At 69.9% G+C, this 54736-nt stretch carries 56 protein-coding genes and 3 tRNA genes (1 of these 59 cut by a window edge); 31 read left to right on the top strand and 28 right to left on the bottom strand.

All coding sequences use genetic code 11. The features are described from left to right. Together Q0C38_RS15875 and Q0C38_RS15880 are read left to right on the top strand one after the other, a co-directional pair. Positions 1–267 (top strand): ROK family protein (locus Q0C38_RS15875; protein WP_291298091.1); only part of this gene is annotated, 267 nt, incomplete at its 5' end. A 3-nt stretch (positions 268–270) separates the two neighbouring features. After that, the gene (locus tag Q0C38_RS15880; protein ID WP_291298092.1) at positions 271–1524 is read left to right on the top strand and encodes a DNA polymerase IV; all 1254 of its coding nucleotides are present in this window, start codon (positions 271–273) and stop codon (positions 1522–1524) included. A 37-nt stretch (positions 1525–1561) separates the two neighbouring features. Here the strand turns inward: Q0C38_RS15880 and Q0C38_RS15885 are convergent, their stop codons facing one another. Both Q0C38_RS15885 and Q0C38_RS15890 read right to left on the bottom strand, forming a co-directional pair. Then, a complete protein-coding gene (locus Q0C38_RS15885) occupies positions 1562–2338 on the bottom strand; it encodes a YopT-type cysteine protease domain-containing protein (RefSeq protein WP_291298093.1) in 777 nt (258 codons plus the stop codon). 105 nt (positions 2339–2443) lie between these two features. After that, complete coding sequence (locus Q0C38_RS15890) at positions 2444–3241, bottom strand: cell envelope integrity EipB family protein (RefSeq protein WP_291298094.1); 798 nt, start codon at positions 3239–3241, stop codon at positions 2444–2446. 255 nt (positions 3242–3496) lie between these two features. Here Q0C38_RS15890 and Q0C38_RS15895 point away from each other — a divergent pair, with 255 nt between their 5' ends. Continuing rightward, positions 3497–4144 carry a GGDEF domain-containing protein gene (locus Q0C38_RS15895; RefSeq protein WP_291298095.1) on the top strand — a complete coding sequence of 216 codons (648 nt, stop codon included), beginning with the start codon at positions 3497–3499 and terminating at the stop codon, positions 4142–4144. 99 nt (positions 4145–4243) lie between these two features. Here Q0C38_RS15895 and aspS read toward each other — a convergent pair whose 3' ends face one another. Then, entirely contained in the window at positions 4244–6028 is a 1785-nt protein-coding gene (gene aspS / locus Q0C38_RS15900; RefSeq protein WP_291298096.1) for an aspartate--tRNA ligase, read from the bottom strand. Between the two features lie 141 nt (positions 6029–6169). Between aspS and rnd the strand changes: the two genes are divergently transcribed. Next, positions 6170–7357 (top strand): ribonuclease D, encoded by a 1188-nt coding sequence (gene rnd / locus Q0C38_RS15905; RefSeq protein WP_291298097.1) that lies wholly within the window; start codon positions 6170–6172, stop codon positions 7355–7357. Positions 7358–7369: 12 nt separating this feature from the next. Here rnd and Q0C38_RS15910 read toward each other — a convergent pair whose 3' ends face one another. Further along, the gene (locus Q0C38_RS15910) at positions 7370–8842 is read right to left on the bottom strand and encodes a hypothetical protein (protein WP_291298098.1); all 1473 of its coding nucleotides are present in this window, start codon (positions 8840–8842) and stop codon (positions 7370–7372) included. Between the two features lie 69 nt (positions 8843–8911). Here Q0C38_RS15910 and Q0C38_RS15915 point away from each other — a divergent pair, with 69 nt between their 5' ends. Then, on the top strand, positions 8912–9088 hold the full coding sequence (locus tag Q0C38_RS15915; protein WP_291298099.1) for a hypothetical protein: 177 nt from the start codon (positions 8912–8914) through the stop codon (positions 9086–9088). A 33-nt stretch (positions 9089–9121) separates the two neighbouring features. Here Q0C38_RS15915 and Q0C38_RS15920 read toward each other — a convergent pair whose 3' ends face one another. Together Q0C38_RS15920 and Q0C38_RS15925 are read right to left on the bottom strand one after the other, a co-directional pair. Next, a complete protein-coding gene (locus Q0C38_RS15920) occupies positions 9122–11074 on the bottom strand; it encodes a PAS-domain containing protein (RefSeq protein WP_291298100.1) in 1953 nt (650 codons plus the stop codon). 2 nt (positions 11075–11076) lie between these two features. Continuing rightward, a complete protein-coding gene (locus tag Q0C38_RS15925; protein WP_291298101.1) occupies positions 11077–11793 on the bottom strand; it encodes a response regulator in 717 nt (238 codons plus the stop codon). Positions 11794–11997: 204 nt separating this feature from the next. On the opposite strand from Q0C38_RS15925, the gene Q0C38_RS15930 reads away from it, so the two are divergent. The 3 genes from Q0C38_RS15930 to Q0C38_RS15940 are packed head-to-tail and all read left to right on the top strand — an operon-like array spanning position 11998 to position 15419. After that, positions 11998–12213, top strand: a complete 216-nt coding sequence (locus tag Q0C38_RS15930; RefSeq protein WP_291298102.1) for a DUF1127 domain-containing protein — start codon at positions 11998–12000, stop codon at positions 12211–12213. Positions 12214–12249: 36 nt separating this feature from the next. Beyond that, complete coding sequence (locus Q0C38_RS15935; protein ID WP_291298103.1) at positions 12250–13614, top strand: tetratricopeptide repeat protein; 1365 nt, start codon at positions 12250–12252, stop codon at positions 13612–13614. After that, positions 13611–15419, top strand: a complete 1809-nt coding sequence (locus tag Q0C38_RS15940) for a hypothetical protein (RefSeq protein ID WP_291298104.1) — start codon at positions 13611–13613, stop codon at positions 15417–15419. The genes Q0C38_RS15935 and Q0C38_RS15940 overlap by 4 nt, the downstream gene beginning before the upstream one ends. Here Q0C38_RS15940 and Q0C38_RS15945 read toward each other — a convergent pair. The 9 genes from Q0C38_RS15945 to Q0C38_RS15985 form a co-directional block, all read right to left on the bottom strand. Continuing rightward, the gene (locus tag Q0C38_RS15945) at positions 15400–16683 is read right to left on the bottom strand and encodes a hypothetical protein (RefSeq protein ID WP_291298105.1); all 1284 of its coding nucleotides are present in this window, start codon (positions 16681–16683) and stop codon (positions 15400–15402) included. The genes Q0C38_RS15940 and Q0C38_RS15945 overlap by 20 nt on opposite strands. Beyond that, on the bottom strand, positions 16680–17603 hold the full coding sequence (locus Q0C38_RS15950; protein WP_291298106.1) for an ABC transporter ATP-binding protein: 924 nt from the start codon (positions 17601–17603) through the stop codon (positions 16680–16682). Before Q0C38_RS15950 ends, Q0C38_RS15945 begins: the two co-directional genes overlap by 4 nt. A gap of 8 nt (positions 17604–17611) precedes the next feature. Next, positions 17612–18805: a CaiB/BaiF CoA-transferase family protein gene (locus tag Q0C38_RS15955; RefSeq protein ID WP_291298107.1), complete on the bottom strand. Its 1194-nt coding sequence runs from the start codon at positions 18803–18805 to the stop codon at positions 17612–17614. Continuing rightward, on the bottom strand, positions 18802–19734 hold the full coding sequence (locus tag Q0C38_RS15960) for a hydroxymethylglutaryl-CoA lyase (RefSeq protein ID WP_291298108.1): 933 nt from the start codon (positions 19732–19734) through the stop codon (positions 18802–18804). The genes Q0C38_RS15955 and Q0C38_RS15960 overlap by 4 nt, the downstream gene beginning before the upstream one ends. Positions 19735–19744: 10 nt before the next feature. Continuing rightward, entirely contained in the window at positions 19745–20485 is a 741-nt protein-coding gene (locus Q0C38_RS15965) for an IclR family transcriptional regulator (RefSeq protein WP_291298109.1), read from the bottom strand. Positions 20486–20611: 126 nt separating this feature from the next. After that, the gene (locus Q0C38_RS15970; protein ID WP_291298110.1) at positions 20612–21580 is read right to left on the bottom strand and encodes a tripartite tricarboxylate transporter substrate binding protein; all 969 of its coding nucleotides are present in this window, start codon (positions 21578–21580) and stop codon (positions 20612–20614) included. Positions 21581–21612: 32 nt separating this feature from the next. Further along, positions 21613–22251, bottom strand: a complete 639-nt coding sequence (locus tag Q0C38_RS15975; protein WP_291298111.1) for a TIGR04282 family arsenosugar biosynthesis glycosyltransferase — start codon at positions 22249–22251, stop codon at positions 21613–21615. 30 nt (positions 22252–22281) lie between these two features. Beyond that, positions 22282–23676: an amidase family protein gene (locus tag Q0C38_RS15980; protein WP_291298112.1), complete on the bottom strand. Its 1395-nt coding sequence runs from the start codon at positions 23674–23676 to the stop codon at positions 22282–22284. Continuing rightward, positions 23673–24677 carry a nitrile hydratase subunit alpha gene (locus Q0C38_RS15985; RefSeq protein ID WP_291298113.1) on the bottom strand — a complete coding sequence of 335 codons (1005 nt, stop codon included), beginning with the start codon at positions 24675–24677 and terminating at the stop codon, positions 23673–23675. The genes Q0C38_RS15980 and Q0C38_RS15985 overlap by 4 nt, the downstream gene beginning before the upstream one ends. Positions 24678–24760: 83 nt before the next feature. Here Q0C38_RS15985 and Q0C38_RS15990 point away from each other — a divergent pair, with 83 nt between their 5' ends. Genes Q0C38_RS15990 through Q0C38_RS16000 form a run of 3 tightly spaced genes read left to right on the top strand, consistent with a single transcriptional unit; the run spans position 24761 to position 27380 of the window. After that, on the top strand, positions 24761–25750 hold the full coding sequence (locus Q0C38_RS15990) for a tripartite tricarboxylate transporter substrate binding protein (protein ID WP_291298114.1): 990 nt from the start codon (positions 24761–24763) through the stop codon (positions 25748–25750). 11 nt (positions 25751–25761) lie between these two features. Next, positions 25762–26454, top strand: coding sequence for an isochorismatase family protein (locus tag Q0C38_RS15995; RefSeq protein ID WP_291298115.1), 693 nt, complete (start codon positions 25762–25764; stop codon positions 26452–26454). A 5-nt stretch (positions 26455–26459) separates the two neighbouring features. Then, a complete protein-coding gene (locus Q0C38_RS16000; protein ID WP_291298116.1) occupies positions 26460–27380 on the top strand; it encodes a polysaccharide deacetylase in 921 nt (306 codons plus the stop codon). A 6-nt stretch (positions 27381–27386) separates the two neighbouring features. Here the strand turns inward: Q0C38_RS16000 and Q0C38_RS16005 are convergent, their stop codons facing one another. The 7 genes from Q0C38_RS16005 to Q0C38_RS16035 all read right to left on the bottom strand — a co-directional run bounded on the left by Q0C38_RS16005 (position 27387) and on the right by Q0C38_RS16035 (position 34273). Further along, complete coding sequence (locus Q0C38_RS16005) at positions 27387–28961, bottom strand: gamma-glutamyltransferase (RefSeq protein ID WP_291298117.1); 1575 nt, start codon at positions 28959–28961, stop codon at positions 27387–27389. Between the two features lie 85 nt (positions 28962–29046). After that, entirely contained in the window at positions 29047–29976 is a 930-nt protein-coding gene (locus Q0C38_RS16010; protein WP_366937282.1) for a branched-chain amino acid ABC transporter permease, read from the bottom strand. Positions 29977–29984: 8 nt separating this feature from the next. Next, entirely contained in the window at positions 29985–30869 is an 885-nt protein-coding gene (locus tag Q0C38_RS16015) for a branched-chain amino acid ABC transporter permease (RefSeq protein ID WP_291298119.1), read from the bottom strand. 50 nt (positions 30870–30919) lie between these two features. After that, positions 30920–32176 (bottom strand): ABC transporter substrate-binding protein, encoded by a 1257-nt coding sequence (locus Q0C38_RS16020; RefSeq protein WP_291298120.1) that lies wholly within the window; start codon positions 32174–32176, stop codon positions 30920–30922. Positions 32177–32207: 31 nt separating this feature from the next. Then, complete coding sequence (locus Q0C38_RS16025) at positions 32208–32900, bottom strand: ABC transporter ATP-binding protein (protein ID WP_291298121.1); 693 nt, start codon at positions 32898–32900, stop codon at positions 32208–32210. Between the two features lie 13 nt (positions 32901–32913). Next, on the bottom strand, positions 32914–33672 hold the full coding sequence (locus tag Q0C38_RS16030; RefSeq protein ID WP_291298122.1) for an ABC transporter ATP-binding protein: 759 nt from the start codon (positions 33670–33672) through the stop codon (positions 32914–32916). A gap of 145 nt (positions 33673–33817) precedes the next feature. Further along, positions 33818–34273, bottom strand: coding sequence for a hypothetical protein (locus tag Q0C38_RS16035; protein ID WP_291298123.1), 456 nt, complete (start codon positions 34271–34273; stop codon positions 33818–33820). A 225-nt stretch (positions 34274–34498) separates the two neighbouring features. Between Q0C38_RS16035 and Q0C38_RS16040 the strand changes: the two genes are divergently transcribed. Beyond that, positions 34499–35209 carry a serine protease gene (locus Q0C38_RS16040; protein WP_291298124.1) on the top strand — a complete coding sequence of 237 codons (711 nt, stop codon included), beginning with the start codon at positions 34499–34501 and terminating at the stop codon, positions 35207–35209. A gap of 73 nt (positions 35210–35282) precedes the next feature. Here the strand turns inward: Q0C38_RS16040 and Q0C38_RS16045 are convergent, their stop codons facing one another. The 3 genes from Q0C38_RS16045 to rlmB are packed head-to-tail and all read right to left on the bottom strand — an operon-like array spanning position 35283 to position 37683. Next, positions 35283–36095: an LOG family protein gene (locus Q0C38_RS16045; RefSeq protein ID WP_291298125.1), complete on the bottom strand. Its 813-nt coding sequence runs from the start codon at positions 36093–36095 to the stop codon at positions 35283–35285. Next, positions 36092–36886, bottom strand: coding sequence for a 2-keto-4-pentenoate hydratase (locus Q0C38_RS16050; RefSeq protein ID WP_291298126.1), 795 nt, complete (start codon positions 36884–36886; stop codon positions 36092–36094). Before Q0C38_RS16050 ends, Q0C38_RS16045 begins: the two co-directional genes overlap by 4 nt. Continuing rightward, positions 36883–37683 carry a 23S rRNA (guanosine(2251)-2'-O)-methyltransferase RlmB gene (gene rlmB, locus Q0C38_RS16055; RefSeq protein WP_291298127.1) on the bottom strand — a complete coding sequence of 267 codons (801 nt, stop codon included), beginning with the start codon at positions 37681–37683 and terminating at the stop codon, positions 36883–36885. The genes Q0C38_RS16050 and rlmB overlap by 4 nt, the downstream gene beginning before the upstream one ends. A 165-nt stretch (positions 37684–37848) precedes the next feature. Here rlmB and Q0C38_RS16060 point away from each other — a divergent pair. Together Q0C38_RS16060 and Q0C38_RS16065 are read left to right on the top strand one after the other, a co-directional pair. After that, a tRNA-Tyr gene (locus Q0C38_RS16060) sits at positions 37849–37934 on the top strand. A gap of 41 nt (positions 37935–37975) precedes the next feature. After that, positions 37976–38049: transfer RNA gene (locus tag Q0C38_RS16065), tRNA-Gly, on the top strand. A 131-nt stretch (positions 38050–38180) separates the two neighbouring features. Here Q0C38_RS16065 and Q0C38_RS16070 read toward each other — a convergent pair. After that, positions 38181–38837, bottom strand: a complete 657-nt coding sequence (locus Q0C38_RS16070) for a transmembrane anchor protein (protein ID WP_291298128.1) — start codon at positions 38835–38837, stop codon at positions 38181–38183. A 12-nt stretch (positions 38838–38849) separates the two neighbouring features. Next, on the bottom strand, positions 38850–39491 hold the full coding sequence (locus tag Q0C38_RS16075) for a HupE/UreJ family protein (RefSeq protein WP_291298129.1): 642 nt from the start codon (positions 39489–39491) through the stop codon (positions 38850–38852). Between the two features lie 282 nt (positions 39492–39773). Between Q0C38_RS16075 and Q0C38_RS16080 the strand changes: the two genes are divergently transcribed. From Q0C38_RS16080 to Q0C38_RS16095, 4 genes are all read left to right on the top strand, one after another. Beyond that, positions 39774–40244, top strand: coding sequence for a hypothetical protein (locus Q0C38_RS16080; protein ID WP_291298130.1), 471 nt, complete (start codon positions 39774–39776; stop codon positions 40242–40244). A gap of 81 nt (positions 40245–40325) precedes the next feature. Continuing rightward, positions 40326–40697, top strand: a complete 372-nt coding sequence (locus Q0C38_RS16085; protein WP_366937283.1) for a YqaA family protein — start codon at positions 40326–40328, stop codon at positions 40695–40697. Between the two features lie 238 nt (positions 40698–40935). Continuing rightward, positions 40936–41472, top strand: a complete 537-nt coding sequence (locus Q0C38_RS16090) for a lipocalin-like domain-containing protein (protein WP_291298132.1) — start codon at positions 40936–40938, stop codon at positions 41470–41472. 85 nt (positions 41473–41557) lie between these two features. Next, on the top strand, positions 41558–41689 hold the full coding sequence (locus Q0C38_RS16095; protein WP_291298133.1) for a hypothetical protein: 132 nt from the start codon (positions 41558–41560) through the stop codon (positions 41687–41689). Between the two features lie 64 nt (positions 41690–41753). On the opposite strand, the gene Q0C38_RS16100 is transcribed toward Q0C38_RS16095, so the two are convergent. Then, positions 41754–42425: a cupin domain-containing protein gene (locus tag Q0C38_RS16100; RefSeq protein WP_291298134.1), complete on the bottom strand. Its 672-nt coding sequence runs from the start codon at positions 42423–42425 to the stop codon at positions 41754–41756. A 129-nt stretch (positions 42426–42554) separates the two neighbouring features. Here Q0C38_RS16100 and Q0C38_RS16105 point away from each other — a divergent pair, with 129 nt between their 5' ends. The 13 genes from Q0C38_RS16105 to rpoB form a co-directional block, all read left to right on the top strand. Continuing rightward, a complete protein-coding gene (locus Q0C38_RS16105) occupies positions 42555–44126 on the top strand; it encodes a helix-turn-helix domain-containing protein (RefSeq protein WP_291298135.1) in 1572 nt (523 codons plus the stop codon). 139 nt (positions 44127–44265) lie between these two features. Next, entirely contained in the window at positions 44266–44703 is a 438-nt protein-coding gene (locus tag Q0C38_RS16110) for a YqaA family protein (RefSeq protein ID WP_291298136.1), read from the top strand. 135 nt (positions 44704–44838) lie between these two features. Further along, complete coding sequence (locus Q0C38_RS16115) at positions 44839–45288, top strand: hypothetical protein (RefSeq protein WP_291298137.1); 450 nt, start codon at positions 44839–44841, stop codon at positions 45286–45288. A 236-nt stretch (positions 45289–45524) separates the two neighbouring features. Next, positions 45525–46715: an elongation factor Tu gene (gene tuf / locus Q0C38_RS16120; protein ID WP_291298138.1), complete on the top strand. Its 1191-nt coding sequence runs from the start codon at positions 45525–45527 to the stop codon at positions 46713–46715. Positions 46716–47001: 286 nt separating this feature from the next. Beyond that, positions 47002–47078 (top strand) — tRNA-Trp (locus Q0C38_RS16125). A gap of 136 nt (positions 47079–47214) precedes the next feature. Continuing rightward, the gene (gene secE / locus Q0C38_RS16130; RefSeq protein WP_291298139.1) at positions 47215–47412 is read left to right on the top strand and encodes a preprotein translocase subunit SecE; all 198 of its coding nucleotides are present in this window, start codon (positions 47215–47217) and stop codon (positions 47410–47412) included. Positions 47413–47425: 13 nt separating this feature from the next. Beyond that, positions 47426–48019 (top strand): transcription termination/antitermination protein NusG, encoded by a 594-nt coding sequence (gene nusG, locus Q0C38_RS16135; protein ID WP_291298140.1) that lies wholly within the window; start codon positions 47426–47428, stop codon positions 48017–48019. A gap of 71 nt (positions 48020–48090) precedes the next feature. Next, on the top strand, positions 48091–48969 hold the full coding sequence (locus Q0C38_RS16140; RefSeq protein WP_291298141.1) for a metallophosphoesterase: 879 nt from the start codon (positions 48091–48093) through the stop codon (positions 48967–48969). Between the two features lie 160 nt (positions 48970–49129). Next, entirely contained in the window at positions 49130–49564 is a 435-nt protein-coding gene (gene rplK, locus Q0C38_RS16145; protein ID WP_291298142.1) for a 50S ribosomal protein L11, read from the top strand. A 3-nt stretch (positions 49565–49567) separates the two neighbouring features. Then, on the top strand, positions 49568–50290 hold the full coding sequence (gene rplA / locus Q0C38_RS16150; RefSeq protein ID WP_291298143.1) for a 50S ribosomal protein L1: 723 nt from the start codon (positions 49568–49570) through the stop codon (positions 50288–50290). A 414-nt stretch (positions 50291–50704) separates the two neighbouring features. Continuing rightward, entirely contained in the window at positions 50705–51223 is a 519-nt protein-coding gene (rplJ, locus tag Q0C38_RS16155; protein ID WP_291298144.1) for a 50S ribosomal protein L10, read from the top strand. Positions 51224–51348: 125 nt separating this feature from the next. Next, on the top strand, positions 51349–51726 hold the full coding sequence (gene rplL, locus Q0C38_RS16160; RefSeq protein WP_291298145.1) for a 50S ribosomal protein L7/L12: 378 nt from the start codon (positions 51349–51351) through the stop codon (positions 51724–51726). Between the two features lie 213 nt (positions 51727–51939). Then, positions 51940–54736: the 5' portion of a DNA-directed RNA polymerase subunit beta gene (rpoB, locus tag Q0C38_RS16165; protein WP_291298146.1), read on the top strand. Its footprint extends 1376 nt past the window's final position; only the first 2797 of its 4173 coding nucleotides appear in the window; its start codon is at positions 51940–51942; the stop codon falls past the right edge of the window.

The following is a 54736-nucleotide window of genomic DNA, read 5'->3' on the forward strand; positions in this document are numbered from 1 at the left end:
GACCCGGTGGCCCGCGCCGCGCTGGCCCGCCACGCCGACAGGCTCGCCCGCGGCCTGGCCGGGGTGATCAACCTGCTCGACCCCGACGCGATCGTGCTCGGCGGCGGTCTCTCCAACCTCGAGCACCTCTACAGCGAGGTGCCGGTGCGCCTCAGCCCCTACGTGTTCTCGGATGTCGTCCACACGCCGATCCTGAAGGCGAAGCACGGCGACAGTTCCGGCGTGCGCGGGGCCGCCTGGCTCTGGCCCATCGCTGCGCGCGGCTGAGCGATGCCTGCCATGTGCCGTGACTGCGATGCGGCGGTGGCTGATGAGGCGCAGCGCTGCGAGGCCTGCGGCAGCCCGCGCATCGTTCGGCACCCGGAGCTCTTCTCGCTCGCCATCGCGCATCTCGATTGCGATGCGTTCTATGCCTCCGTCGAGAAGCGCGACAGGCCGGAGCTTGCTGACAAGCCCCTGATCGTCGGCGGCGGCAGGCGCGGCGTCGTCACCGCTGCGTGCTATGTCGCGCGCACCTATGGCGTGCGGAGTGCCATGCCGATGTTCAAGGCGCTTGCCCTCTGCCCGCACGCCGTGGTGATCCGCCCCGACATGGCGAAGTACGTCGAAGCCGGCCGTGCCGTGCGCTCGCTGATGGAGCGCCTCACGCCGCTCGTCCAGCCGCTGTCGATCGACGAGGCGGTGCTCGACCTCACGGGCACGGAGGCGCTGCACCAGGCCCCGCCGGCGGTGGTGCTGGCCCGGCTTGCGCGTGACGTGGAGCGCGAGGTGCGCGTCACCGTCTCGATCGGGCTGGCACCGAACCGCATGCTCGCCAAGATGGCGGCGGAGCGTGACAAGCCCCGCGGCTTCGCGGTGATCGGTCAGGCCGATGCGGCGTCGGTCCTGGCACCCATGCCCGTCTCCGCCCTGCCTGGCGTCGGGCCGAAGGCAGCCGCGCGGCTGGCGGCGAAGGGGTTCGTTACGCTCGGGCAGATCGCCATTCTCCCGCCACCCGCCGCGCTGCGCGCGCTCGGCGATGACGGGCCAGCGCTCGCGGCAATGGCGCGGGGGGAGGATGGAAGGGCGGTCGACCCCTCGCGCGAGGCGAAGTCGATCAGCGCGGAGACGACGTTCAACGACGATCTCTCGGCACTCGCCGATCTCGAGCGCGCGCTCTGGCCGCTGGCCGAGAAGCTCTCGGGAAGGCTGAAGGCGAAGGGGCTGGCGGCCGGGGGCGTGACGCTGAAGCTCAAGACATCGGGCTTCGTCAGCCGCACCCGCCACGCGCGCCTGCCGGAGCCGACGCAGATGGCCGATACGTTGTTCGCCGCCGCGCGCGGCCTGCTGGCCCGCGAGGCGACGGGTGCGCGGTTCCGCCTGATCGGCATCGGCGCCGACCCGCTGGCCGACGGGCGCGACGCCGACCGCGGCGACCTCGCCGACCCCGCGGCGCCGAAACGCAAGGCGATGGACCAGGCGATGGACAGGCTCAGGGAAAAGTTCGGCTCCGGCGTGATCGGCAAGGGGCGAGGGCTACGCTGAGGCAGCCTCATGCCGGCGCCTGGGCGGCCATCCTGCCTCACCCGGCAGCGACATACGTGAACCCGTCCGTCCGGTTCTCGTTGTAGGCGATGCCGTAGCCGATCTTCTTGTAGCAGCCGACCCAGGCGTGGAAGAACGTCGCGGGCTTCAGGACCTCGTAGACCCCGCAATTCGGATCGAAGAAGTACAGCGTGCTGCCGCGGCTCCTGTAGATCGCGACGGCGTGCCCGCCACCGGACTTGCCCTCGACCTCGGCGACGACCGACAGCGCGGCGTAGATGCCCACGCCCTTCTTGAGGACCTGCGTGCCGCAGGCCTTCACCATGCTGTCCGGGACGTTGACGTCCGTCGTCATGCTGTTGCGCTCGCGCCACTCTCCCCTGACGCGCTCGCGGATGACGATCGGCCTGCTGTCCTGCTTCAGGATGTCGGTCGGGTGGGGCTGGGTGCCGGCGGACAGGCCGAACCGCGCAAGCAGCTTTGACGTGCTCGCAGTACCGGCGTAGGCGAGGTAGTGGGGGGCGGCATCGAGGGCGATGGCGAGGTTTCGCCCCGTGTGCGGATCGCCATCCGAGGATCGCGCCTTGAAGGCGAGGTCAGCCGGTGCGGCGAGCTTCTCGCGCAGCCACGCGCATGCGAGTGCGGCGCAGATGCCCGTCTGCATCGCCTTGAACTCATCCTCGGAGAACTGGACCTCGTTGATCCTGTCGCCCCCCTCGGCTGTCTTGCGCGGCAGGTGGGGCAGGGTCTTCTTCTGCGTGTACTTGAGGATTTTCGTCGCGTGCTGCTTCAGGTCGGCGAAGTTGCCTGGCATCCGAGCCCCCCGTTCCATCCATCCCGCCCGCGCTGATGATGGGCGGGCCTGTGGCAGCGCGTCCACCACGACGCGCGGGGGGGCTCGCCGGGCGATGCGCGGCGCTCAGCAGCCGCCGGGGATGATCTCCAGCGTCTCCATCTTCCCCTCGACCACAAAGTCGCCGAAATCCATCTTGAGTTCGTCGGCGATGCCGTTCTCCCAGTAGCGGATGCCCACCTCGTAGTCGGGGCTGCCGGACGTGTTCGTCGGCTCGAAGAAGGCGATCCTCACCCGCCACGAGGCGAGCGGCGACAGCGCGGGGAACCGCACGTCCTCCGGCGCCACGCGGCTGACGATGGCAGTGTTGCTCTCCATCGCCCCGTCGGCGGAGGTGCCGTCGAACAGCGGCGCGCCGAGCGTGCGCTGCCCGGCGCGTGCCGCCTCGAACATCTTCAGCGTGTGGATCATCGGGAACAGCGTGCCGCGCGGCAGCGGCAACTCCACCTCAGACGGCTCGCGATAGCGGATGCTGCCCTCGCCGCCCGGCGCGTCGAGCCTGGCTTCGCCGACGATGGTCTGCGCCACCTGTCCGTCCACCACCTGGCGGAGGCGGAAGCGCATCGACCGCCCATCCTTCGCCTCCCACGTCACGTAGTCCGACTGCCGCTCCGTGCCCTGTCCGTCACGGCCGACGATGGCCAGCGTGAAGCGCTGCTGCACGGTCCAGGCGTCACACTGGTCGACCACCTCGTACAGCATCGCCCCCGATGCGCTCTCGATCCCCGCATTGCCGCGGGCGGTGTCGAGCGAGAGCCGGTAGGCGGCCCGGTGCGAGGCAAGCTCCGCCACTGCCGGTCCCGCCAGGAGCGGGGGGGCGGCGAGGAGGAGGGCGGCGAGGAGAAGCTGGTGCTGGCCGCGCATCGATGATCCTTTCGCGATTCGCTTCCCACCATATGGGGGCGGCGAGGCCCGCTCCAGGGGCCTGCCACGCTGAGATGGGAATCGCCTGCCGGGTCAGCCCTGCCCAGGCGCTGCAGGACTTGCCGGGCGCTGGCGTGCGGCAGGCGGAGGAACAGCGGATGGAGCGAGGCCTCACCGGGGCGTGAGCGCTGGCACGGCGGTTGCCTCACGATCGCGCGGGCGGCCGCCACCACGGCCGCAGGAGAGGAGACCGCCATGCCGTTCGACACGCCGGCCCCAGCGATGCCGCTGACCCGCACCGCGCCATCGCAGGCGATTCCCACGCTGCTGGCCGAGGTGCACCGCCACCTGCCCGACCAGGCCTCGCGGCGCGCCGTGCTGGCGCGGGCGGAGGAGATCGCGCGCGGGGCGGGGCGGGCGTTGAGGGGCCGGGCGGCCCGGCGGCGGATGCTCGAGCATTTCGCCAGCACCGATGCGACGACCGGGCTCCTGAACCGCCGCGGCCTTCGCTCACGCCTCGCCGAGCGCCTGGCGGAAGCCCGGCGGCACAACGAACCCGGCGTCCTCATCTTCGTCGATCTCGACAGCGTCGCTGCCATCGCCGGTCGCTTCGGTGCCCCTGGCGTCGACGCGGCATTGCTGATGGTCGCCGAGGGGCTGCGCCATGCCGTGCGCGCTGATGACTCGGTCGGCCATCTCGGCGCCGGCAGCTTCGGCGTGCTGATCAGCAGGATCGATCACGAGGCAGCGCTCGGCTCCGCCGCACGCCTCGCCCAGGCGATCGCGCGGCTGACGCTCGTGTTCGAGGGGGAGGCGGAGAGGCTTGCCGTCTCGGTCGGGCTTGCACCCTTCGCCGGTAACGAGCCCGCCGAGGCGCTGCTCGACCGCGAGGTGGTTGCCTAGTCCGTGATCCGTCTTGGCGGATCACGGTCCAGCCATTCTTTGCGAGCAACGTTATCGGCTTACGGATCGCTGCACGATTCAACGTAAGCCGCTCTTGCTCTAGCCCTTCTTTGGCGGCGGCAGGTCGAGCCTGATCGAGAGTTCCTTCAGACGCTCCGGCGGGATGGTGGCGGGCGCGCCCATCATCAGGTCCTCGGCCTGCTGGTTCATCGGGAACAGGATCACCTCCCGGATGTTCGGCTCATCGGCCAGCAGCATCACGATGCGGTCGATGCCGGGTGCCGAGCCGCCATGCGGCGGCGCGCCGTAGCGGAAGGCGTTCAGCATGCCGCCGAACCGCGCCTCGACCTCGGACGCCGGATAGCCCGCGATCTCGAAGGCGCGGATCATCACGTCGGGCCGGTGGTTGCGGATCGCGCCGGAGGACAGCTCGATGCCGTTGCAGACGATGTCGTACTGGAACGCCTTGATCGCCAGCGGGTCCATCGTGTTCAGCGCCTCGAGCCCGCCCTGCGGCATCGAGAAGGGGTTGTGGCTGAACTCGATCGCGCCGGTGTCCTCGTTCTTCTCATACATCGGGAAATCGGTGATCCAGCAGAAGCGGAAGGCGCCCTTCTCGATGAGGTCGAGCTCGCCGCCAAGCCGGGTGCGCACGGCTCCCGCGAACTTCGCCGCGGCCGCTTCCTTGTCGCAGGCGAAGAACACCGCATCGCCGTCGCCCAAGTCGAACGCGGCACGGATCGCCTCGCAGCGATCGGCCTCGAGGTTCTTGGCGATCGGCCCCTTGGCCTCGCCCCCCTCGAAGGTGATGTAGCCCAAGCCGCCCGCCCCCTGCTCGCGCGCCCACTCGTTCAGCTTGTCGAAGAAGCTGCGCGGCCGGCCGCCGGCGCCGGGGGCGGGGATGGCGCGCACCACCGCACCGGTGTTGATCGCGCGCGCGAACAGCCCGAACCCGCCGCCCCGGAACGCCTCCGTCACGTCCTTGATGCGGAGCGGGTTGCGCAGGTCCGGCTTGTCGGAGCCGAACTCCAGCATCGCCTGGTCGAACGGGATGCGCGGGAAGGGCGGCGGCGTCACGCCGCGGCCTTCGGCGAACTCCTCGAACACGCCGGCGAGCACGGGCTCGATCGTCGCGAACACGTCGTCCTGCGTCACGAAGCTCATCTCGAAGTCGAGCTGGTAGAACTCGCCCGGGCTCCGGTCGGCGCGGGAAGCCTCGTCGCGGAAGCAGGGCGCGATCTGGAAGTAGCGGTCGAAGCCCGCGACCATGGCGAGCTGCTTGAACTGCTGCGGCGCCTGGGGCAGGGCGTAGAACTTGCCCGGATGCAGCCGTGCGGGAACCAGGAAGTCGCGCGCCCCCTCGGGCGAGGAGGCCGTCAGGATCGGCGTCTGGAACTCGGTGAAGCCTGCCTCGATCATCCGCCGCCGGATCGAGGCGATGACGTTCGAGCGCAGGATGATGTTGCGGTGGATGCGATCGCGGCGGAGGTCGATGAAGCGATAGGTCAGCCGCATCTCCTCGGGGAACTCGGCCTCGCCCGCCACCTGGATCGGCAGCACCTCGGCGGCCGATTGCACCTCGATCGCGCGCACCCGCACCTCGACCGACCCGGTCGGCAGCTTCTGGTTCACCGTGTCGGGCGAGCGGAGGACGACCTCGCCGGTGATGGTGATCACGCTCTCTGGGCGGATGCGCTCGGCATCCGCCAGGGCCGGGTTGCCCTGGTCGAGAACGAGCTGGGTGAGGCCGTAATGGTCGCGCAGGTCGATGAACAGCAGCCCGCCATGGTCGCGCTTGCGGTGCACCCAGCCGGAAAGCCGCACGGTGGCCCCCGCATCGGTCTGGCGAAGCTGGCCGCAGGTATGGGTGCGATACGCGTGCATGTGGCTCTCTGCGCTCCGGGCGCTGGGGGGAGTTGGGTGGCGCGGCAAGGAACCGGCCGGGGGGCCCCCTGTCAAGCGCATGGCGTCGGTCCATGCGGCTGGACGGTTGGAGCCGCGCCCGGGCCCGTGTAAAGGGAGCCGATGAACCGCCCCTCCAAGGCTGGCTTTCCCCCGCCTCAGCAGATCGAGACGACCGACGCGCTGGCCGCCCTCTGCACGCGGCTGGCCGAGGCGCCCTTCGTCACGGTCGATACCGAGTTCATGCGCGAGCGCACCTACTGGCCCGAGCTCTGCGTCGTGCAGCTCGCCGGGCCGGACGACGTCGCGGTGGTCGACGCGGAAGCCGAGGGGCTCGACCTCGCCCCCCTCTACGCGCTGTTCGACAACCCCAACGTGGTGAAGGTGTTCCATGCCGCGCGGCAGGACATCGAGATCTTCGTCCTTCGTACCGGGCGGGTGCCGGCACCGTTGTTCGACACCCAGATCGCCGCGATGGTCGCCGGCTTCGGCGACCAGGTTGGGTATGACGCGCTGGTCGGCGCGCTGACGGGAGCCTCGATCGACAAGGCCTTCCGGTTCAGCGACTGGTCCGCCCGCCCGCTCACCCAGCAGCAGATCACCTACGCGGCGGCCGACGTCACCTATCTCCGCCGAGTCTACGAGAAGCTGAAGGCGCGGCTCGAGCGCGAGGGGCGGCTTGCCTGGGTGGCCGAGGAGATGGCCGTGCTGGCCGAGCCCGCCACCTACCGCACCGAGCCGGAGGACGCTTGGGTACGGCTCAAGCCGCGCACGACCAACCGCCGCTTCCTCGCCGTTCTCCGCGCCGCCGCCGCCTGGCGCGAGCGCGAGGCGCAGCGGCTCAACATCCCCCGCCAGCGCGTGGTGAAGGACGAGACGCTGCTCGAGGTCGCAGCCCAGGTGCCTGGCGATGCCGTGGCACTCATGCGCGCCCGCGGCTTTCCCCGCGGGCTGGCCGAGGGCAAGGCAGGGGCGGCATTGATCGCCGCGATGGCCGAGGCGCAGGGCCTGCCCGATGCGGCGCTGCCTGAGCTGCCCGCCCGCGGCAACGGCATCAAGCCCTCGCCGGCCATGGTGGCGCTGTTGAAGGTGCTGCTGCAGGCCAAGTGCGACGAGCATGACGTGGCGCAGAAGCTGCTCGCCTCCTCCGATGACATCGACCGGCTGGCGACGGAGGACGAGCCCGATGTTCCCGCCCTGCATGGCTGGCGGCGCAGCGTGTTCGGCGAGGCGGCGCTGGCGTTGAAGGCAGGCCGCATCGCCCTCGCGGCCGAGGGGCGGCGGATCAGGCTGGTGCCCCTCGAAGGCTGAGGGGCCCGGCGCTCAGGCGCCGCGTGGGTGGCCCGCCGCGGCCTGCCCCGGCACGCCGCCGCCGGCCGGTGCGATCGCCGTGACCACGCGAAGCGCCTGGGCGATCACCAGGTCGAAGAACCGGAATACGACCTCGACCGAGTAGCCGGCGAGGAAGGCCAGCGCGGCGATCGAGAGCGCCACCGTGCCGGCCGGGCCATCGACCGTCGTTCCCTCGGCGCGGAAGAACAGTCCGATGCAGCCGCCGAGCAGGAACGCCATGAAGATGCGGAACAGCGCGTGCCGCCAGTCGCGCGGGTGCAGTTCGCTCGACACGATCTTGTTGTTCAGCCGCCGCACCGCATAGACGGCGCCGCCGAGCACGCCGAACAGCACCGGCAGGTAGTAGATGCCCAGCGCGCTGAGCAGCGCCCCGCCGACCTGCTCCGAGGTGTAGCTCGTGTGCTGGCTGATGTCGCGGACCGAGAGGCCCGGAAGCCAGCTGATCCAGGAGCCGTTGTAGACGCGCTCCGGCTCGCCGTTCGCGTCCGCCCCAGCCGGCTGGAAGTTCGCGAGGGCGATCGGGTCGGCCACGGCAGTGCCGCCTTTCGCGGCCCCCGTGGCCTTCACGGTGGCGACGCCCGTGGTGCGGTCTATCCAGGTCGCGAGCTCGGATTTCGCGACGTTGTGGCGGAACAGCGCCTCCCGCCGCGTGTCGCAGAGCAGCCAGTGCGCCGGGCCCTCGAAGCCGTAGAGCATCCGCTCAGGCGGCGTTCCCGGGCCGGGCAGGAGGGCGACGCGGTCACACAGGCGGGGAACGATTGCGGTCCAGAGGCCTGGCTTGGGGTCGATGGCGCTGATCGCGGCGGTGTCGGCGGCGGCGACGTCCTTCTCGATCGCCGCGAGCGCCGCTCCCGTCGCCCTGACCTGGTCGAGCACGGTCTTGCCGACCATGGCATGGACCGACAGCGAGACGGCGAGCATCACGGCGGCGATGCCGGCGATGGCGAGGACCGATGTCACCGCCTTGCTCACCCGCGCCTGGCGGTGCATCTCGGCGAAGTCGGATCTATGGCGCAGCACCGCCGCTTCGGGCAGGCCGCCCGTATAGAAGCCGGTGAAGGCGATCGTGTAGGCATCGGCAGGTGCTGCGGCCGCGTTCAGCGTGTCGCGGGCGCAGAAAAGGAACGCGCTCGCGTCGGGGTCGCGGCCGATGGCAGCGATGTCCATCTGCTCGATCTCGGCAATGCGCCGGAGGAAGGCCTCCTTCAGCGGTGCCGCGGCCTGCGTGGCGGAGGCGCGGTCGGCCAAGGTGCGGTCAGCCAAGGTGCGGTCAGCCAGCGCGCGTTCGAGGCTCGCATCGTTGTGGCCCGAGACGAAGGTGCGCAGCAGCCCGACATCGACCAGGGCGCGGTCGATCTGGAGCAGCTGCAACGCGTGCCGCATGTCGCCCTGGGGCATCGGCGCGGGGCGGGTCGACAGCTTGTCCTGGTGTCCATCGGGCATCCTGCCCTCCTGCTGCCAGCGGCAGCCGTTTTCGGTGCTTCACGGTAACAAAAGGGCTTCGCGCGTGGTGTGACGCGCCGCACATCCGGCGAAACGATTGAAACCGCTCGCCCCCTGTGGCGACACCGTCGCGCAACGCGGCTGTTCGTGCCGGCGGCGCTGAACGCCATCGGCTTGCACGAGCGGCTCGGCTATCGCCGGCTCGAGCGTCGCGTGGTCGCCGTCGGTGGGGTGGACCTTCCCTGACAGCAGATATTCAAGGACGCCGCCTGAGGCCGCTCACCGGCCGGCGACGGCACGCACGACGCGGCGCACCTCGGCCGGCGCGAAGGGCTTGGCGAGAACCGGGCGGCCGGTGGCGGCCAGCAGCGCATCGGCACCGGTACCGAGCCTGTCGCCGGTGACGAACACGAGGCGGTCGGCAAGCTCCGGCCGCGCCTCGGCGAGCCAGGCGTGCAGCGCCGCACCATCGATCCCCGGCATGCGGAGGTCGGACAGCACCACGTCGAAGCCGCGGTCGGAGAGGCGCTGCTTCGCGGCCTGGCCGTCCGAGACCGTATCGACCACGAAACCGTCCCCGCGCAGGATCTCGGCCAGGACGGAGGCCACCTCCTCCTCGTCATCGACGACAAGCGCCGAGAGGACGCGGCGGACGACGAGGCCGGGCGCTGGCTCCGCCTCCGCCTCGCGCTGCGGCACGTCGAGCGTGCCGCGGGGCAGCATGACGCGCACCAGCGCCCCACCCCCCTCGCTCTCCTCCAGCGTGATCGTTCCTGCATGCGCCGAGACGATGGCGCGGCAGAGCGAGAGGCCGACGCCGGTGCCGCCGCCCTCCTGCCGCGTGGTGAAGAATGGATCGAACACCTTGGCGCGGAGGCCAGCGGGAACGCCAGGCCCGTTGTCGGACACGGCGAGCAGGATGCCGCCATCCTCGCCTTCGGCCGGCTTTGCCGAAATTGTGATCCGCCGCTTCCCCTCGACGAGGCCAAGCGCCTGCTGTGCGTTGGTCAGCAGGTTGATGAGCACCTGCACGAGCTGGTCCTGGTCGGCTGCGATCTCGGGCAGCGTCTCGGGCAGCTCGCGCAGCACCGTGATGCCGGCGCTGCGCAGCGCATACCCGATGAGGTCGAGCGCTGCCTCGACCACGGTGGCGATGCGCACCGTCTTGCGCTCGGGCGGCTTCCGCCGCGCCATGCCGAGGAAGGTCTGCACGATCCTGCCGCACCGTTCCGCGGCCGACCTGATCTTGACCGCCCGCGCTCCGAGGGCCGGTTCAGCCGCCGCCTGCTCCACGAGCAGCGTTGCATGCGCGATCACGATGGACAGCGGGTTGTTCAGCTCATGCGCGACACCGGCGAGCAGCGAACCAAGGGCCGAGAGGCGCTCTGCCTGATGCACGGCATCGCGCTGGCTCCGCACCTCGCGCTCGGCCGCCTTCACGGCGGTGACGTCGGTGTAGGTCGAGAGCAGCCCGCCATCGGGCAGGCGGCGACGCCGCACCTCGAAGATGCGCCCATCCGGGCGCGTCTCCTCGACTGTTTCGCTGCCGGCTCCGGTGATCGCCGAAACTCGCCGTTGCACGAGCGTCTCGATATCCTCGCCCGTGCCCTCATGCGCGTAGAACACGCCATGTTCGAGCCGCCAGCGCACGAAGCTCTCCAGCGGCATGCCCGGCTCGCCGAACTCCGGCGGATAGCCGTACATCCTGAGAAACCCTGGGTTCGCGAGGACGACGCGGCCGTTCTGGTCGATGATGTTCACGCCCTCGGCGATGTGGCCGAGGATGGCCTCGAGCTGTGCCGTGCGGCGGGCGAGATCCTCCTCACGCTCCTTCAGATCCGTCAGGTCGCGGACGATGGTGAAGTAGCCCTGGACGGTTCCGTCCGCTCCCGGAACGGGTCGGTAGACGCGCTCGACATAGCGTCGCCTGCCGCCGGGATACGTCATCCAGCCGAGCCAGCGCACCGTCTCGCCGGCCAGCGCCTTCTCCGCCAGCGGCGCGAGCATCCGCGCCGCTTCCTCGCCGAGCACCTCGTCGCCGAGCACCTCCTCGACCGTGCGGCCGACGATGGCATCGACGGTGACACCCATGAAGGCGGCGTATTCGGGGTTGGCGTAGCGATGCCGCCGGTCACGGTCCATGAAGGCAACGCGCGTCAGCGCGCGGTCGAGCACGCTGCGGAACAGGGCCGGGTCCATTGGCGGGAACGCCGCGCCCGGCTCGTCCGCCATGCTCAGCCCTCGAACACGTAGCCTGCGCCGCGGACGGTGCGGATCAGCGCCGGCGCATCGGGGTTGCGCTCGATCTTGCGCCGAAGCCGCGTGATCCTGACATCGATCGACCGGTCGAACGGATCCGACCCTCCAGGGTGGGCAATGTCGAGCAGTTGTGCGCGCGTGAGTACCCGTCCCGGCCGCTCGGCGAAGGCCTGGACAAGGTCGAACTCCATCGCCGTCAGCGAAATCTCAGCACCCTGGTCGTCGATCAGCTTGCGCGCGGCAAGGTCCACGACATGGGGGCCGAACGGGAGTCGCTCCGCCGGCCTGGCGGGAAGGGCGATGGCGGCGCGCGTCGCCTGCACGCGGCGCAGCACGGCACGCACGCGGGCCAGCAGCTCGCGCAGGTCGAACGGCTTGGCGACATAGTCGTCGGCGCCGATCTCGAGCCCGACGACACGGTCGACCACGTCGGACGCGGCCGTGACCATGATGATGCCGATCGACTGCCCATGCGCGGATCGGAGCGAGCGTGCGAGCGATAGCCCATCCTCGCCGGGCAGGGCGATGTCGAGCATGGCGACATCCGGCATCGCCTTGGCGATCAGCGCGCGCGCGGCGGCAACGTCGCCGGCCGTACGCACGGCAAGCCCGTTGGCCGCCATGTACTCGGCGACCGCTTCGGCGATGTCGGGCTCATCCTCCACCACGAGCAGGCTGGGCAGCATGGTCATCATCGGCCCCGGACCATTCCCGCAACAGTTCCCCCCTCGGCTTTAGCCGCAGCGGCGCGGGCAATCAAGCAGGCCGCGCCCGTTCCGCCCGGGGTGAAACACCGGAAACACCATTCCCGCCTGCCGGAAACACGCACGCAACGGCCCATCGCGATAACGGCGCCACAGCATGCGGCCCCGCCATGCCGGCGCGGCCCTGACAGGATGGAGATCACGATGTTCCGTACCGAAAGCCTGCCCGGCCGGCTCACCGCCACGACGGGCCTGTTCGCCCGCCTCTCTGCCGCCGTCGCCGCTTGGATCGCGGTGCGTTCGACCCTGCGGGTGGTCGAGGGGCTCGATGAGCACCTGCTCCGCGACATCGGGCTCGAGCCGCAGCCGACCGACCAGATGTTGCGCCGGCGGCTGATGATCCTTTGAGCTGACGCCGCAACGACCTTCCACGGGATGGGTGCCATGACCGACCGGACGACGATGACCGACAGGCGGGGCTGCGAGATCAGCCACGCCTCCGCTGCCGCCCTCGATGGGTTCGAGGAGGCGCTCGCGCTCTTCAACGGCTACTTCGCCGATCCCTTCGCCCGCATCGAGGCGGTGCTCGGCGACAGCCCCGACATGCCGATGGCGCTGGCGCTGAAGGGCGGACTGCTCCTCTGCTCGACCGAGGCGGCGATGAACGAGAAGCTGGCCGAGGTGATCGCGGCGGGCCAGGCGATGGCCGGGCGCATGACGGCGCGCGAGCGCGGTCATTTCGCCGCCCTTGCCGCCTGGCACCGCGGCGACCTCGCCGGTGCCGGCGACCATTACGCACGCGTGCTGGCCGATCATCCGCGCGACCTGCTCGCGCTCCAGGTGGCCCACCAGGTCGATTTCTTTCAGGGGCGAAGCATGATGCTGCGCGACCGCCCGGCCTCGGTGCTGCGCGCCTGGGACGGCTCGGTGCCGGGCTTCGGCTTCGTCCTCGGCATGCACGCCTTCGGCCTCGAGGAGATGGGCGAGTACGGCCGCGCCGAGGAGCAGGGCAACCGTGCGCTCGCGCTCAACCGCGCCGATGCCTGGGCGGTGCACGCCGTCGCGCACGTCATGGAGATGCAGGGCCGCACCGACGAAGGAGCCGCGTTCCTGGAGGGCCGCCGCGACGACTGGGCGCCAGAAAGCGCGCCGGGCAACATGCTCGCCTACCACAACTGGTGGCACCTCGCGCTGCATCACCTCGACACGGGCGGGTTCGACGCCGCGCTCGCAATCTACGACACCGCCATCCGCCCCGGCGACAGCCGCGTCGCGCTCGAGCTCGTCGATGCCTCGGCGATGCTCTGGCGCCTCTGGCTGCGCGGCGTCGATGTCGGCAACCGTTTCGCCTCCGTCGCCGATGCGTGGGAGACGCTGGCCGATGATGCCTGGTACGCGTTCAACGACGTGCACGCGATGATGGCCTTCGTGGCCACCGGCCGGCCTGCGTCGCAGGACCGCGCGATGGCCTCGCTCAGCCGTGCGGCGCGTGGCGGCGGAACGAACGCGATGATGGCACGCGAGGTGGGCCTGCCCGCTTCCCGGGCGCTCGCCGCCTTCGGCGCGGGGCAGTACCGCGCTGCCGCCGAACAGCTCGCTGCCCTTCACCCGATCGCGCATCGTTTCGGTGGCAGCCATGCGCAGCGCGACGTCATCCACCTGACCGCGCTTGAGGCAGCGACCAGGGCGGGTGATCGCGGGCTCGCACGCGCGCTCGCAACACAGCGGTTGGTGCAGAAGCCGCACAGCCCGTTCAACCAGGCTGCCTTCGCGCGTGCATCCGCGCTCGCGGCACCTGCGTCCGCATGACGCTCCAGACCGACGAAAGGACCACGACGATGTTCGACGACAGGCGCTTCGCACGGCTCCGGGCCGTGCTCCTCACCAGCGCGACGGCGCTCGTGCTTGCAGCACCATGGGCGGCGTCGGGCCATGAGAGCCGGGACTACGCTGGCCGACCGGGCGAGCTCGGCGTGGTGCGCGTCGCGCCGACGGTTCCCGGCGGTGCCGAGGCCCCGCGGCTCCACGGGATGGGCATTCTCACCTGGCGCGTCACCGCGAATGCCGAGGCGCAGGGCTGGTTCGACCAGGGGCTGAACCTCGCCTGGGGGTTCAACCATGCCGAGGCGGTGCGCGCGTTCCGCGCCGGGCGGCAGGCCGATCCGTCCTGTGCGATGTGCTTCTGGGGCGAGGCCTGGGCCCTCGGCCCGAACATCAACGCGCCGATGGCGCCAGCCGCACTGCCCGCCGCCCGCGCAGCCCTCGACCATGCCCGCGCAGTTGCTGGCGGCGTCACGCCGATCGAACGCGCGCTGGTCGATGCGCTCGCGGAGCGTTACGGAGCAGAGCCGATCGCCAATCCCGCTGCTGCAGCCCGGGCCTACGCCGGTGCGATGCGCGGCGTCGTCGCTCGCTTCCCGGCCGAGCGCGAGGTTGCCGTCCTCGCCGCCGATGCGCTGATGAACGTGACCCCGTGGGACTACTGGACCGAAGGCGGGCGCGCCGGCAAGGGTGCGACCGACGAGATCATCGCGCTGCTGGAGGCGGTGCTCGGGGTTGCGCCGACGGGCCCGGCGAGCCGTGGCGAAAAGCTTCCGGCGCTCGTGCCCGACCCGGATCATATTGGCGCGATCCATCTCTACATCCACATGGTAGAGGCGTCCGACCGCCCTGAGCGTGCGCTGCCGGCAGCCGGACGGCTCGCCGGGCTCGCGCCGGCCGCGGGCCATCTCGTTCACATGGGAAGCCATATCCTCTACCGCGTCGGACAATACCGCAACTCGCTTGCGCTCAACCGTGCAGCCGTGGCGGCAGACCAGGCCTACATCGCCGCCGCGCGCCCGACCGGGCTCTATCCGCAGGCCTACTATCCGCACAACCTGCACATGCTGCTCGCGAGCGCGCAGATGGCGGGTGATGCCGAGACGGTGCTCGCCACCGCGCGGGCGCTTGCCGAGACCGTGACCGAGGAGGCGGCGCGCGACACCGCCTGGGTGCAGCCGATCATGGCGGCACCGTGGTTCGCGCACGCGCAGTTCGCCGCACCGGAGCAGGTCCTGGCTGCGCCGCCGCCGGATGCCGAGCTTCCCTACGTCCAGGCAGCCTATCGTTACGCCCGCGGCATCGCGTTCGCGCGAAGCGGCGAGCGTGGGTCTGCCGAGCAGGAGCGCGCGCGGCTGATCGCGCTCGCCGACCAGCCGGCGCTTGCGGCGTTGGCGGACGGAGGCGTTCCCGCGCCCGATCTGGTCAGGCTCGCGGCCGAGATGCTCGTCGGCCGGATCGCGATGTCGGCCGGGCAGTTCGGCGAGGCAGCCGCTGCCTTCGCGCGTGCCGCGTTCATCGAGGACCGGCTGCCCTACAGCGAGCCGCCGTTCTGGTACGTGCCGACGCGCCAGAGCCTCGGCGCGGCACTCCTGCTGTCCGGCGACGTCGACCAGGCCGAGGCGGTGTTCCGCGACAGCCTGCGCCTTGCCCCGCGCAACGGCTGGGCGATCTTCGGCATGCGCGAGGTGGCACGCCTCCGCAACGATCTGGCGGCGGAAGACGAGGCCGAGCGCCAGCTGCGCGAGGCCTGGATCGGCGACCGCGCGCTGCTTACGCTCGAGCGCCTGTAGTGGGCAGGGCGGGCCGCCCCGCGCGGCCCGTCCGGACCCGTCCGGCGAGCAGCGCCCAGAGCAGAACCGCCTGCACCGCCGGGGCGCCAAGGGTGAGGAACGTTCCGGCACCGAGACCAACGACCGGCACCGGCAGGAAGAACGGCAGCAGCACCGCCACGTCGACCGCGCCCAGCAGCCCCGGCACGGCGGCGTAGAGGACGACGAACCACACGATCGCCGTGACCGCCCCGCGCACCCCGCCAGCGCGAAGTGCCACGAGGCGTGTGAGTGCGATGTCGCGCGCGAGGAACAGCACGACCGACACAGGCAGCAGCGTGGCGAAATCGCTGCCCATAACCTCGGGCACCGCGACACCGCGGAACCCCAGCAGCACGGCGAGGATGGCGGCAAGTGCCAGCGCCTGGACCGAGGGCGGCGCATCGCCCACCCGCCCGCCAAGCAGGCGGACGATCTCGCCGCGCGACTTCGGCTCGAGCAGCGCGGCGGCGGCGACAGCGATCGTCGTCGCGAGGAAGGCTGCCCGGAGCGCACCCACGGCGCCCTCGCTCCAGCCGAAGCCGCCGGCGAACGCCGCCACGAACACCGCGAAAGCGGGCCACGCCCAGCGCCGTTGCGGCACGGTGAGCTCGCGGCCCATCAGCCGCCATGCGCCAAGCACGCTCCAGCCGCAGAACAGCGCCGAGGTCGCCAGCGCGAACACTGCCCCGTCGACGCCGAGCCCGTACCAGCCCGTTTCCTCCACTGCCCAGGCGAGCGGATCGTCCATGCCGGCCCCGGCCAGGATACCAGCGAGGTGCGGCAGCGACGTCAGCACCAGCGCACGCCCGCCGAGGGCGAGCAGCGCGAGCGAGGCGAAGAGTGCCACGCCATGCGCGAACAGCACGCGCAATCCCAGCGATGCGCCACGCGCGACATCGCCACCGGCGGCGAGGAACACGGCAAGGCAGATCGCCACGCCATACCAGGCATAGGCGGTGGCGCCGAACAGCTTGCCGAAGGTCATCTCGGCTGCCGTCAGCGCGCTGGCCCGCTGGCTGTCCCATGTGCGCGCGGCGACCTCGCCCATCACCGCTCCCGCCGCCTGTCGCGTGCCCCAGATGACGCCGAGGCCGAGGCCCATCCACCACGCCGTGGTGCGCAGCGCGTCCGCCCCCTCGGCGACATGGGCGATGGCAAAGACGAGGCCGAGAACGGCGGGCATGGCGATCAGCCGCTGCGGCGTGATCTCGAGCCAGAGGTTGCGGACGAGCTCCGCGTTCATGGCGCACCGCGTGCGGCGCGAAGCCGCGCGAGGTAGAGGTCCTGCATGCTGCCCTGCCGCTCCTCGAACGCAGCGATCGCCCAGCCGGCGCCGACGAGGCGCGCGAGCAGCGCTGCCTGAGCGGCCCTGTTGCCGGCGAAGTCGAAGCTGACCGTCAGCCCCTCGGCCGCGACGGCGGTGACACCCGCCTCGACAACCAGCGCGGAAGCGGCCGCCGCGCCGTCACCCCCGGCAAGCACCAGCGCCAGGCGACGCTCGGGCTGCACCAGCGGGCCGTGGCCGATCACCTGGCCCGCGTCGAGCATCAGCACGTCGGTCGAATAGTCCTCGAGCTCGGCGAGGATGTGGGAGGAGACGAGCAGCGTCATGCCATCTGCCGCGAGCTGCCGCAGCAGCACGGCAAGCTCCGCCCGCGCTTCGGGGTCGAGGCCGGCTGCGGGTTCGTCGAGGATCAGCACCGGCGGGCGGTGGATGATGGCGGTGCCGATCGCCACGCGCTGGCGCTGGCCGCGCGAGAGGGCGGCGGCCTGGCGGTCGAGCAGGCCGCCGAGGCCGAGGGACGCGGCGACGGCATCGATCCGCCCAGGCCGTTCGGCCGCCGGCACGAGGCGCGAGCGCGCGGCGTAGTCGAGGCAGCGGCGCACGCTGAGCCTGTCGTAGAGGCCGAAGAAATCCTGCAGGAACCCCATGCGCGCCCGCGCCGCCCGTGGATCGGCCACGACGTCGATGCCGGCGAGGCTGATGGTGCCCGCGTCCGGCACTTCGAGCCCGGCGAGGCAGCGCATCAGCGTCGTCTTGCCCGCCCCGTTGGGGCCGACCAGCGCGGTGACGCTGCCGGGTGCGGCGGCGAAGCTGACGCCGCCAAGCGCGGGCGTTCCGTCATACGCGAAGTGGAGACCGGCGACGGCGATGGCGCTCATCGCCGCGGTCATCGGCGCTCGGGACGCACCACGACGATGCCGTCGGCCAGCAGCGCGTCGATCTCCTCGGCACTCATGCCGGCCTCGGCCAGCACGGCGGGACCATCCGCGCCGATGGCCGGCGCGTCATGGCGCTGCGTCGGTCGCGCACCGTCCATCGCCAGCGGCAGGGCGGGCAGCCGCGAAGGCTTGCCGTCGGGCAGCGTCACGGGAACGAGGCCGCCGGAGGCCGCGAGATGCGGGTCATCGAACAGCTCATCGGGCCGGGCGATGGGCGCGAAAGGAAGCCCGCAGGCTTCGCAGGCAGCGGCGAGCTCGGCGCGCGTCATCGCCCCGAAGCGTTCGGTGAGGGCGGGGATCAGCCGCTCGCGCCCGCGCACCCGGTCGTTGTTGGTGCGCAGCGTCGCGTCGGCCGCAAGCGCGTCAAGGCCGAAGGCGCTGCACGCCTGCTGCCATTGCGTATCTGTGACGATTCCGATGAAGATCTGCTGCCCATCCGCCGTCGGGAAGATGTCGTACACACCCCACGCCGGCGTGCGCACCGACATGGGGTTGAGCGGCTTTCCCGTCATCGCGTGCATGGCCATGTGCTGGCCCATCAGGAACACGGTGTTCTCGTAGAGCGAGGAGACGATGCGCTGGCCGCGGCCGGTCCGCGCGCGCTCGATCACGGCGGAGAGAACGCCGATGGCGCCGAACATGCCGCCCATCACGTCGTTCAGCGAGGCGCCTGCGCGCAGCGGCTGTCCCGGAGGGCCGGTCATGTAGGCCAACCCGCCCATCATCTGCACCACCTCGTCGAGAGCGGTGCGGTCCTGGTAGGGTCCGTCCTGGAAGCCCTTGTGGCTCACGTAGATCAGGCGCGGGTTCCGCGCCGACAGCGCCTCGTAGCCGAAGCCCATCCGGTCCATCGCACCGGGGCGGAAATTCTCGACGAAAATGTCGGCACGATCCGCCAGGCGCAGCAGCGCCGCCTTGCCGCGCTCGGTCTTGAGGTCGATGGCGAGGCTCTTCTTGTTGCGATTGTACATCGCGAAGAACCCCATGCCGGAGCCGAGCAGGCGGCGCGTGTTGTCGCCCTCTGGCGCGGGTTCCACCTTCACCACGTCGGCGCCAAGATCGCCGAGGACGAGGCCGCAGGTCGGGCCCATGACCATGTGGGTGAGCTCGACGACGCGAAGCCCAGCCAATGGCGCGCTCATGCCGCCACCCGCGCCGAACGCCATTTCGCTGCCGCACCGTGCAGCGCCTCCCCCGGCAGCGCCTCGGCCAGGATGGCGCGCGCGGCGATCAGCCGGTCGAGGTCGATGCCGGTGGCGACGCCGAGGTCGTGGAACATCGAGACGAGATCCTCCGTCACCGCGTTGCCCGACGCGCCCGGCGCGAAGGGGCAGCCGCCGAGGCCAGCAAGCGAGCCGTCGAATGTGCCGATGCCCTCCTCCCACGCGGCGAAGGCGTTGGCGAGCGCGAGCCCACGCGTGTCGTGCAGGTGAACGCCCGAGAGGCGGTGGCCGATCGCGGCACGCACCGCCCGCACCAGGCGCTTTACCTGGGACGGGTTGCCCATCCCTGTCGTGTCCGACAGCCCCACCTCGTCTGCCCCCGCCTCCACCATGGCAACGGCAAGCCGCACCACGTCATCCTCCGGCACCGCGCCCTGCAGCGTGCAGCCGAAGGCGGTCGAAAGCCCACCCTCGATCGTGGGCCGATGGCCCTCGGGCGCCGCATCGCGCAACGCCGCGATCGCGCGCAGCGCCTCGACCGATTGTTCCGGCGTCATGCCGACATTGGCCAGCGCATGCGCGCGGCTGGCACTCACCGGCACGGTGATCTTGTGCACGCCGGCCGCGATCGCACGCTCCGCCCCGCGGGCGTTGGGCGCGAGAACGGCGACGGTAAGGCCGGGCAGGGTCAGCGCGTGCGCCACCACCTCGGCCGTGTCGGCGAGCTGCGGCACACGGTCGGGCCGCACGAAGGAGCCGACCTCGATCTCCGAGAGACCGGCCGCGGCGAGTGCGGTGATCCAGCGGCGCTTGGCCTCCGTCGGCATGATGGCGTGGGCGTTCTGCAAGCCGTCGCGGGGGCCCACCTCGCTGATCAGCACGCGGGAGGCAGGGGCGGTGGCGCTCATTGCTTCTGTCTCACTCCTGCGCCGCGGCGAGCGCCGCGGCGGCCTCCTCGAGTGGGCGCGCGTCGCCGCCGACCGCACGCGTCAGCCGCGCCGCCGCGGCCGCAGCCTCCTGACGCATCGCACGAACGAGCGGTGGCGTGAAGCGCGTGATCGGCCCAGAGAAGCCGACCACGCCCGCGAGCGCATCGTCGGCGTCGAGCACCGGCGCGGCGACGCCCGCCGTTTCGGCCGATCGCTCGCCGTAGGAGACAAGGACGCGCTCGCCCGGTGCCGTGGCACGCAGGGCAGTGCCGCTGCCAAAGGCGAGGAAGGCGCGCCCGGCGGCGCCGCGGTCGAGCGGCAGGCGGTCACCCTCCCGCACGGCATCGCGCACGGGGTGGGCGGCCTCGACGCGGCAGAGGCAGAGGCGGCCGCCGCCATCGCGCACGTAGAAGCTCGCGCTCTCGCCGCTGGCATCGCGCATCCCGCGCAGCACGGGGGCGACGAGATCGGCGATGCGGAAACCGCGGCGATAGGCATCGGCGAGCGGCACCGGGCCAGGCCCGAGGCGCCAGCCGCGATCGCCCGCGCGCTGCGTGTAGTTCGCGCGCGAGAGGCTCTCGAGCAGGCGCAGGATGGTGCTCTTGTAGAGGCCCGTGCGCTGCGCGAGCGCGGCGAGGGTGACGGGCGCGCCGCTGCCATCCGCGCCGAGGGCCGCGAGGATCGCCAGCGCCCGGTCGACCGCCGCGACGCCGCCCGCCTCCTGCGTCATGGTCTGCGCATCGATGACATGAAACGCCCCCGCGCCATTCTGTCAGATGGAACGTTGTTCTGATCGTTAGGATGCAGCGGTCGCCGGCACCGCGTCAATCAGTGACGTATGAGCGGAGCGACGCGGCTATTCGACCTTGCCGATGGCGCGGACGGCCGTGATCAGCCGCGCACTGTCGGCCGCAACGAAGCGAGCGAAGTCAGGCGCATCGAGCCAGGCGGGCGGGCTGCCGGCCGTCTCGAAGGCGCGGATGGCAACGGGGCTTCGCATTGCCTCGGCGAGGGCCGCGCGCAGCCGCTCCCGCACCGGGGCCGGAACGCCGGCTGGCGCGAACAGCCCAGCCCAGATGGAGAACTCCACACCAGCGAAGCCGCGCTCGATGAACGTGGGCACCTCGGGGAAGGCGGCCACACGTTCCGCCCCCCAGCAGGCCAGCACGCGCATCCGTCCCTCGCGCACATGCTGCGTCAGTGTGCCGGGTGCAGAGGCAAGCGCGCGGACCTGGCCGCCGAGGAGCGCCGTCAGCGCCGGGCCGGCCCCCTGGAACGGCACGTGCAGCAGCCTGATGCCCGCGCGGTGGGCGAACATCTCCATCGCGACATGCAACGTGCCGTAGGTGCCGGAACTGCCATAGGGGATCGACCCAGGCGCCAGTTTCGCTGCCGCGACGAATTCCTCGAGCGTGGTCCACGGGCTGTCGGCGCGCACGGCGAGCATGGTCGGGTCAGCCAGCACGCGGCCGATGGGGGTGAGCTGGTCAACCTCGTATTGCGGGGTTCGGCCGAACAGCCTGTCGGCCTCCGGCAGCACGGCGAGGGAGGAGAGCGCCATCAACAGCGTGTAGCCATCGGGGGCGGCGCGCGCGACGGCGGCGTTGCCGATGGCACCTCCCGCGCCGCCTCGGTTCTGCACCACCACGGACTGGCCCAGCACCTGTTCCATCGCCACCGCGACGGGCCGCGCGGCAAGGTCCGCCTGCCCGCCAGGCGGGAACGGGACGACCATGGCGATCTGCCGCGTGGGCCAGGCCTGAGCGCGTGACGCAGGCGCGAGGGCGAGCAGCGGAAGCGTGAGCGCAAGATCGCGGCGTCGCATGCGAATCTCCCCGTCGTCGGACTCCGGACAGACTAGCGCGGTGGCGAGAGGGCGGCGAGCGTGTCGCGGGTTGCCGGCGCGGTGGCGGAATCGGCATCGAGCTGGCGGGCGAGCACCGCGAGGTCATCGGGTTCGTCGATATCATGCCACGGGGGCGCGAGCGCCACCGCGATGCCCGCGCGCGCGGCGGCGGCCAGCGTCTCGTCGAGCACGCGCGGCGTGCTCCACGCGATGCCAGCGAACAGCGCTGGCGCGGGAGCGGAGAGGCCGACAAGCCAGTACCCGCCATCCTCGGTCGGGCCGAACACGGCGCGGTCGGGCGCCTCGGCGAGCAGCGCGAGTGCGGCGGCGATGTGGCCCCGCGGCAGCGTCGGCGTATCGGCGCCGATCAGCAGCACCGGCGCATGGCCGCGCGCGAACAGCGCATCGAACCCAGCGACGATGCGCGCGCCGAGGTCGCCCTCGCCCTGCGGCAGGGCGGCAAGGCCGGTGAGTGCGGCGAGGTCATCGCACGCCGCGTCAGGGCTTGCGATCACGTACGTCGTCGCGGCGCTGCGCGCGGCTGCGGTGCTGTCGACCAGGAAGGCGCGCGCAAGCTGCGCGGCACCCTCGGCCCCGAGGGCGGGGATCAGCCGTGTCTTGGCCAGCCCCGCGCGCGGAGCCTTCGCCATCACGCCGATCGCAGGACCTGCCACGCCGGCTCAGCCGAGCGGCGCCAGGGTGGGCGCGGCGCAGGCAGCCTCGATCACGGCCGCGGCCGCGAGTGCCAGATCGTCACGGTATAGGGCGGCCGCGACCTGCACCCCGCGCGGCAGGCCATCGGCATCGATGCTCACCGGCACGGCGACGGCTGGCTGGCGCGAGAGGTTGAAGGCGAAGGTCCAGGGCGCCCAGCGTTGCCACAGCTCCTCCTCCGGGTTGGTGAGCGCGGCTTCGGCCGGGAGGGCTGCCTGCGGCGCGGCGGGGCACAGCACGATGTCATGGCGGCGATGGAACGCGGCCATCGCGTGGGCCGTCTCGATCGACGCTGCCTGCACGGCGAGGAAGCTCTCGGCATCCATCGGCGCGGTGCGCTGCGCCATCGCCACGAGTGGTGCATCGAGCAACGCGCGGCGCTCTTCGTCGAACCCGTCCACCAATCGCTTCAGCGCCTGGCCCCACACCGCGGCGAACAGCGCGCGCGTATCGGGAAGCGAAGGATCCGCCTCCGTCACGATCGCGCCTGCATCCGCGAGCGACTTCGCCGCGCGGTCTACCGCTTCGAGCGAGGCCGCATCGGCAGGCGGGGCGAAGCCGAAGCGTCGGACGATGGCGACGGTGAGCCCACGCACGCCGCCCGACACGCGGTCGAGCCAGCCAGGCGTGGGGGAGGGAAGGCAAAGGGGGTCACGCCAGTCAAACCTGCCGATGGCATCGAGCATCAGCGCCGCATCCGCCACCGTGCGCGTCATCGGCCCGGCGACGGCGACCTGCGCGAAGGCACCGAGCGGCCATTGCGGCACGCGGCCGAAGGAGGGCTTCACGCCGACGATGCCGCACCAGGAGGCGGGAATGCGGATCGACCCGCCGGCATCGGTGCCTATGTGCAACGGCCCGTAGCCGGCAGCAGCCGCCGTGCCGGCGCCGCAGGAGGAGCCGCCTGGCGTCATTGCAAGGTTCCAGGGGTTGCGCGTGATGCCGTGAAGCGGGCAATCGCCAGGCGACTTCCAGCCGAACTCGGTCGTCGTCGTCTTGCCCAGGATGACGGTGCCGGCGGCCTTGAGGCCGAGGACGACGGGGCTGTCCTCCGTCATCGGGCGGGTGTCGGTCGCGCGGCTGCCGCGGCGCGTCGGGTGGCCGGCGAGATGCAGCAGGTCCTTCACCGTTGCCGGAACGCCATCGAGCGGCGAGAGCGGCCTGCCCGCTCGCCAGCGGCGCTCGCTGTCGGCTGCTGCCGCCATCGCGCCCTCGGTGTCGATCACGGCCATGGCGTTGAGGGCGGGTTCGTGCCGCGCGATCCGGTCGAGGCAGGCCCGCGCGACCTCGCGCGGCGAGAGCGTTCCGCGTGCGTAATGCGCGCCAAGTTCCGTGGCCGTGAGCGTTGCTGCGTCGGTCATGCAGCCTCGCGGGCGTGGGCCACGCCGATCATGCTGTCGCGCGTGACGAGCCTGGCCAGCCGCTCCTCGCTCCACGACTCCGTGCCGGGAGGGCGGGCAGGGATCACGAGGTAGCGGTTCTCCGCCGTGCTGTCGTGAACGCGGATCTCGACATCGTCGGGCAGTGCCAGGCCGAACTCGGCGAGCACGGCGCGCGGCTCGCTCACCGCCCGCGCGCGGTAGGCGCGGCTCTTGTACCAGGCGGGCGGGCGGCCCAGCACGGTGCGCGGATAGCAGGAGCAGAGCGTGCAGACGACGAGGTTGTGCAGCGTGGCCGTGTTGAACAGCGCCGTCAGCCGTGTCGCGGCAGCAGGGATGCCGAGTTCCGCGCCTGCCGCGTTGCCGTCGGCGGCAAGCCGCGCGGCATAGGCAGGATCGGACCACGCGCGGGCAACGACGCGCGCGCCGAGATGCTCGCCCCGCGCATCCATCCGCGCGATCTCGGCCGTGATCTCCTCGCGCGTGACGATGCCGCGCGCGACCAGGCGCTCACGCACAGCCAGGGCGCGGAGGCGGAGGGGGGAGAGAACCGTCTCGCCCGCGTCATGATCGGGCTGGTGTGCCCGGCCGTGGTCGTGGTCGTGGTCGTGGTCATGGTCGTGATGGTCGTCATACGGGATGACATCGGCGCCTGCCGCGCGAAGCCTGGCGACCTCGGCCGACAGTTCGTCCTCCCCAATCACGCCCTTCTGCACCAGCAGGCCGGAGAAGGCGTGGATCCAGCGCTCGTAGTAGGGCAGCGCCCAGTAGGTGTCGCCGTCCAGCCGCTCCTGCAGGCTGCGTGTCTCGTCGGTCGTGAAGAAGTTCCGCTTGGCATCGGCGAGCAGCATGCGGATCGCGTCTGCCTCCTTCTCCCAGTGCGCGTAGTCGTGCTCGTCACGGTCGACGGGTGGGCCGCCAAGGCCGCCGATGTCGTGCGGGCCGCTCTGGGGGTGCGCGTGCGGCGGAGGAAGGTCGGGCATGGCGTCGGCTCCTTCGGGCGCGTCTCGACAGGGACGCGGCAGGACGGCACTGTGAACGGCATGGACTGTCGGGGAGACTGGCGATGAAGGCAATCGGGCGACGCGGCCTGCTCATGATCGCAGGGAGCGCGGTTCTGGCCGCACCAGCGCTTGGCCAGGCCTGGCCGGAGCGTGACCTGAGGCTCGTCGTTCCCTTCCCGCCGGGTGGCACGACGGACGTGGTGGCCCGCCTGCTGGCCGAGGCGATGCGCGCGCAGCTTGGCCGTGGGGTCGTGGTCGAGAACCAGCCGGGGGCCGGGGCGACGCTCGCGGCAGGGCGCTTCGCCGCGCAGGCCTCCGACGGGCATTCGCTGTTCCTCAGCCAGATCGCCTCGCACGGCATCGCGCCTGCGCTCTACCGCAACCTCACCTACGATGCGCGGGCGGATTTCCGCGCGGTCGCCCTCGTCGTCACGGTGCCGAACGTGTGGGTGGCGAACCCGCGCAAGCTTGGCGGCCGTGACGCGCGCGCGGTGCTGCGCGACGCGCGCGCGAACCCAGAGACGATCACCTTCGCCTCGGCCGGCAACGGCACGTCGACGCACCTGACGGGCGAGCTCATCAACATGCTCGCCGGCACCAGGATGACGCATGTTCCCTATCGCGGTGCGGGGCCGGGCATGACGGCTGTGATCGGCGGCGAGGTCGATACCTTCATCGACAACCTGCCCACCGCGCTGCCGCAGATCCGCGCCGGCACCGTCACAGCCCTTGCCGTGACGTCGGCCGAGCGTGTGCCCGAGCTCCCCGATGTGCCGACGCTGGCCGAGCTCGGGCCCGATTTCGGCATGCAGGGTGTCGAGGCCGAAGCGTGGTTCGGGCTCTCGACGCACAAGGGAACGCCCGATGCGGTGGTGGCCGCGATGAACCGGGCGGTGAACGCGGCGCTGGCGCAGCCCGCCCTGCGCGCAGCACTTGCCGAACGCGGCACGGTGGCGCGCGGCGGCACGGCGGAGGCTTATGCGTCGCTGATCGACAGCGAGTTGACGCGCTGGGCCCGCGTGGTCGCCGAAGCCAAGGTGACGGTGAACTGAGGAGGGATGCGATGACCGACAAGCTCGCACGCTGGCAGGGTGTCATTCCTGATGATGACCTGGCCGCCTACCGCAAGGGATCGTTCGGCCGCCGCATCGGCCTCGGGGCGCGCCCGGCGCTGCTGAACATCGACACGACGCACATGTTCGTCGATCCGTCCTACGACATGTGCGGCCGCGAGATGCCGGAGTTCTTCGCTGCCGTCACGCGCGTGACGGAGGTGTTCCGCTCGCTCGACCTGCCGATCTACTACTCGCGGCGGGACGATCGCAGCCATCCGGCCTATCGCGGCATCTGGAACCTCAAGCTCGGCAACGCGACCGAGTTCCAGTACGTCGCCGATCCGCGGGCCGACCAGTGGCCCGAGGCCTATGGCCCGCGTCAGCAGGACCGCATCGTGCTCAAGAACAAGCCCTCGGCGTTCTTCGCCACGCCGCTCGAGAGCTTCCTCCGCTATGACGGGGTGGACAGCCTCGTCGTCATCGGTGTCTCCACCTCCGGCTGCGTGCGGGCGGCTGTGACGGATGCGTTCTCGCACAATTTCCGCGTCACCGTGATCGAGGAGGCGGTGGGTGACCGCAGCCCAGCCGCGCACACCGCGAATCTGTTCGACATGGACATGAAGTTCGCCGACGTTGAGCCGATCGACGCCGTTCTCGCCGAGCTCGAGACACGGTTCGGCCAGCGCAGGGCGGCGGAGTAGCGGCGATGAGCGATGCACCCCAGCGTGAGCCCTTGAAGCCTTGGCAGTGGCCGGAGGAGACATGGCGCGGGATCGTCAACCGCGGCCGCGCCGGGCGGTCGCTGAAGCCGGCGCATTGGCCGGGCGGGGCGCGATGCGCCGTCGCGCTCTCGTTTGATGCCGATCACGAAACGATTCCGCTGCGCGATGCCGATGAGAGCCCGATGCGCATCAGCCAGGGGCAGTACGGCTCCCGCGTCGCGATCCCGCGCATCCGCCGCATGCTCGACCGCCACGGCGTGCGGGCGAGCTTCTTCTACCCCGCCGTCTCGGCGCTGCTGCACCCGGAGGAGGTGCGCGCACTCGCCGACGAGGGGCACGAGATCGGCATCCACTCCTGGATCCACGAGGCGAACACCACCGTTCCGCCCGAGGCAGAACGCGAGCTGAACCTGCGCGCGGCCGATACGCTGGAGAAGATCAGCGGCCGACGCCCTGTCGGCATGCGCACGGCGAGCTGGGATTTCTCGACGGCGACGCTCGACATCATCCGCGAGCTTGGCCTGCTCTACGACAGCTCGCTGATGGCCGATGACGAGCCGTACGAGCTGATGGACCGTGGCGAGGCGACGGGCATCGTCGAGCTGCCGCCCGAATGGATCCGCGACGATGCGGTCTATTTCAACATGCTGCGCTTCGCCGCCCTCCGCCCCTACACGCCGCCCTCGGCGGTGGAGGAAATCTTCCGCGCCGAGTTCGATGGGGCGTATGAGGAGGACGGGCTGTTCCTTCTCACCATGCACCCGCACGTGATCGGACACCGCTCGCGCCTGCCGCTGCTCGACCGGCTGGTCGCATACATGAAGTCGAAGCCAGGCGTTTGGTTCGGCACGCACGAGCAGGTGGCGCGGTGGTGTGCCGAGCAGGCGACGCCACCGTTGCGCTAGGCCCCCTCAGGCCTGCGCGACCGCTCCACTCCAGGGGCTCATCACGTCGCTGATGCCCGTCACGCCGCCCTCGGCGTCGCGCAGGATCAGGTTGGGGCAGGCGAAGTTGACGGGCAGGATCGTGTGCTCGACCAGCTCGGTCGCGAACCGTTCCGTGAGCGCAGCGAGAACGCTGGGCGAGAGGCGCTTGTCGGCCGCCACCGTGTCGGGGCCAGAGATGTCGACGCGCGGGTGATGCGCGGCGGCCACCGGGTCCATCCGGTAGTCGAGCACGAACATCAGCATCTGTAGCACCGAGGCGAGGATCTTGCGGCCGCCCGAGGCGCCGGCCGTGACGATGGGCCTGCCCCCCTCGGTCACGATCACCGGGCTCATGTTGCACAACGGGCGCTTGGACGGGCCGATCGAATTCGCCTTGCCTGGCGTCGGGTCGAACCAGAACACGCCGTTGTTCATCATCATGCCGGTACCGGGCAGGGTCGTGCGGCTGCCCATCGAGGAGAGCAGCGTCGTCGTCACGGACACCATCGTGCCTTCCGCGTCCACCGCCGTCAGGTGCGTGGTGCACGCCTCCGCCGCGCGGGGGTTCGCGTCCGACGTGTCGCCGAGGCCGGAGAGCCGTTCCGCGTAGGCCGCCTGCATTGCCGCGGTGAAGGCCGCGAAGAACGCCGCATCCGGTTCCGCGCCGAACTCATGCGCGGCGAGAAGGTCGAGCACGCGCTGCATCGTCGGCGCGGCGGTGAGCCCGCCCGCGCCCTGGAGCACGCGGCCACGCCAGGGGTGCTGGCTCGATGGCGTGGTGCGCGCCGCGCAGCCGGCGAGGTCGGCGGCGGAGAGGACACCGCCCATCGCCGCGACGTCCGCCACGATCGAGGCGGCGATGTCGCCGCGATAGAAATCGGCCACGCCTGCTTCGGCGATGCGGGCGAGCGTGTCGGGCAGGCGGCCGAGCACCAGGCGCTTGGCAGGGCCGACATAGGGTGGCGTGGGCGGCAGGCCGTTCGGCAGGTAGATGCGCGCACTCTCGGCATAGCGGCGGAGGTCGCCGGCGGAGGAGGCGATCTTCATCGCGCCGAACCAGTCAGCCGGCAGGCCCGCCTTGGCGAGCGCGATCGCAGGCGCGAGCAGGTCCTTCCACGGCAACCTGCCGCCCGCCGCATGCAGTGCGGCGTAGCCGGCGGGCGCCGAGGGGATGCAGAAGGAAAGGGGGCCGTGGACGTTCTTCTCGCCCTCGACATTCGGCCAGGCGAAGAGATGGTCGGACATCCCTTCGGTCAGCGGGAAGAGTGCGGGCGTGAGGCCGGCGGGAGAGACAGGGCCGAAATCGATCACCTCGGCCTTCGCCGCGCCCGCCTTGTGCACGAGCGCGAAGCCGATGCCGCCGAGCCCGCTGTTCCACGGCTCTGTTGCCGCGAGCGCGAAGGCGGTGGCCACCGCTGCGTCGAGTGCCGTGCCGCCGGCATCCAGCATCGCCACGCCGGCTTCCGCGGCAGCCTTTACCTGCGAGACGACCATGCCCTTGCGGCCATGCGCCGCGGGCTTGGCCACCACCCAGTTCTGCGTCTGATGCACGATCGCCATTGTTTCCGCCCTGACCTGCCGTGGGGTGGGCAGTGTGCGGCGCACCGGGGCGTGCGTGAACCCCCCTTGCCGGGGGGCAGCACTGTCAGAGCGGCTTGCCGAACTTGGCCTGGATCTCGCCGATGATGCCCTTGCGGAACGCCAGCACGCAGGCGACGAAGATCACGCCTTGGACCACCGTCACCCACGCGCCGAGCTGGGCGAGCTCGTTCTGCATCGCGATGATGACGAGAGCGCCGACGGGAGGGCCGAAAATCGTGCCGATGCCGCCGACCAGCGTCATCAGCACCGCCTCGCCGCTCATCGGCCAATTCACGTCGGTGAGCGTCGCCAGCTGGAACACGATCGCCTTGGTGCCACCGGCAACACCCGTCATCGCGGCCGAGATGACGAAGGCGATCAGCTTGTAGTCATCGACGCGGTAGCCGAGCGAGATCGCCCGCGGCTCGTTCTCGCGGATCGCCTTCAGCACCTGGCCGAACGGCGAGTGCACGACGCGGTAGAGGAACAGGAAGCCCGCGATGAAGATGGCAGCGACGACCCAGTAGAGGGCCATGTCGTTGGCGAGGTCGAGAACACCGAAGAGGCGCCCGCGCGGCACGGCCTGGATGCCATCCTCCCCCCCGGTGAAGGGGGCCTGGAGGCAGAAGAAGAATACCATCTGGGCCAGCGCCAGCGTGATCATCGCGAAGTAGATGCCCTGGCGGCGGATCGCGATCCACCCGATGGCGATGCCGAGCAGCGTGGCGACCGCAGTGCCGGCGAGGATGGCAAGCTCGGGCGTGAAGCCCCACACCTTCGCGGCATGAGCAGAGACGTAGCTGCTCATCCCGAAATACGCGGCATGGCCGAACGAGAGCAGCCCGACGAAGCCGATCAGCAGGTTGAAGGCAGCGGCGAACAACGCGAAGCACAGCACCTTCATCAGGAACACGGGGTAGAGGACGAAGGGGCTCACGGCGATCATCGCGAGCATCACGACGAAGGCGATGCGCTGCGAGGCGGGAACGTTCATCGGGTTCATCAGGCGCGCCCGAACAGCCCGGCGGGGCGGACGAGCAGCACGATCGCCATGATGACGAAGATCACGGTGGCTGACCCCTCTGGATAGAATACGCGCGTCAGCCCCTCGACGATGCCAAGCCCGAAGCCGGTCAGCACCGAGCCGGCGATCGAGCCCATGCCGCCGATCACCACCACGGCGAACACCACGATGATGAGCTGCGAGCCCATGTTGGGGTTGACGCTGTAGATGGGTGCGGCAAGCACGCCGGCAAACGCCGCGAGTGCGACGCCGAAGCCGTAGGTGAGCGTGATCATGCGCGGCACGTTCACGCCGAAGGCCTGCACGAGAAGCGGCCGCTCGGTCGCGGCGCGGAGATAGGCGCCGAGCTTGGTGCGCTCGATCACGTACCATGTCGCGAAGCAGACCACGATGGAGGCGACGATCACCCAGGCGCGGTAGTTCGGCAGGAACATGAAGCCCAGGTCCATCGCGCCCTGGAGCTCGGCCGGGATGCGGTAGGGCAGGCCAGACGAACCGAAATAGTTGCGGAACAACCCTTCGATGATCAGCGCCAGCCCGAAGGTGAGCAGCAGGCCGTAGAGATGGTCGAGCTTGTAGAGGCGCTGGATCATCAGCCGCTCGATCAGCACGCCGGTCGCGCCGACGATGAGGGGGGCGAGGATGAGCGCCCACCAGTAGCCGAGGCCGATCCAGTTCAGCAGCATCCAGGCCACGAAGGCGCCCATCATGAACTGCGCGCCGTGGGTGAAGTTGATCACGTTCATCATGCCGAAGATCACGGCGAGCCCGAGCGAGAGCAGGGCATAGAACGAACCGTTGATCAGCCCGAGCATGAGCTGGCCGTAGAGGGCGACGGCTGGGATGCCGAAGATCGTGTCCATGGTGATGCCGGGAGGGACGGGGGCGGGCGAAGGGCCCGCCCCCTTTGGCTTCAGGTGCGCACGAGCGGGCAGTTGCCGTCGGCGAGCGGGCGCCAGGCATCGGCGACCGGGATCTCGCGCACGAGCTTCAGGTAGTCCCACGGGCCGCGGCTCTCATTCGGCGCCTTCACCTCGTAGAGATACATCGGGTGCGTCTTGCGCCCGTCCTGGCGGATCTCGCCCTGGCCGAACAGCGGGTCGTTCGTCGGCAGCCGCTTCATCGCCGCCACCGCCGCCGCGCCATCGGCCTTCGCAGCGGCGACGCCGAGCGCCTCGACCGCCTTGAGGTAGTGCAGCACGCCGCCATAGACGCCGGCATGCGCCATCGTCGGGCGGATGCCGCGGTTGCGGGGGTGGAACTTCTCGTTGAAGGCGCGGCTCTCATCATTGCGGTCATGGTAGAAGGCCGTGGTCAGCGTCAGCCCCTGTGCGGTCTCGAGGCCGAGGCTGTGCACGTCGGTGATGAACACGAGAAGCCCCGCGAGCTTCTGGCCACGGCGGACGATGCCGAACTCGCCGGCCTGCTTCATCGCGTTGATGAAGTCGCCGCCTGCGTTGGCGAGCCCGATCACCTTCGCGCGCGAGCCCTGCGCCTGCAGCAGGAACGACGAGAAATCGGTGCCCGGGAACGGGTGCCGCACCTTGCCGACGACGCGGCCCCCCGATGCGATGACGAACCGTTCCGTATTCGCTTCGAGCGAGTGGCCGAAGGCATAGTCGGCGGTGATGAAGAACCATGTGTCGCCACCTGCCGCCACCATGGCGCGGCCGGTGCCTGCCGGCTGGCTGAACGTGTCATAGGTCCAGTGCACGGAGTTGGGCGTGCATTGCGGGCCCGTCAGGTCGGTCGTGGCGCCGGCGGAGACGATCATCACCTTGTTCTTCTCGCGCGTGATCTGGTTCACCGCGAGAACGACGCCGCTGTTCGGCACGTCGACGATCGCGTCCACCCCGTCACGGTCATACCAGGCGCGTGCCGTGGTGCTGCCAACATCGGCGCGGTTCTGGTGGTCGGCCGCGACGATCTCGACGTTGAAGCCCTTGGGGCCTGGGTTGAAATCCTCCACCGCCATGCGGGCGGCGAGCACCGAGCCCTGGCCGGCGAGGTCGGTGTAGAGGGAGGAGAGGTCCGACAGCACGCCGATCTTGATGGTGTTCGCCGCCTGCGCGCGCGGTGCGCGGAGTGGCGTGATCAGCGGCAGCGTGCCGGCAGCAGCGGCGGTGCCGAGCAGCGTGCGGCGGTTCACGGTCGTGGGTTTGGCTGACATGGGATGTTTCCTCTCGTGATGGCGTGCTGCATCAGACGCCGAGATAGCCGTGCAGCTTGTCCATGTTCGCATCGAGCGCATCGTTCCCGATCATGTCGACGATGCGGCCATGCTCCATGACATAGTGACGGTCAGCCACCGTCCGGGCGAAGCGGAAATTCTGCTCGACCAGCAGCACCGTCAGCCCGCGCGCCTTGAGGTCGCGGATGGTGCGGCCGATCTGCTGGATGATCACCGGGGCGAGGCCCTCCGTCGGCTCGTCGAGCAGCAGCAGCTTCGCCCCGGTGCGCATGATCCGCGCGATCGCGAGCATCTGCTGCTCGCCGCCCGAGAGCTTCGTTCCCTGGCTGCCGAGGCGCTCCTTCAGGTTCGGGAACAGCGCATAGATCTCGTCGAGCGCCACGCCGCCAGGGGCGATCACCGGCGGCAGGGTGAGGTTCTCGCGTACCGTGAGCGAGGCGAAGATGCCGCGCTCCTCCGGGCACCAGGCGATGCCGAGGCGGGCGATGCGGTCAGGCGAGAGGCTTGCGGTTTCGGCGCCCTGGTAGCGGATCGATCCCGTGCGCTTCGGCAGCACGCCCATGATCGCCTTGATCGTCGAGGTCTTGCCGGCACCGTTGCGGCCGAGCAGCGTCACGACCTCGCCCTCGGCGACGTCGAAGGCGACGCCGTGCAGAACGTGGCTCTCGCCGTACCAGCCCTCGAGGTCGCGGACGGCGAGCATCAGGTGTTCCTCATCAGGCGGCCTCTTCCGCGCCGAGATAGGCCGCGCGCACCTCGGGGTTGGCCGAGACGGCGGCATAGTCGCCCTCCGCCAGCACCTGGCCGCGCGTCAGCACCGTGATCGTGTCGGAGAGGCCGGAGACGACCGAGAGATTGTGCTCGACCATCAGGATCGTGCGCCCTTCCCGGATGCGGCGGATCAGCGCCACGACATGCTCGACATCCTCATGCGTCATCCCGGCGGTGGGTTCGTCGAGCAGCAGCATCGCTGGGTCGAGCGCGAGGGTCGTGGCGATTTCGAGCGCGCGCTTGCGGCCGTAGGGGAGAAGGCCAGCTGGAACGCCCTCGTACTCGGTGAGGTTCACGTCGGCGAGCAGGTCGCGCGCGCGCACGTCGAAGCCGGCGAGCACGCGGTCGGAGCGCCAGAAATCATAGGAGTTGCCACGCGCGCGTTGCAGCGCGACGCGCACGTTCTCGAGCACTGTGAGATGCGGGAACACCGCCGAGATCTGGAAGCTGCGGACGAGCCCCATGCGCGCGATCTCGGCCGGCTTGGCGCGGGTGATGTCGCGCCCCTGCCAGGTGATCGTGCCGCGCGTGGGCTCGAGGAACTTGGTCAGGAGGTTGAAGCAGGTGGTCTTGCCCGCGCCGTTCGGGCCGATCAGCGCATGGATCGCGCCACGGCGGACGCGCAAGGACACATCGTTCACCGCGATGAAGCCGCGGAACTCCTTGGTCAGGCCTTGCGTCTCGAGAACGAACCCGTCAGCCACCCAGCCTCGCTTTTCCCGGTCCAGACAGCCCGGTGCCCCCTTGTGCGTTGGCGGCAGCTTCGCAGACGCAGCGAAGCTGCCGCAAGGGCGCGTTACGCGAGTGGGGTGCTGGGAGGACTACCGGGGAAAGACTATCGGGGAAAGACTATCGGGGCTCCTCGCCCCAGGCGAGGAAGAAGCCGATATCGCCCGGCATGCCGCCCGGATAGTCGACCACCATGGCGCGCAGGCGGAAGCCCTGCGGGGCCAGATGCTGCTGCCAGAACTGGTACACCTGCTGCGGCCGGCCGCTGAGGGTGCGCGGCCAGTCGGCCTCGCCGACATTGATCGCGCGGCCCTTGTCGGTCGTCAGCTGGTTGGGAAAGCGGAAGGCGAGAACCTCCGTCCGCCCACGCTCGGCGGCGGCCTGCACCATCGCGCCGACGCGCGAGAGACCGCGCTCGATCGCCTTCTCGTCGGCCACCAGCGGCTTCGAGAGCTCGTCGAGCAGTTCCTTCCGCTTGGCGTCCTCGGCTTCCCGGTGGCGTGCTTCCTCCGCTGCCTTCCGCGCCTCAACCTCGGCTGCGACCTGCCGCAATGCGTTGACGTTCAGTGCCGCCATTCTCTGACCCCCGTTCGACGTCCCGTGTCACCGACCTGATGACCTTACATGATGCCGGGTCACGCACGCGAGAGCAGGGCGGTCGGAAAGCGCCACGCCGCGCACCCGGCAGGCATGCACCGGCATGTCTTGCCGACCGGCAGAATCTGCCGGGGCATTAACCTTTCTTTCACTGGCCCCGCCTTAACCTTCTACGTCAGCGCAAGAGACGTGGAAGCAAAACTCATGTTCGGTCTCAGAAATATTGCTTTCGTCGCTCTCTCAGGGATTGCAGCCCTCTTCGCTGCCAAGGACGCCGCCGCCACCACCGCCGTGAAGGCCACCGTCAGCGCCTCCTACGCCGCGGTCCATGTCGGTGGAGACGGCCAGCCCCGCACCATCGGCTCCGCGGTCGCGTTCGATGGCCAGTATGTCCTGACCAACGCCCATGTGCTCAAGGTCGCAGGCGCGCCAGTCAACCAGGCCGTGCTGGTGCGCCACGATGGCGCCCGCGCGAACGTGACGGTGCTGGCCCGCAGCGAACGGATGGACCTTGCGGTCCTCGTCGCCCCGCGCGGCTTCCTCCGCCCGGCCGAGCGTGTGAGCGCCGGCGTGAACGAGGGCATGCAGGTGTGGGCCGCCGGCTCCTCGACCGCGGGCCCTGTCTCCGCCGATGGCTGGATCTCGCGCACAGGCCTGCATGTTCCCGCCTTCGGCCCCGGCATGGTGGCGCGGATGGACGCAGCGCTCGGCTTCTCCGGTGGCCCGGTTCTCGATGCCTCGGGCCGTGTGATCGGCATCACAACGGCGCTGCGCGATGCCGGCCCCGCAGGCCTGCCCGAGGGTGCGCCGGCGGAGGCACGCCGCACCCGCCGCGAGGTGTTCCTGCTCGGCATCGCCGCCGTCGAGGCGGAGGCCGAGCGCCTGATCCGCGGCACGCTGATCGCCCAACGCTGACCGATCAGCGCTGACCGATCAGGGCTGACAGATCAGGGCTGACAGATCAGGGTTGATCGGGGCTGATCTGGGCTCAGCGCCAGAAACGGTGGATCGCCTCCACGCCGTCCTCGGCCGTCTCGACCCAGGTGATCAGCGCGAGATCCTCGGGCGAGATCATCCCATCCTCGACCAGTTGGTCGAACCTGATCAGTCGTTCCCACCAGGCGCGGTCGAACAGCAGCAGCGGGATTCGGCTGATCTTGTCGGTCTGGACGAGGGTCAGCGTCTCGAACAGCTCGTCGAGCGTGCCGAACCCGCCGGGGAAGAAGGCGCAGGCGCGCGCGCGCATCAGGAACTGCATCTTGCGGATGCCGAAATAGTGGAACTGGAACGACAGCTCAGGCGTGATGAACCGGTTCGGCGCCTGTTCGTTCGGCAGCACGATCGAGAGGCCGATCGTCTTTCCCCCGGCCTCGGCGGCCCCGCGGTTGCCCGCCTCCATGATGCCGGGGCCCCCGCCGGTGACGATGGCGAAGTCACACCGGCCGGCGCGCTGGCTTCCCTCCGCCAGCAGCTGCGCGAAGCGCCGCGCCTCCTCGTACCAATGCCCGTGCCGCCCCGCCTGCGCCGCCTCCGGGGAAGCGACTCGGGCTGAGCCGAACAGCGCGACGGTGGATGCGATGCCGGCCTCGTCCTGCAGGATGTCGGGCTTGCTCACCTCGAGGGCGAGCCGCACCGCGCGCATCTCGTCGCGGCGGAGGAATTCCGTGTCATCGAAGGCGAGGCGGAAGGAGGGGCTCATCGTCTGCGGTGTCGGCGGGGCGGACTTGGCCTGCTCGGCCGCTTCCTCCGCCGTCGCGAAGGGCTCAGCGTGGCCGGGAGGCGTGCCCGGCCGCTCCGTCACGTGAAACGCACCTGAACGGTCCCGAGTCCGGCGAAGCTCACCTCCACCGTTCCGGGTCCCGCAAGCCAGGCGGGCGGGGTGACGGAGCCGCACAGCACCACCTGCCCGGCCTGGAGCCCGCCGAAGGCCCGCGCCGCACCCGAGGCCGCCAGCCAGCAGAGAACGGCGATCGGGTCACCCAGCAGGTCGGCTCCCTTGCCCTCGCCGAACAGCGAGCCGTCGATCCGCATCCCGCCCGCGATCTCGCGGAGCGCGCCGTTCGCAAGCGCCGCTGCCTCGAACGGCGTCTCCGGCCCCAGCACGGCGGCACCGTGGAAGAACTGGTCGGCGATCAGCGTGTTGACGCCGACGGCCTTCATGTCGGTGTACCGGTTCTCGACGATCTCGATGGCCGGCAGAACCGCTGCGACCGCTGCTGCTGCCGCCTCGCGCGTGGGCGCCTCGCCGGTGAACGGAATGTCTGCGCCGAGGCGGAGTGCGATCTCGCACTCGGTTCCGGGCGCGATCCAGTCGGCGAACGGGGTGGCGAATCCGCTGGGCTTCAGCCCGTCCGCCGTCATGAACCCCGCGGCGGGGGCGGTGACGCCGAGATAGGCGCGCATCGTCTCGGCCGTCGCGCCAACCTTGAAGCCCGCGGGCGGCAGCGCCCCGGCGGCGTCGGCGAGAGCGACCTGCACGGCATAGGCGGCGGCCTCCGTCGCCGGGGCGATCGCCGCGGGCAGGGGGGCGACCTTGCGACGGCTGGTCCAGGCGGCCCTGAGAAGCTGGGCCGCCTCGCGCGGATCGCTCATCCGTTGTTGCCTTTCTCCAGGGCCTCGGCCCGCACGGCGTAGAGTGCCACGGCAGCAGCGACAGAGACGTTCAGGCTCTCGATCGCGCCGGTCTGCGGCAGGCGGACCAGCACGTCGCAGGCCTCGCGCGTCAGCCGCCGCATGCCCTCGTCCTCCGCGCCCAGCACGAGCGCGAGGCGACGGTCCCCGAGCTTCGCGCCGGCCAGCGTGGTGGGTGCCTCGCCGTCGAGCCCGACGACCCAGAGGCCGGCTGCCTTCAGCGCCTCCAGCGTGCGGGCGAGGTTGACGGCGCGTAAGAGCGGCACGCGCTCGAGCGCACCCGCGGCGGCGCGTGCCATCGCCCCGCCCTCGCCAGGCGCGTTGCGGTCCTGCACCACCACGGCGGCGGCGCCGAACGCGGCGGCGGAACGGAGGATGGCGCCGACGTTGCGCGGGTCCGTCACCTGGTCGAGCACCAGCACGGGGCCGTCGGAGGCCGCGAGCGCATCGGCCATCGGCGGGATGTCGAGCGGTTCCGCGAGAAGGGCGAGGCCCTGGTGCACCGAGCCTGGCGGCAGCAGCGCGCCGATCATCTGCGCCTCGACCCGCTCGGGCTCCTGCGGCCAGGGCTGCGGTGCCGCGGCGGCCAGCGCGGCGAGCGCCTCGGCGGTCGCGAGGAAGCGTCGGATGCGGCGCGCAGGGTTGGCCAGTGCGGCGGCGACGGGGTGGAGCCCGTGCATCCAGTAGGCGCCCTCCGGCTCGGCCGCGCGGCCGCGCTCATGGTGCCGGCCCCTGTTGTGTCCCCGCCCTTGTCTCATGCGGCTTGTCTCATGTGTCTTGTCTCATGCTCCCAGCATGGGGCCAGTTGCGTGGCGGCGCCAGTTGCTCCTGGATGATCGTGGCGCGCGTTGACAGCGGGGCGGAAATGCCCCATTTCGCCGCCCTGCCTGATGGCGGCCTCTGGCCGCCCGCGCGCGGGGCCTGGAGGGGTGCCCGAGTGGTTAAAGGGGACGGACTGTAAATCCGTTGGCGCACGCCTACGTTGGTTCAAATCCAACCCCCTCCACCATCCCGCTTCGCGTATGATGTGCTCCGCCGTGTTGCTCCGGCGCGGGTGTAGCTCAATGGTAGAGCCCCAGCCTTCCAAGCTGGTTACGCGGGTTCGATTCCCGCCACCCGCTCCAGGGCGGCCGAAGCCCCCTCGTCACCGCTCATCTCACCCGCCGCGCATCGTGCGTGAGGGCCTGGCCTCCAGCCGGGTGCCGCCTGCCTCGCACACGCGGGGCAGCCGACAGGCCCGGCCAGGAGTGGTGCATCAGGGGCGGATGATGCGCTGGTAGTCCCCGCTCGTCCGCAGCGTCACCGTCACGTCGCGGCCCGATCGGTTGCGCCAGAACCAGCCATGCGTGCCGTCGAAGGCAGCGGTGAACGCGCCCTGCTCGCCCTGGCTGCCGCGGCCGCTGCGATAGCTGTGGGAGAAATTGCGCGGCGCGTTCGGCGGCTCGCCATGCAGGTCGAAATTGACCGGCCCGTTCGCCGACCACGTGTAGGTTGCGCGTGCCCCCTGGCGCATCTCGAGCTTCACCTCGAGCCCTTGGCTGGGCTTGAGCGTGATCGTCGTCTCGTCGCTGTGCGCAGTGGGGGCTGGCTGCGCCGAAGCGGTGCCGATGAACAGGCGCGCAAGCACGGCCGCTGCCCCCGGCAGGGCGGAGCGCTGTTCCGGCTGCCCGGCCGGCGCGACAGCGGGTGCGGCGTGATCGGCCTCCGCCTCCTCGGCGAGTTGGCGCTTGATCTCGCCCATCTCCGTCAGGCCGATGGTGCGGCCGATCCCGGTCGGGTCGATGCCGTATTCGGCAGGCAGCACGACAGTGACGAGGATGACGGCCGCGGCAACGATGGCGATCGCCGTGGAGCGCAGGAGCTGCTTCGTGGTGGGCAGCTCGGCGCGGGTCGGAAGGTCGTGGTTGTACATGGCGCATGCTCCTCAGGAGACGAACCAGCCGGTGAGCTGATAGCCGATCAGCACGAACCCGGCCGACATCATGACGACGTTTGCGGTGTAGGCATGGCGCAGGAAGCCCGGGCTGCGGCGCCAGAAGCCCATGACGATCAGGATCGCGGCGAGCGCGAGCAGTTGCCCGATCTCGACGCCGACGTTGAAGGCCAGCAGGTTCGGCAGCAGCCCGTCCGGCGAGATGTCGTAGTCGAGGATCTTCGACGACAGGCCGAAACCGTGGCAGAGGCCGAAGACGAACGTCGCCGCCTTGGTGTCTGGCTGCACGCCGAACCAGCGCTGGTAGGCGCCAAGGTTGTCGAGCGCCTTGTAGACGACCGAGAACCCGATGATGGCATCGATGATGTAGCTGTTGATGCCGATGCCGAAATAGACGCCGGCAAGCATCGTCACGGAATGGCCGAGCGCGAACAGGCTCACATGGATCGCGATGTCCTTCAGCCGGTAGAGGAAGAAGATCACGCCGAACAGGAACAGGATGTGGTCATAGCCGGTGACCATGTGCTTGGCGCCGAGATAGACGAAGGGGATCAGGTGGATGCCCGTGATCTCCTGGATGTAGCCCTTGTCGCCCTCGGCCACGGCGTGGGCGAAGGCAATGGTGGTCGTCATGGGAAGGCAGAGGCACAGCGCAGAGGCGGGGCGCCACGGCGTGCGCGGCAGGAGGCGTGCTCCTGGCAGGATCGGGGTCATGAGAGATCCGATTGAACGGTGTGGGGTGACATCAGCACGCGCCGGCCCTGCGCGCGATGGACCGGCGCTCTATCCGCGCCGGCGGGGCGGACGCTCCAGCCCGCCCTCCACTCCAGGCGGCAGCCCTTCGCCGGCTGCGTGCAATGGCGGCGCCCGTGCCGGCTGGCGAGCCGGCGCTGCTGCTGCCGTCATCACCGCGTCGTGCAGATGATCGAGCGGGCCATGATCGTGGCTGCGCGGCCCGTCGCCGAATGGCCCGGCATCGGCAACGTCGTCATGGTCGTGGCGATGGCCAAGGTCATGGCCGTGCGCGTGGGGTGCGGCATGACCGATGAGGAGGGTGCCGATGGCAGCGACCGGGCCTGCCATCGTGCCGTTCCAGCTCGGCCCGGCCGCGCTGAGCGCGATCCAGGCGGCCAGGGCCAGCCTTGCGAGGACACCGATCCGCGACCTGCGGTGCAAACGCCGATTCCCCTGGATTTCCGCAGCCAGCGCCCCTGGCCGCGTCGACGCGATACCACTGTGGGAGTATCCATGCCAGGGGAGAAGGATCAGATCATGAGAGCGCGGCACATCAACGCCTTCCACCCGGAGAACCCGCGGAACCTTGCCGGGGAGGCTGCGATCTGCGGGGCCGATCGTGCCAGGAACTCCTGCGACCCGGCGACCTGAGGCCCGACCTTTCGCGTGCTTGATATCGCAACCCTCGGCGGATTGTTCCTCGCGGCCTTCGTCGCGGCCACGCTGCTGCCGATGGGCTCGGAAGCGGCGCTCGTCGGGCTGCTGCTCGCCGAGGCGCATGCCGCCTGGGTGCTGATCGCGGTCGCGAGCATCGGCAACGTTGCAGGCTCCGCCGTGAACTGGGGGCTCGGCCGGTCGATCGAACGCTTCCGCGACCGGCGCTGGTTCCCCGCCGATGCCGCCTCGCTCGACCGCGCGCAGGCCTGGTACCGGCGCTGGGGCCGCTGGTCGCTGCTGCTGAGCTGGGTGCCGGTGATCGGCGATCCGCTGACGGTGATCGCCGGGGTGATGCGCGAGGCCTTCGTGCCGTTCCTGCTCGTGGTCGCCATCGCCAAGGTGGGCCGCTACCTGGTCGTGGCGGGGATCACGCTCGGCTGGTCGTGAGCGCTGGGCTGCGCGGTGCGGGGCGGCCCACCCTGTCGGAAAACGTGACATCGCCGATGCCCGGCGCAGCATAACGATGCCGGATCAACACGTTGCGTAAGTGGTACATTTCTTGCAACTTTGGTTTGCGCCGGTCACACGGCTGCGTGTGCCGTGACGCGTCCGGCCCGAATGCGATGACGTCGGTCACGGAAAGCCGCTTCGGCGCCCGGGGCGGTGTGGTGGAAAGGAGTGTTTCATGCTTCGTCGGATCGGCTTGACGCTTCCTTTGGCAACGCTGCTGGCCTTCTCGTGCCTGCCCGGCCGGCCCGCTGCGGCCCAGGCTCCTGCACCCCAGGGGCCTGCAATTGCGGATGGGATCGTCGGCGTGTGGGCGCTCGTGTCGGTCACGAGCGAACGGGAGGGTTCAAGGGCCCAGCCGTTCGGCCCGAACCCGAAAGGCATCCTGATCTTTACCCGCGACGGGCATTTCAGCCTCTACCAATCTCGGGCGGAGCTTCCCCGGCTGGCCGCGAATGACCGCGCGCGCGCGACCCCCGATGAGGCGATGACGATCGTCAAGGACTCCATCGCCTATTACGGCACCTATACTGTTGACGAGGCGGCCAGATCACTCTCGGTGACGCTCGCGGCGAGCACCTATGCGAATCTGCTCGGGCCCGCGCAACGGCGGATCGTCACCGTGCTGAGCGCGACCGATCTCGAGTTCAGCAACACAAGGACGCCGAACGGCATGACCCTCCACACCGTCTGGCGGCGAGCCCCGCCGCGTTAGCGGGGCTTTGGGGGAAAACCCTGGCGCGCGCAGGTCGGGTCACCGGCGCTCCCGCCGCTGGAAGTCGTTGCTGAGCTGGGTGCCGGTGATCGGGGACCAGCTGACGGTGATCGCCGCCGTGATGCGCGAGCGGTTCGTGCCATTCCTGCTCGTGGTCGCCGCCGCGAAGGTGGGACGCTACATCGTGGTGGCGGGGATCACGCTGGGGTGGTCGTGACCCACGCTGCGAGCCCCGGTTCCCCGCCAGGTGCGCGACGGCGCGGCCCGGCCTGGCCACGCCCCTACGGCATGGTGGCGGGCTGGGAGAACGGTTTCGTCGCATCCACCACGAACATCACCAGCGAGAGGAGGTCTGTCGCGCCGGTGCTCGACACCTGCATCGGTACATCGGCGCCATGGCCTGCGATGACCTCCCCTTGGCGCACGCGCATGACCCCGTGGGGCGTTCGCTGGCTCGTCTCCCCCGCGATGACGTAGAACGCCTCCGACCCCGGATGCGTGTGCACGGGCGTGACGCTGCCGGGCTGCCCTGTCGCCTGATTGATGCGCAGGAGGTAGCGAGGGGCGGCAAACTCGGGAACGGGGCCGACCTCGGCGATCTTCGTTGCCCCCTGTGAACCACCCCCTGGGGGCCCGAGGGTGCACAGCCAGAACCTGTCCACTGCCGCGAGGGCCAACCCCGTCGGGCCCTCTGCAGCGCGGGCCTCGCTCAACGACGCGAAGGTCTCGATCCGCCAAACAAGAGGCCCCACGGGCAGTCGCTCGATGCGTTTCTCCGCGAGTGGCCTGATAACCAGGGCCGGCGCATCCTGCGCCAGCGTCGGCACGGGCGAGAAGGCCTGCGCAAACCCGACGGCTGCAGCGCCGGCCGCGATCCCGATCGCGCGACGCCGTGTGGGTGCAGCGCGGCTTTCCCCGGGATCCGGTGTCGCTGCACTGGTCTTCGCTGTCATGGCTTGTTTCCCGTCCTCGTTTCGCTGGGTCCGACTGCGCTATGATGATGGGCGGGACGCGGAAGGTTCTGTCCGTTGCGCGCCACGCTGTCCGCAACCCGCCAGCCGTCGCTCCTCCGGAGGTCGCCCATGAAGCGATCCAGGTCCGCGATTCTGAACGGTCCCGGCCGCGTGGCTGCCTGCGCCCTTTTCCTGTCCATCCCCCCGGCGGCAGAGGGCTTCGGTGGCTGCGTGCGGCGGGCGATGCTGGCGGCCTCCGCCGTGCTGGAGCGCGATCCGGCCGCGATCCCCAGCCTCGCCGAACTGGCGGCCGCGGCAGGCGTATCGCCGCGCACGCTGCAGCGCGCGTTCGCGCACGTGCTGGGGCTTTCGCCGGGAGCGGCGCTGCGGCAACTGCGGTTGGCTGCGGCGCGACAGACGCTGCGCAACGGTGCAGCGCGCTCGGTGGTCGCGGCTGCGCAGCACCACGGTTTCGAGCATCCGGGGCGCTTTGCCATCTCCTACGCGCGGACTTTCGGCGAGGCGCCGTCCGCCACGTTGCGCGCTGCCCGCGGAGGCGGGTTGCCGGCGGTCGCACCGCCCCACCGTGCGCCGGTCATGCTGCGGGCGCTCATGCCGGACTCGGCGGCGGATCGTGCAGGGGCGCGCCGGGCCACCGAGGACCTCCAGATCGCGATTGGCCGGGCCCCCGGCCTCGCGCTGCTCGACCCAGAGAGCGCCACCGGCAGCCCTTGGGGGCTGCTGCGCCTGGACGGAAGCGTCGCGGCAGGGTCCGTCGTCATCTCCGTCGTCAGGCCCGCTTCAGGAACGGTGCTGGGAACGATCCGCGAGCCACTGCGCAGGCGTGCCGGCATTGCCTGGGCGGACCGTGCGATCGGCACCATGCGGGCGCTCGTGGCCGCCGAGCAGGCAGAGCGTGCGCGGCGCACCCCGCCGCGACGCGCCGATGTCGAGGCACTCGTTGCCCGTGCGCTGCCCGCCGCTCTCTCGCAGGAGCCAGACCTTGTCGGCGTCGCGCTTGAGCTCGTCAGTGAGGCGCTTGAGCGCGATCCTGCCCATCCGCGTGCCCTTGCCCTAGCGGGGTGGGCGCGTGCGATCGGCGCCAACCACGCCTTCACCCTCGACCCCGAGGGCGAGCGCGGCCGTGCGCGCGACGAGTGCGGGCGGGCACTGGCGCTCGCCCCGGACGATCCGGAGGTGCTGACGCTCTCTGCCGGCATCCTCTCGCTCACCGGCAGCCTCGATGCCGCGGAAGGGCTCGTGAAGCGCAGCCTCGGCATCGATCCCTGCCAGCCGGAGGCGCTACGGCGCCTCGGCTTCATCTGCAACTTCCGCGGCGATGGCCGCCGCGGCGCAGAGGCGTTCCGGCGGGCCTTCCGCCTCTTTCCTGGTGGCGGCGACGGTGCGATGTCGCTCATCGGGCTCGGCGTCGCGCATTTCATCCAGGGCGACTACGGGCGCGCCGCGAGGAGCCTTGCCTCCGCGCTGGAGCGACAGCCGGCGCGCGCCTGGCCGCACCGGTTCCTTGCCGCGGCCGCGATGCATCTCGGCGCCGAGCAGGAGGCCCGGCGCTCGCTCACAGCACTGCGCCGTGCGTTTCCCGACCTGACGGTCGAGCTCTGTGCCCGCTCGGGCGTGCTGCATCCGGAGGCCAAGGCCAGGATGCTCGACGGCCTCATCAGGAGCGGGCTGCCCCGCTGAGGCCGGCGCGCGACCGCCGCCCCCCTTGCCGGACGAGGGCATAACGGCCCACTTGGCGCGCGCCTAATTTGGTTCAGCCCCAGCCTTCCGAGCTGGTTACGCGGGTTCGATTGCTTCCACCCGCTCCAGGGACCCGCGCATGCTCGACGTCGCCACCCTTGGCGGATTGTTCTTCGCGGCCTTCGTGGCGGCGACGCTGCTGCCGATGGGCTCGGAAGCCGCCCTCGTCGCGCTGTTGCTCGCCGAGACCCATGCCCCCTGGCTGCTGATCGCGGTTGCTGGCATCGGCAACGTCGCGGGGTCGGCGGTGAACTGGGCGTTCGGCCGGTCGATCGAGCGGTTCCGTGACCGGCGTTGGTTCCCCGCCGATGCCGCGTCGCTCGACCGCGCGCAAGGTTGGTATCGCCGCTGGGGCCGCTGGTCGCTGCTGCTGAGCTGGGTGCCGGTGATCGGTGACCCGCTGGCGGTGATCGCCGGCGTGATGCGCGAGCGCTTCGTGCCGTTCCTGGTTGTTGTCGCCATCGCCAAGGTCGGCCGCTACCTGGTGGTGGCGGCGTTCACGCTGGGGTGGGCGTGAGCGGGGGGCGATGCCGCTGCGCCCGCGCGAATTCCCGTTGCGAAGCGCCGAAGTGCCCTTCTGCCGCCGGCCGATCCGCAGCGGGTACACGTGTGCTACGCTCAGCAGTATGAATCGGAGCGACAGGAGGCAGCGGTGGACGTTGAGAGGCCGTGGACTGACTTCATCATCAGGGGCTGCCCTGCGCGACGGACGTTTCCCAAGAATCCGCCCAGTCTACTTAATCTGCAGTTCCTGCGTATTGTCATACTCGGGAGCGGGGTCAATGTCGTTGTCAGATTCCCCTCGCTGCCCGAGGGGACGCCAGCAAAATGGGCGCAACTGAAGTATCACCAGTTGGATTTGGTTTTTCGGTTCGATCTGCCGAAGATAATTCACTTTGATTTGCAGGGATGTATAGATTACAAATATGATCCGGTCAATATCCATTTCAGCGAAAAGAAGTTTTCAATGATGTCAGCTTCTGCAGAAGAAGTGCTCTCCCTCACATTCCTTGAGTGTTATGCATTTTTTGTCCCTGACGCTGACTTACAGCTTAGTGACTTTATTCGGGACTTGGCGGGATCTGATCTGGAGACGTATTGACACGTGTCAGAGCAGCCTTGATGGAGCGCGTTGATCGACCCACGAAGCGATCATCCTAGATCGTTTTTCCAGAAACGTTCCATACCCCGGGGCCGCTTGCCGCTCCTGGCGTCACCTGATCCGACACCCCTTTCCCCGCACTCAAACCTGCGCTATGGCGCCGCCGCACGCGCGGGGCATGCCCCGGCACCACCCAACCGCCCGTCTCGGGCAACCCGGAAGCGACAGGACCTCCCATGGCGAAGGCGAAGTTTGAGCGGAACAAGCCGCACTGCAACATCGGGACGATTGGTCACGTTGACCATGGGAAGACGTCGTTGACTGCGGCGATCACGAAGGTGTTGGCGAAGAGTGGTGGTGCGACGTTCACGGCGTATGACCAGATCGACAAGGCGCCAGAGGAGCGTGCGCGCGGGATCACGATCTCGACGGCGCATGTCGAGTACGAGACGAAGAACCGGCATTACGCGCATGTCGATTGCCCGGGCCACGCGGACTACGTGAAGAACATGATCACGGGTGCGGCGCAGATGGACGGGGCGATCCTGGTGGTGTCGGCGGCCGACGGCCCGATGCCGCAGACGCGCGAGCACATCCTGCTGGCGCGCCAGGTTGGCGTGCCTGCGCTGGTTGTGTTCATGAACAAGGTCGACATGGTCGACGACCCTGAGCTTCTGGAGCTCGTTGAGCTTGAGGTTCGCGAGCTTCTGAAGAGCTACCAGTTCCCCGGCGACGACATCCCGGTGATCAAGGGTTCGGCGCTGATGGCGCTTGAGGACAAGTCTCCTGAGCTTGGCGAGCAGGCGGTTCTGGCGCTGATGGAGGCGGTGGATGCGTACATCCCGCAGCCTGAGCGTCCGAAGGACCGTCCGTTCCTGATGCCGATCGAGGACGTGTTCTCGATCTCGGGCCGCGGCACGGTGGTGACGGGTCGTGTCGAGCGGGGCATCGTGAAGGTTGGCGAGGAGGTCGAGATCGTCGGTCTTCGCGCGACGGTGAAGACGGTGGTGACGGGCGTCGAGATGTTCCGCAAGCTGCTGGACAGCGGCGAGGCGGGCGACAACATCGGCGCGCTGCTGCGTGGCACGAAGCGCGAGGACGTGGAGCGTGGCCAGGTTCTGGCGGCTCCGGGCTCGATCACGCCGCACACGAAGTTCATGGCCGAGGCCTACATCCTGACGAAGGAGGAGGGCGGCCGTCATACGCCGTTCTTCACGAACTACCGTCCGCAGTTCTACTTCCGGACGACGGACGTGACGGGGATCGTGACGTTGCCCGAGGGCACCGAGATGGTGATGCCTGGTGACAACGTGCGGATGGAAGTTGCGCTGATCGCGCCGATCGCGATGGACGAGGGGCTTCGCTTCGCCATCCGTGAGGGCGGGCGCACCGTCGGCGCAGGCGTCGTCACCAAAATCGTGCAGTGAAGGCCATCCGATAATTCTACTGCCGCGGCCGTCTGGCGGCGGCTTCCTGCGCTTCCGGTGCTCACGGCCCATCAGGCCGCTGCGCTCCGGTTCTCGGAAGCCTTGCCATCCGACTCACGGCAGCGAATTCTCGGACGGCCTTCGGGACTGGGGAGTCGCGCTGGCCCGCCTGTGCCTCAATATTCTGGGCTGACGGCGGGCGTGCGCTGGTATATGCACTGCCGCTTCCCGGTCAGCGACGCGCCTTTCCCACCTGCCGGCGGGAGAGGTGCGCGGCAGCCCGGCTAGGGGTGTAGCTCAATTGGCTAGAGCGCCGGTCTCCAAAACCGGAGGTTGGGGGTTCGAGACCCTCCACCCCTGCCAGGGTCGCCACGCCTGATGGAAGCCCCGCCGCGCGGCATGCGCGGATGACGAAAGCCCCGCCGCGCGGCATGCGCGGCAGCGTCGGCGCCCCCATATCGGGGGTCAGCCCTTGATCGACAGGACGTGAAGGCAGACGATGGCACGACCCGATCCCGCGACGTTCGTGCGCCAGGTGCGGCAGGAAACCGCCAAGGTTACCTGGCCCTCGCGCAAGGAAACGCTGATCACCACCGGCCTGGTGTTCGCGCTCTCGATCGTTGCCGCAATCTTCTTCTTTGTGGTGGATCAGATCATCGGCCTCGGCGTGCGTACGATCTTCGGCTTCGGGGCCTGAGGAGAACCAGCCCATGAACACGTCAACCGATCAGGGCCTTCCCGCAGTCCGCCCCGTCGCCCCGCCCTCGGCCGCCGGGCGGAAGCGCTGGTATGTGATCCATGTCTACTCGGGCTTCGAGAAGAAGGTCGCGCAGGACATCAAAAAGCAGGCGGAGCAGAAGGGCCTCGGCGAGAAGTTCGAGGACGTGCTGGTGCCGATGGAGGAGGTCGTCGAGGTGCGCCGCGGCCAGAAGGTGTCGGGGGAGCGCAAGTTCTTCCCCGGCTACGTGCTGGTGCGCATGGAGATGACCGACGATACCTGGCACCTCGTCAAGAACACGCCGAAGGTCACGAACTTCCTCGGCGGCAAGGGGCGCCCCAGCCCGATCACCGATGGCGAGGCCGACCGCATCGTGAAGGCCGTGCAGGAGGGGGTGGAGAAGCCCCGCCCCTCCGTGGTGTTCGAGGTGGGCGAGCAGGTGCGCGTCGCCGACGGGCCGTTCACGAGCTTCCTCGGCGTCGTTGAGGAAGTCGACGAGGAGAAGGGCCGCGTGAAGGTGTCGGTCTCGATCTTCGGTCGCGCCACGCCGGTCGAGCTCGAATACGGCCAGGTCGAGAAGGTCTGACGGCGCTGCGCTCGCCCAGGTTCCCGGCCTCTCGTTTCCCGGCAGAGGCCCAGCACCCCTCGGCGATGCGGATGCCGACGCGCCGGCGTCTCGCCCGCGGGCTGGCTGCCGTCGGCGTGTCGCTGTTCGCCGGGGCGTCCAAGGCCTTCGGCATCACGCCCAGCTATCGGCTGGCGGTCGTGCCCTATCGCATCCCGCTCGCTGGCTGGTCGGGCGCGCCCATGCGGATCGCGGTGCTCGCCGACCTGCATGCCTGCGAACCGTTCATGCCGCCGTCGCGGATCGCGGCCATCGTCGCGCGCACCAATGCGCTGCACCCCGACATGGTGGTCCTGCCCGGCGATTTCGCGCCCGGGCTTCGCCGCCTCCGCCCCGAGGAGGGCCGCCCCGAGGACTGGGCGGCGGAACTCGCCCGCTTGCGGGCACCGCTCGGGGCCCACGCGGTCCTCGGCAACCATGACTGGTGGGAGGCAGGCGGCCCCGCGCCGATCCGTGCCGCGCTGCGCTGGGCCGGCGTTCGGGTCCACCAGAACGAGGCCGTGCCGCTCGCCCATGGCGGGCAGCGCTTCTGGCTCGCCGGCACCGACAGTGCCATGGCGCGCCCGCTCGGCGGCGGCCGCTATGCCGGGGCTGACGATCTGCCCCGCGCCCTCGGCCAGGTGACGGACGCAGCCCCCGTGATCCTGCTCGCGCATGAGCCGGAGCAGTTTCGCCGCGTGCCGGCGCGGGTGGGGCTCACCATCGCCGGCCACACCCATGGCGGGCAGGTGCGCATCCCCGTGTTCGGCAGCCCGGTGGCGCATGCCCCGCATGCCGGCCGCTATGCCCATGGCCATGTCGCCGACCGTGGGCGCCACCTCGTCGTCTCCGGCGGGCTGGGCTTCTCGGTGCTGCCGGTGCGCTTCGGCGTGCCGCCCGAGATCACCCTGATCGAGGTCGCCGCACTCTGACGTGAGGGTGGGTGCAGGGCAGGGCGGCGTTTTCGCTCTGGACATGCCCCCGCCTTGCCTCTATACGCCGCCTCCTCGCAGACACATAAGGGACGCGGGAGGGGTGCGCTCGCGCGCCCCGCTCGAACCGCGGCCCCCTGAAAACAGGGGTTGAAGGCCTATGGCAAAGAAGATCGTCGGCTACATCAAGCTGCAGATTCCGGCCGGAAAGGCGAACCCTTCGCCGCCCGTCGGCCCTGCGCTCGGCCAGCGCGGCTTGAACATCATGCAGTTCTGCAAGGAATTCAACGCGGCGACCCAGGGCATCGAGCCTGGCACGCCGACGCCCGTGGTGATCACCGCCTTCGCCGATCGCAGCTTCACGTTCATCACCAAGACGCCGCCGAACACCCACTTCCTGCTGAAGGCCGCCAAGATCGAGAAGGGCAGCCAGACCACGGGCAAGGGGGCCAAGGTGGGGAAGGTGACGCAGTCGCAGCTGCGCGAGATCGCCAAGGTCAAGATGAAGGACATGAACTGCTACGACGAGGAGGCAGCGATGCGGATGCTCGCGGGCTCGGCGCGGTCCATGGGTCTCGACGTGGTGGAGGGCTGAGCGATGGCAACGGCAACCGCAACCGCAACCTCCAACGCACGCGGCAAGCGCCTCGAGGGCCTGTACCAGGGCTTCGACCCGACGCGCGGCTACACGCTCGCCGAGGCCGTGAAGCTCGCCAAGGCGAACGCGAAGGCCAAGTTCGACGAGACGATCGAGATCTCGATGAACCTCGGCATCGATCCGCGCCACGCCGACCAGAACGTCCGCGGCATGCTCAGCCTGCCCAACGGCACGGGCAAGACGCTGCGCGTCGCCGTGTTCGCCAAGGGGGCCAAGGCCGATGAGGCGCGCACCGCCGGGGCCGACATCGTCGGCGCCGAGGATCTCGCCGAGATCGTCCAGGGCGGCAAGATGGATTTCGACCGCTGCATCGCGACGCCTGACATGATGGCGCTGGTTGGCCGCCTGGGTAAGGTGCTCGGCCCCCGCGGGCTGATGCCGAACCCGAAGCTCGGCACCGTCACGATGGACGTGAAGGGTGCCGTGTCGGCCGCCAAGGCCGGCCAGGTCGAGTTCCGCGCCGAGAAGGCCGGCATCGTCCATGCCGGCATCGGCAAGGCCTCGTTCCCCGAGGAGAAGCTCTTCGAGAACGCGAGGGCCTTCATCGAGGCGATCCAGCGCGCCAAGCCCGCGGGCGCCAAGGGCACCTACGTCAAGAAAGTGGCCGTGTCCTCGACGATGGGCCCGGGCGTGAAGGTCGACATCGCCTCGCTGAGCGCCTGAGGCGACGGATTTCGCGCTGGCCCCCCGAGAGCGAAAAGGGGCGGGCAGCGCGTGAGGCTTGCCCGCCCGTGCCGCGAGGTGCGTGCGGGTAAAGGGGGTGGCGGCAGGGTTCTCCGTCATCCCAACCTGTCCGAGACCGCATGTGCCGCACCCTGGTGACGGGGTCGGCTTGAAGGGGGGGGCTCCCCCCGCAGGCGGTAGACAGGGAGAACGGGTTCCGGACGTCGCGTCGATGCCGCGGAGGCTGAGGCGTGGCGCATTCCCGGTTCCTGGTCTTCTGCGTCTGGACAGGCGAACCGGGCCATGGGCCTGGCTGGCCTGAGTGTCCAGCCGGGGTCGTGGTCCATGGGAACGCGGCCGGTCGGGTGCCCCATTGTGGGGCGTCTCGGGCGGTCGCAGCAATGGAGACGGGACGTGGACCGTATCGAGAAGCGGGAAGCGGTTGCCTCCCTCGCCTCGGTGTTCGCCGAGACGTCGATCGTCGTCGTCACCCGCAATGCGGGCCTGACGGTGGCGGAGGTGTCGGAGCTGCGCCGGCGGATGAAGGTGGCGGGCGCGTCCTACAAGGTGGCGAAGAACCGCCTTGCCCGTCTCGCCCTTGAGGGTACCCCGTTCGACGGCATCGCGCCGCTGCTGGAGGGTCCGACCGCCCTGTCGTGGGCCAAGGATCCTGTGGCGGTGGCTAAGACGGCCGTCGAGTTCGCCAAGACCAACGAGAAGCTGGTGATCGTGGGCGGCGCGCTTGGCGCGCAGACGCTGGACGCCGAAGGCATCAAGGCACTTGCCGCGCTGCCCTCGATCGAAGCGCTGCGGGCGAAGCTGCTCGGCCTCCTGGTTGCTCCGGCGACGCAGCTGGTCAGCGTGCTTCAGGCCCCGTCTGGGCAGGTGGTGCGGGTGCTTGCGGCATATGTCGACAAGGACGAGGCGGCCTGAGGGTTTGACACCTGACGAAGGCCCGAGTGCCGCGGGGGAAGCTGCCCCAGGCGGATGCAGAAGATGGAACCGGATGGTCGCTCAAGGGCATCGCCCAGCGGCCGAGACACGAAGGAAGATGACCGATGGCTGATCTTACGAAAATCGCTGACGAGATCGCGCAGCTCACGCTGCTCGAGACAGCTGAGCTGGTGAAGATGCTCGAGGAAAAGCTCGGCGTCTCCGCCGCCGCCCCCGTGGCGGTCGCGGCTGCTCCCGCCGGCGGCGCTGCCGCGCCGGTCGCCGAGGTGCAGACCGAGTTCACCGTGATCCTGGCCAAGGCCGGCGACAAGAAGATCAACGTGATCAAGGAGATCCGCACGATCACGGGTCTCGGCCTGAAGGAGGCCAAGGATCTCGTCGAGGGCGCGCCGAAGGAAGTGAAGGCCGGCGTGAACAAGGACGAGGCCGAGAAGATCAAGAAGATGCTCGAGGAGCAGGGTGCAGCCGTCGAGATCAAGTGATCACGGCACGCATGACACATTGCACGGTTTCGGCCGTGCGCGTGATGCAGGGCGCGGCTTCGGCCGCGCCGGGACGCCGGGCGGGGGAAACCCTCCTCCGCCCGGCCGTTTCCGTTGGCGCAACCGGTCGCGCGGCGATCGATCGGGCAGGGTTCTGGTTTGCAGGCTTGGGTTTCCCAGGCCTTTGGTTTCAAGGCTGACGCGGGGGTTGCGATGACGGGCTCGTTCACAGGCCGCAAGCGTATCCGGAAGAGCTTCGGGCGGATTCCCGAGGTCGCGCCGATGCCGAACCTCATCGAGGTGCAGCGCGCTTCGTATGAGACGTTCCTGCAGATGCACACCTCGGTCGATGCGCGGACGCACACCGGGCTGCAGGAAGTGTTCAAGGGCGTCTTCCCGATCGACGATTTCGCCGGCCGCGGCCGGCTCGAGTTCGTGCAGTACGAGCTCGAGGAGCCGAAGTACGATGTCGAGGAGTGCATCCAGCGTGGCCTGACCTTCGCCGCCCCCCTCAAGGTGCGGCTGCGCCTGATCGTGTGGGACGTGGACGAGGACACCGGCGCCCGCTCGATCCGCGACATCAAGGAGCAGGATGTCTACATGGGCGACATGCCGCTCATGACCGACAACGGCACCTTCATCATCAACGGCACCGAGCGCGTCATCGTCTCGCAGATGCATCGTTCGCCCGGTGTCTTCTTCGACCATGACAAGGGCAAGACGCATTCCTCGGGCAAGTATCTCTTCGCCGCGCGCATCATCCCCTATCGCGGCTCGTGGCTCGACTTCGAGTTCGATGCCAAGGACCTGCTCTATGTCCGCATCGACCGCCGCCGCAAGCTGCCCGTCACCACGCTGCTCTACTCGCTCGAGAGCACCGCGACCGAGGTGCTGCGCGCCGCACGCGAGGCGAAGGGCGAGCAGCTCGAACCCGCCGAGGTGCGCGGCATGGACGCCGAGGAGATCCTCGGCGTGTTCTACGGCCGCGTCGGCTTCACGCGCGGGCCGAAAGGCTGGTCGCGCCCGTTCGACCCGGAGCAGTTCAAGGGCGTGAAGCTCGCCGATGAGCTGATCGACGCCGCCACCGGCCAGGTGGTCGCCGAGGCCGGCACGAAGCTCACCCCGCGCGCGGCCAAGCGCATTGCCGAGGCCGGCACCACCGAGGTGCTGGTCGGCCGCGCCGACATCCTCGGCCGCTTCGCCGCCGAGGACATGGTCAACGAGGAGACGGGCGAGATCTATCTCGAGGCCGGCGAGGAGATCAGCGAGCCGAAGCTGCTCGCGGTCGAGGAAGCCGGTGCCGAGGTTCTCGCCACGCTCGCGATCGACCAGAACACCGGCCCGTGGCTGCGCAACACGCTGACGATCGACCGCAACACGAACCGTGACGAGGCGATCCTCGACATCTACCGCGTGATGCGCCCCGGCGAGCCGCCGACGCCGGAGACGGCAGAGACGCTGTTCCGCGGCCTCTTCTTCGACAGCGAGCGGTATGACCTCTCCGCCGTCGGCCGCGTGAAGATGAACATGCGGCTCGGCTTCTCGGCCGAGAACGTTCCCGACACGCAGCGGACGCTGCGCAAGGCCGACGTGCTCGCCGTGCTCAAGACGCTGCATGAGCTGAAGGACGGCCGCGGCCAGATCGACGACATCGACAATCTCGGCAATCGCCGCGTGCGCTCGGTCGGCGAGCTGATGGAGAACCAGTACCGCGTCGGGCTGCTGCGCATGGAGCGTGCGATCCGCGAGCGGATGAGCTCGGTCGACATCGACACGGTGATGCCGCACGACCTGATCAACGCCAAGCCGGCGGCGGCGGCGGTGCGCGAGTTCTTTGGCTCCAGCCAGCTCAGCCAGTTCATGGACCAGACCAACCCGCTGTCGGAAGTGACGCACAAGCGCCGCCTCTCGGCGCTTGGCCCGGGCGGGCTCACGCGTGAAAGGGCCGGCTTCGAGGTGCGCGACGTGCACCCGACGCATTACGGCCGCATCTGCCCGATCGAGACGCCTGAAGGCCCGAACATCGGCCTGATCAACAGCCTCGCCACCTACGCCCAGGTGAACAAGTACGGCTTCATCGAGACGCCGTACCGCATGGTGAAAGACGGCAAGGTGGCGGGCGCGCCGCGCTACCTCTCCGCGATGGAGGAGGAGCGCCTCGTCGTCGCGCAGGCGAACGCGACGATGGCCGATGACGGCGCACTGACCGACGACCTCGTCTCGGTGCGCAAGAATGGCGACTATGCCCTCGTGCCGGCCGACCAGGTGACGGCGATCGACGTCTCGCCGAAGCAGCTCGTTTCGGTCGCGGCAGCGCTGATCCCGTTCCTCGAGAACGATGACGCGAACCGCGCGCTGATGGGCTCGAACATGCAGCGCCAGGCGGTGCCGCTGATCCAGGCCGAGGCGCCGCTCGTCGGCACCGGCATGGAGCTGCCCGTGGCCCGCGACAGCGGTGCCTCGATCATCGCCCGCCGCCCCGGCGTGGTCGACCAGATCGACGGCGCGCGCATCGTGGTGCGCGCGACGCGCGACGACAGCTCGACGGAAGGCGTCGACATCTACCGCCTTCGCAAGTTCCAGCGCTCGAACCAGAACACCTGCATCAACCAGCGGCCGCTGGTGAAGGTGGGTGACGCGGTGCGCCCCGGCGACATCATCGCCGACGGCCCCTCGACGCAGCTCGGCGAACTGGCACTCGGCCGGAACGTGCTCGTCGCGTTCATGCCGTGGAATGGCTACAACTTCGAGGACAGCATCCTCATCTCCGAACGCATCGTTCGTGACGACGTGTTCACCTCGATCCACATCGAGGAATTCGAGGTGATGGCCCGCGATACGAAGCTCGGCCAGGAGGAGATCACCCGCGACATTCCGAACGTGGGCGAGGAGGCGCTGAAGAACCTCGACGAGGCAGGCATCGTCTACATCGGCGCCGAGGTGAACCCCGGCGACATCCTCGTCGGCAAGGTGACGCCGAAGGGCGAGAGCCCGATGACGCCGGAGGAGA

This window comes from Elioraea sp. (assembly GCF_022842375.1).
Classification (GTDB): domain Bacteria; phylum Pseudomonadota; class Alphaproteobacteria; order Acetobacterales; family Acetobacteraceae; genus Elioraea_A.

Coding starts and splice junctions, on each gene's coding strand:
- rlmB (WP_291298127.1), bottom strand. CDS start 37,683: ATGAGACAAGGGCGGGGACACAACAGGGGCCGGCACCATGAGCGCGGC.
- Q0C38_RS16010 (WP_366937282.1), bottom strand. CDS start 29,976: ATGAACGTTCCCGCCTCGCAGCGCATCGCCTTCGTCGTGATGCTCGCG.
- Q0C38_RS16090 (WP_291298132.1), top strand. CDS start 40,936: ATGCTTCGTCGGATCGGCTTGACGCTTCCTTTGGCAACGCTGCTGGCC.
- Q0C38_RS16035 (WP_291298123.1), bottom strand. CDS start 34,273: ATGGCGGCACTGAACGTCAACGCATTGCGGCAGGTCGCAGCCGAGGTT.
- Q0C38_RS15975 (WP_291298111.1), bottom strand. CDS start 22,251: ATGGCGAAGGCTCCGCGCGCGGGGCTGGCCAAGACACGGCTGATCCCC.
- Q0C38_RS16020 (WP_291298120.1), bottom strand. CDS start 32,176: ATGTCAGCCAAACCCACGACCGTGAACCGCCGCACGCTGCTCGGCACC.
- Q0C38_RS16140 (WP_291298141.1), top strand. CDS start 48,091: ATGCCGACGCGCCGGCGTCTCGCCCGCGGGCTGGCTGCCGTCGGCGTG.
- Q0C38_RS15880 (WP_291298092.1), top strand. CDS start 271: ATGCCTGCCATGTGCCGTGACTGCGATGCGGCGGTGGCTGATGAGGCG.
- Q0C38_RS15910 (WP_291298098.1), bottom strand. CDS start 8,842: ATGCCCGATGGACACCAGGACAAGCTGTCGACCCGCCCCGCGCCGATG.
- Q0C38_RS15960 (WP_291298108.1), bottom strand. CDS start 19,734: ATGAGCGCCACCGCCCCTGCCTCCCGCGTGCTGATCAGCGAGGTGGGC.
- rplA (WP_291298143.1), top strand. CDS start 49,568: ATGGCAACGGCAACCGCAACCGCAACCTCCAACGCACGCGGCAAGCGC.
- Q0C38_RS15995 (WP_291298115.1), top strand. CDS start 25,762: ATGACCGACAAGCTCGCACGCTGGCAGGGTGTCATTCCTGATGATGAC.
- Q0C38_RS15935 (WP_291298103.1), top strand. CDS start 12,250: ATGACCGACCGGACGACGATGACCGACAGGCGGGGCTGCGAGATCAGC.
- nusG (WP_291298140.1), top strand. CDS start 47,426: ATGAACACGTCAACCGATCAGGGCCTTCCCGCAGTCCGCCCCGTCGCC.
- Q0C38_RS15950 (WP_291298106.1), bottom strand. CDS start 17,603: ATGAGCGCCATCGCCGTCGCCGGTCTCCACTTCGCGTATGACGGAACG.
- tuf (WP_291298138.1), top strand. CDS start 45,525: ATGGCGAAGGCGAAGTTTGAGCGGAACAAGCCGCACTGCAACATCGGG.
- Q0C38_RS15945 (WP_291298105.1), bottom strand. CDS start 16,683: ATGAACGCGGAGCTCGTCCGCAACCTCTGGCTCGAGATCACGCCGCAG.
- Q0C38_RS15920 (WP_291298100.1), bottom strand. CDS start 11,074: ATGGCGGACGAGCCGGGCGCGGCGTTCCCGCCAATGGACCCGGCCCTG.
- aspS (WP_291298096.1), bottom strand. CDS start 6,028: ATGCACGCGTATCGCACCCATACCTGCGGCCAGCTTCGCCAGACCGAT.
- rnd (WP_291298097.1), top strand. CDS start 6,170: ATGAACCGCCCCTCCAAGGCTGGCTTTCCCCCGCCTCAGCAGATCGAG.
- Q0C38_RS16040 (WP_291298124.1), top strand. CDS start 34,499: ATGTTCGGTCTCAGAAATATTGCTTTCGTCGCTCTCTCAGGGATTGCA.
- Q0C38_RS16050 (WP_291298126.1), bottom strand. CDS start 36,886: ATGAGCGATCCGCGCGAGGCGGCCCAGCTTCTCAGGGCCGCCTGGACC.
- Q0C38_RS16075 (WP_291298129.1), bottom strand. CDS start 39,491: ATGACGACCACCATTGCCTTCGCCCACGCCGTGGCCGAGGGCGACAAG.
- Q0C38_RS15955 (WP_291298107.1), bottom strand. CDS start 18,805: ATGAGCGCGCCATTGGCTGGGCTTCGCGTCGTCGAGCTCACCCACATG.
- Q0C38_RS15940 (WP_291298104.1), top strand. CDS start 13,611: ATGACGCTCCAGACCGACGAAAGGACCACGACGATGTTCGACGACAGG.
- Q0C38_RS16105 (WP_291298135.1), top strand. CDS start 42,555: ATGAAGCGATCCAGGTCCGCGATTCTGAACGGTCCCGGCCGCGTGGCT.
- Q0C38_RS15985 (WP_291298113.1), bottom strand. CDS start 24,677: ATGCCCGACCTTCCTCCGCCGCACGCGCACCCCCAGAGCGGCCCGCAC.
- Q0C38_RS15885 (WP_291298093.1), bottom strand. CDS start 2,338: ATGCCAGGCAACTTCGCCGACCTGAAGCAGCACGCGACGAAAATCCTC.
- secE (WP_291298139.1), top strand. CDS start 47,215: ATGGCACGACCCGATCCCGCGACGTTCGTGCGCCAGGTGCGGCAGGAA.
- Q0C38_RS15930 (WP_291298102.1), top strand. CDS start 11,998: ATGGAGATCACGATGTTCCGTACCGAAAGCCTGCCCGGCCGGCTCACC.
- Q0C38_RS16015 (WP_291298119.1), bottom strand. CDS start 30,869: ATGGACACGATCTTCGGCATCCCAGCCGTCGCCCTCTACGGCCAGCTC.
- Q0C38_RS15970 (WP_291298110.1), bottom strand. CDS start 21,580: ATGCGACGCCGCGATCTTGCGCTCACGCTTCCGCTGCTCGCCCTCGCG.
- Q0C38_RS16110 (WP_291298136.1), top strand. CDS start 44,266: ATGCTCGACGTCGCCACCCTTGGCGGATTGTTCTTCGCGGCCTTCGTG.
- Q0C38_RS16085 (WP_366937283.1), top strand. CDS start 40,326: ATGGGCTCGGAAGCGGCGCTCGTCGGGCTGCTGCTCGCCGAGGCGCAT.
- Q0C38_RS15965 (WP_291298109.1), bottom strand. CDS start 20,485: ATGACGCAGGAGGCGGGCGGCGTCGCGGCGGTCGACCGGGCGCTGGCG.
- Q0C38_RS16100 (WP_291298134.1), bottom strand. CDS start 42,425: ATGACAGCGAAGACCAGTGCAGCGACACCGGATCCCGGGGAAAGCCGC.
- Q0C38_RS15925 (WP_291298101.1), bottom strand. CDS start 11,793: ATGACCATGCTGCCCAGCCTGCTCGTGGTGGAGGATGAGCCCGACATC.
- Q0C38_RS15895 (WP_291298095.1), top strand. CDS start 3,497: ATGCCGTTCGACACGCCGGCCCCAGCGATGCCGCTGACCCGCACCGCG.
- Q0C38_RS15890 (WP_291298094.1), bottom strand. CDS start 3,241: ATGCGCGGCCAGCACCAGCTTCTCCTCGCCGCCCTCCTCCTCGCCGCC.
- Q0C38_RS16025 (WP_291298121.1), bottom strand. CDS start 32,900: ATGCTCGCCGTCCGCGACCTCGAGGGCTGGTACGGCGAGAGCCACGTT.
- rplL (WP_291298145.1), top strand. CDS start 51,349: ATGGCTGATCTTACGAAAATCGCTGACGAGATCGCGCAGCTCACGCTG.
- Q0C38_RS15990 (WP_291298114.1), top strand. CDS start 24,761: ATGAAGGCAATCGGGCGACGCGGCCTGCTCATGATCGCAGGGAGCGCG.
- Q0C38_RS15980 (WP_291298112.1), bottom strand. CDS start 23,676: ATGACCGACGCAGCAACGCTCACGGCCACGGAACTTGGCGCGCATTAC.
- rplK (WP_291298142.1), top strand. CDS start 49,130: ATGGCAAAGAAGATCGTCGGCTACATCAAGCTGCAGATTCCGGCCGGA.
- Q0C38_RS16070 (WP_291298128.1), bottom strand. CDS start 38,837: ATGTACAACCACGACCTTCCGACCCGCGCCGAGCTGCCCACCACGAAG.
- Q0C38_RS16005 (WP_291298117.1), bottom strand. CDS start 28,961: ATGGCGATCGTGCATCAGACGCAGAACTGGGTGGTGGCCAAGCCCGCG.
- Q0C38_RS16000 (WP_291298116.1), top strand. CDS start 26,460: ATGAGCGATGCACCCCAGCGTGAGCCCTTGAAGCCTTGGCAGTGGCCG.